We start from the raw sequence: 56,765 nt of genomic DNA on the forward strand, positions 1-56,765 counted from the left end.
GGTGGTCGGCAGATCGCTCAGGCTGTTTTCTATCGCCTTGTCCAGATTGGCATACAGGGGATAACTCTCCCGCACGGGGCCTTTATTGCCCGGCAGAATGCGGATCCCGCCGTTGACCCATTCGCTGGCGCTAGCGCCGAGGAACTCAACGCCGTCCAAACCGACTTTCACATCGACGCGGCTGTTCACTACAAACTTACTGTCACCATGCACCAAATCGCTGTACTGCGGATCGATAGCGGCCGAGAAGGTGACCCCTTTTTCCGACAGGGTGCGCTCCAGCACCTGGCCCACCTGCACGCCATGTAAGATCAGCGGCTGACCGGCTTCAATGCCGTAACTTTCCGGGGCGTTAAGCGTCACGGTCACAACGCCGGGTTTTTGCAGCAGCGCTTTGTCCGCCGGGGCAATAACAAAACTGTTGCTGGGCTGCCCCTCTCCGGGGATAAGTTCAAAGGTAGCGCCCGTGAGCAGGCTGCTGATGCTGGCATCACTCAGCGACAGCTTGGGACTGCGCATCTCAATACGCGTTTTCTCTCGCAGGAGATCGACCACGCTCGGATCAACGGTCATCTCACCGGTTACCGAACCGCCGGGATTGAGCGTCATTTTCGTCAGCTGTCCGACCTCAAGCCCTTGATACATCAGCGGAGTCGAACCGGCTTTCAGCCCTTTGGCGTCGGGCAGGGCAAGTTTCACGATCACACCGCGCTGGCTGTGGGCCAGATCGGCGTACAGTCCAAAGGTGTCATCGGCTTTGGCAGGGCTGGACCCTTCCGGGGAATCGAAGGCGATAGCGCCGTTCACCAGCGCCGCCAGGCTTTCCAGCTTCACTTTTGCACCGCTCAGGCTGACGTCCGCATCCACGCCGGACACATTCCAGAAGCGGCTGCCTTTTTTCACCAGGTTAGTGAAGCGGCGATCGATCAGCACGTCAATGGTCACACCCTGTTTGTTCGGGTTGATGGCGTAATCGTAAACGCGACCCACCGGAATTTTGCGGAAGTAAACCAGCGAACCGCTGTTCAGTGAACCCAGGTCAGGTGCCTGCAGGTGGATCATCAGGTCGCCGTTATTGAGTCGGTACTTCGGCTGCGTATCGAGCGCCACAAAGTGATCCTGCGGCTCGCCTTTACCCGGCATCATGCCGATATAGTTACCGCCAACCAGGGCATCCAGCCCCGACACACCGGCGAGAGAGGCTTTCGGCGTCACCAGCCAGAACTGCGTTTCGCTGCGCAGAGCATCCTGCATGTCAGATTTGATACTGACTCGCACCTGAATTTTGTTCAGCCCTTTTCCCAGCGTGATGTCCTGGACTGTACCGACTTCCACCCCCTGGAAGCGAACAGGGGTGCGCCCGGCGACGATACCGTCGGCGGTCTGGAAGTCAATGGTGACAGTACTTCCGCGATCTTCATAGCTCGTCCAGATAAGCCAGCCCGCGATCATCAGGGCGATGACGGGCAGCAACCAGAATGGCGAAATGCGGCGTTTTGTTTTAATTCTCGCTTCAGTCGGCGAAGCGGGCGTTTCCTGACTCATGTGCATCCCAAAGTAAGCGGCTATCCAGCCATTCCACAGCAAGAATAGTCAATATCACCGCAGAGCCGAAATAAAAAGCTGCGGGTCCCATTGTAAAAGCAAGCAGCTGATCGCGATTGATGAGCGACATCATCAACGAAATCACGAACAGATCCAACATCGACCAGCGACCAATCCAGGTAACAAACCGCAGAAGCAGGATGCGTGTGCGCAGGCCCTGTTCGCATTTAAAATGGATGCTGATAAGTAACGTAAACATCACCACCACTTTGGTGAACGGCACCAGGATACTGGCGATAAACACAATGGCCGCCACGCCCACGTTGCTGTGGGCGAGGGAGATAATCCCTGAAAGGATGGTGTCTTCCTGGCGCGCGCCATTCACGTAAATGATTGAAATCGGCAGCATGTTAGCCGGGATCAGGAATACCATGGAAGCAATCAACGCTGCCCAGCATTTTTGCAGGCTGTTGTTGCGCCTCAGCCTTAGCGGAATATGGCATCGCGGGCAGCGTCCCCGTGTATCCGGCAAGCCGGTATAGTGGCAACCTAAACAGACGCGCAGGTTTTCATCCGGACGCGAGGCCGGGCGCTGGGGATAAAAACGCTCCCAAAGCTGCTCCACGTTCAGATGGATCAGCGTCAGAATACTGAGCAATACCAGGCAGATGAAGGCGAACAGCCCAACGCCGGGCTGCAAAAATGCGTAGTCCTGCACTTTAATTGACGCCACACCGACCCCGACCAGGTAGATATCCAGCATGACCCACTCTTTCAACTTATCAAGCATCAGCAACACGGGGCGCAGATTCATCCCAAGAATGTTACCAAGCCACAGATAGGCGATGGCGGCGACCAGAACCAGTGGCGCACCGACGGTACAGAACAGCACCATTGCGGCGGTCAGGGGATCGCCCTGGCGCGTCATCTGCCAGATCCCTTGCAACACGTTGGCATCAATACGCACGCCGAGCAGATAAAGTTTCAGCAGCGGCTCGCTCCAGGCAAAGGGCATAAGCAAGAGCATCGTCACGGCCATGGCTGCCAGACGGGTCAACGACCAGTCCCGCCCGTCGCGGATTTTGGCGTCACAGCAGGGACAAAACGCACTTTGGTGCGATTTCATCTTCGGCAACATAAAAAGCGTATCGCACTGCGGACAACGCTGATAATGTGCACGAGGCAGGGCCTCACTTACCGTATGGATAGTGATCTTCTTTGTCGGCGTAATTTTGGTTGTTTTTAAGGCCATCAGCTGCGCACAAAAGTGTATTGTTGAAAGTTATATTAACTCATGAATTGATTCATCTTGAGCATGAGCGCATTTAATGCTTATTTTAATAGGCTATGCGGTAATTTTGTAAGACAACTAAGTGATTGAAGAATGAGCAAAACAGAATTCTACGCGGATCTCAACCGCGATTTTAAGGCATTGATGGCAGGTGAAACCAGCTTCTTAGCCACTCTGGCAAATACAAGTGCATTATTGTTTGAACGGTTGACCGAGGTTAACTGGGCCGGTTTTTACCTTCTGGAAGGTGAAACACTGGTGCTGGGGCCTTTCCAGGGAAAACTGGCCTGTGTGCGTATTCCGGTCGGACGCGGCGTATGCGGTACCGCGGTGGCCACCAACCAGGTTCAGCGCGTGGAGGATGTTCACGCTTTCGACGGCCACATTGCCTGTGATGCGGCAAGTAATTCTGAAATCGTACTGCCGCTGGTGGTAAAAAATCAGATTATTGGCGTTCTGGACATCGACAGTACGGCTTTCAGTCGCTTTACGTCTGAAGACGAGCAGGGCCTGCGCGAGCTGGCGGCGAATCTCGAAAACGTTCTGGCAGCAACCGATTATCAAAAATTCTTTGCGAGCGTCGCAGGATAATCAACGGATAACGTAGCAATTACTGATAGCGTCATTATAATGTCGCCTGTTCATGCCTGCGCGAGTTGGCAACGTCCGTTGTAATCAGGAAATTTCATGGAAAATCAACCTAAGTTGAATAGCAGTAAAGAAGTTATCGCATTTCTGGCCGAGCGTTTTCCTCAGTGCTTCAGCGCTGAAGGTGAGGCTCGTCCTCTGAAAGTCGGTATCTTTCAGGATCTGGTCGCGCGCGTTGAAGGTGAGATGAATCTCAGCAAAACGCAGCTTCGCTCTGCCTTACGTCTTTATACGTCTAGCTGGCGTTACCTGTACGGTATCAAACCGGGTGCAACCCGTGTTGATCTCGACGGCAACCCTTGCGGCGAACTGGATGAGCAGCACGTTGAACATGCGCGCAAGCAGCTGGAAGAAGCCAAAGCACGCGTTCAGGCACAGCGTGCCGAACAGCAAGCGAAAAAACGCGAAGCCGCTGCGGCAAATGGTCAGGAAGATGCGCCTCGTCGCGAGCGTAAACCGCGTCCAGCACCGCGTCGTAATGAGAATAACGATCGCAAACCGCGTGCAGACAAGCCAGCAGCTAAAGCCCCACGCGCGCCTCGTGAAGAGCAGCGCCATACCCCAGTTTCTGACATTAACGCACTGAGCGTCGGTCAGGCTCTGAAGGTCAAAGCGGGTAACAATGCGATGGACGCCACCGTACTGGAAATCACCAAAGACGGCGTTCGTGTACAGCTGACTTCTGGTATGTCAATGATAGTACGCGCAGAACACTTGTTGTTCTGAAACGGAGGCCAAGCCTGGCATGAACACTTTTTTTAAGCTCACCGCGCTGGCGGGCCTGTTTGCTATAACAGGTCACGCCTTCGCTGTGGACGATATTACGCGTGTTGATCAAATTCCGGTATTGAAGGAAGAGACGCAGCACGCGACGGTGAGTGAGCGCGTGACGTCGCGCTTTACTCGTTCGCACTATCGTCAGTTCGATCTCGATCAGGCCTTTTCGGCCAAAATCTTCGACCGTTATCTGAACTTGCTGGATTACAGCCATAACGTATTGCTGGCCAGCGACGTCGAACAGTTCGCTAAACGTAAATCCGACGTGGGTGACGAACTGCGCTCCGGTAAGCTGGATCTGTTCTACGATCTGTATAATTTATCGCAAAAGCGTCGTTTTGAACGTTATCAATACGCGCTGAAAGTGCTGGAACGTCCAATGGACTTTACCGGCAACGACACCTTTAATCTGGATCGCAGCAAAGCGCCATGGCCGAAAGACGAAGCCGAGCTGAATGCGCTGTGGGACGGAAAAGTTAAATATGACGAACTGAGCCTCAAGCTCACCGGCAAAGACGAGAAAGAAATTCGTGAGACCTTAAACCGTCGCTACAAATTTGCCATCCGTCGCCTGGCGCAGACCAACAGTGAAGATGTGTTCTCCCTGGCAATGACGGCGTTCGCCCACGAAATCGATCCGCATACCAACTATCTTTCCCCACGTAACACTGAGCAGTTTAATACCGAAATGAGCCTGTCTCTGGAAGGTATCGGCGCGGTGCTGCAGATGGACGATGACTATACCCTGATCAACTCCATGGTGGCAGGTGGCCCTGCCTCCAAAAGCAAAGCGATTAGCGTAGGCGATCGCATTGTCGGTGTTGGTCAAACCGGACAGAACATGGTCGATGTGATCGGCTGGCGTCTGGACGATGTGGTTGCGCTGATCAAAGGGCCGAAAGGTAGCAAAGTTCGCCTGGAAATTCTGCCTGCAGGGAAAGGGACGAAAACCCGTATCGTCACCCTGACACGCGAACGCATTCGTCTTGAAGACCGTGCTGTCAAAATGTCGGTGAAAACCGTCGGTAAAGAGAAAGTCGGTGTTCTGGATATCCCTGGCTTCTACGTTGGTCTGACCGACGACGTGAAAGTGCAGCTACAGAAGCTGGAAAAACAGAACGTCAGCAGCGTGATCATCGATCTGCGCAGCAACGGCGGTGGGGCGCTGACCGAAGCGGTTTCCCTGTCGGGTCTGTTTATTCCGTCTGGCCCGGTAGTTCAGGTTCGTGATAACAACGGTAAAGTGCGTGAAGATGCCGATACCGATGGTGTGGTCTATTACAAAGGCCCGCTGGTGGTGTTAGTCGATCGCTTCAGTGCGTCTGCTTCTGAGATCTTTGCCGCGGCAATGCAGGACTATGGCCGTGCGCTTATCGTCGGTGAGCCGACCTTTGGTAAAGGCACCGTTCAGCAGTACCGCTCTCTGAACCGTATTTACGATCAGATGCTGCGCCCGGAATGGCCTGCGCTGGGCTCCGTTCAGTACACCATTCAAAAGTTTTACCGCGTGAACGGTGGCAGTACGCAGCGTAAAGGCGTGACGCCGGATATCATGATGCCAACGGGCACCGAAGAGACCGAAACGGGCGAGAAGTTTGAAGATAACGCGTTGCCGTGGGACAGCATCAATGCTGCGACGTTCGTGAAATCTGGCGACATGACTCAGTTTGGTCCTGCGTTGTTGAAAGACCATAACGAACGCATCGTGAAAGATCCTGAATTCCAGTACATCCTGAAGGACATTGCGCGTTTCAATGCCCTGAAGGCGAAACGGAACATTGTTTCTCTTAATTACGCTCAGCGTGAAAAAGAGAACAATGAGGATGACGCAACGCGTCTGGCGCGTATCAACGATCGCTTCAAACGTGAAGGTAAGCCTCTGCTCAAAAAACTGGACGATCTGCCAAAAGATTACCAGGAGCCGGATCCTTATCTGGACGAGACGGTGCATATCGCCCTCGACCTGGCGAATCTGCAAAAAGAGAAACCCGCAGTGCAACCGGCACCTGCAAAATAATCCCTCAACAGGCACAAGACATTGTGCCTGTTTTTTTTAGTTCTGCTTCATCTCGTCAAGCTGCTCTTCAATTGTGTAAAGTTGTGTCTTTCTGGTGACTTACACCCCTCGAATCCTTGAAAATAGCCACAATACCCATACGATGTGGGTAATCGCATAGTGCGTTTTGTTAAACAGAGGTTAAAAGAAAATTATGATGCGAATCGCGCTCTTCCTGCTCACCAACCTGGCGGTTATGGTGGTATTCGGGCTGGTGCTAAGCCTGACAGGAATTCAGTCGAGCAGCGTTCAGGGTCTGTTGATTATGGCGCTGCTGTTTGGTTTTGGTGGCTCATTCATCTCACTGCTGATGTCGAAGTGGATGGCGCTGAAATCAGTCGGTGGTGAAGTTATCGAGCAGCCACGTAACGATATGGAACAGTGGCTGATGAACACGGTGGCTCAGCAGTCAAAGCAGGCAGGCATCGCGATGCCTCAGGTTGCAATTTACCATGCACCGGACATTAACGCCTTCGCAACGGGGGCACGTCGTGATGCGTCTCTGGTTGCCGTCAGCACCGGTCTGCTGCAGAACATGAGCCGTGACGAAGCCGAAGCGGTTATCGCTCACGAAATCAGCCATATCGCGAACGGTGACATGGTGACCATGACCCTGATTCAGGGCGTGGTGAACACCTTCGTGATCTTCATCTCTCGTATCCTGGCGCAAATCGCGGCAGGCTTTATGGGGGGCAACCGCGACGAAGGTGAAGAGAGCAACGGAAACCCGCTGATCTATTTCGCTGTTTCGATGGTACTTGAGCTGGTGTTCGGTATTCTGGCAAGCATCATTACCATGTGGTTCTCACGTCACCGTGAATTCCACGCGGATGCAGGCTCTGCAAAACTGGTAGGGCGTGAGAAGATGATTGCTGCGCTGCAGCGTCTGAAGACCAGCTACGAGCCGCAGGAAGCGAACAGCATGATGGCCTTCTGCATTAACGGTAAAACGAAATCACTCAGTGAGCTGTTTATGTCTCACCCGCCGCTCGATAAACGTATTGAAGCGCTGCGCAGTGGCGAATACCTGAAGTAACGCGAAGACACCGAAAAAAGCCGGGCTGGAGAGTACTCCGCCCGGCTTTTTTTATGCCTTCACGCCGGGCTGGGTGACCCGAAGTCCGCTGATTATGGCCGCGAGGGTAGCAAGGAACCCTGCGGTCAGGAGCGCAACGTGGTTACCGTTCTGCCCGGCAAGGTTAAACATCAGCGCAACCAGTGCTGCACCGGTACTTTGACCCAGCAGACGCGCCGTGCCGAGCATGCCGCTGGCTCCCCCGCTGCGATGACGCGGTGCGGAAGTGATAATGGTGTGGTTGTTCGGCGACTGGAACAGACCAAAACCCGCACCGCACAGGATCATGCGCCAGATGATATCCAGATCCGTAGGCGATGAGGGAAGCAGAGCCAGGGCAAACAAGCCGGTTGCCATCACCGCCAGCCCGATTGCACCCAGCAGTCCGGCATGCACGCGTTCGATCAAATACCCGGCCAGCGGCGCCATCACCATCGTCGCCAGCGGCCATGGCGTTAACAGCAGCCCGGTTTCAACCTCAGAACGACCAACCACACTCTGCAGGAAGAAGGGCAGGGAAACCAGCGCCAGCATCTGGGCACAGAACGAGCAGATCGAGGTGCAAATAGACAGTGAAAAAAGGGGAATACGCAGCAGGTCTACCGGCAACAAGGGTACCGGCAGTGCAAGCTGGCGACGCACAAAGAAAAAGCCTACAACCAGCAGAGCGGCAAGTTCTGCGCCGGTAAGCGCTAACGACTGACCCTGGGCAAACCCGCTCAGAGCAGTAATCAGCAGGCCAAAGGTCAGGGCATTCATTACCGCACTGGGCAGATCAAAGCGGGGCATGGTGCTTTTCGGGCCATTACCAGGGAGATAGCGCAGGGCAAAGACGATCGCGATGATGCCGAGCGGCACGTTGATGGCGAAAAGCCATTGCCAGGAGGCGACTGAAAGAATAGCCGCCGCAATAGTCGGTCCGGCGGCAGAAGAGACCGCGACAATAAATGAGTTGATCCCCATACCGCGTCCTAAATGGCGCTGAGGGTAGATTAAGCGGATCAGCGCGGTGTTGACGCTCATTAGCGCCGCGCCGCCAAAACCCTGGGCAATACGGGCTATCGTCAGGGTGTGCAGCGAATCTGAAAGGGCGCAGAAAAGTGACGTCAGGGTAAAAACCACCAGCCCGCACTGATAAACCCGGCGATAGCCGAACATGTCGCCCAGAAAAGAGAATGAGAGCAGCGAAACCACAATGGCTATCTGATAAGCGTTGACGATCCAGATAGAACTGGCAGGGGAAGCCTGCAGATCGCTGGCAATCGTTGGCAGGGCAACGTTAGCAATGGCACCGTCGAGAACGGCCATGGAAATACCGATGATAATCGTCGCAATAGCGCCGTAACGCTGGGGCAAAGGCAGACCATCGGAAAGGATTTTTTGCATTTTGGGTGAATAGCTCGGTAGGAAATTATTCTCAGGGTAACTATTTTAGCACTGTTAATTCCGTTTTATGTCGCAGATTTGTAACGAAGTAAACGAGGATTGATTGCAGCTAGCATGACGGGAATTTATAATAAAAACCGGTTCTGATTTTTATAAAACACTCTCCATGAGGTGATAAATGGCAATTGCAGATTTGGATAAGCAGCCAGATTCTGTTTCTTCCGTGCTGAAGGTGTTTGGCATCTTACAGGCGCTCGGAGAAGAGCGTGAAATTGGTATTACAGAGTTGTCGCAGCGTGTGATGATGTCGAAAAGCACCGTTTATCGCTTTTTGCAAACCATGAAGTCACTGGGCTATGTTGCGCAGGAAGGCGAATCTGAAAAATACTCGCTGACGCTGAAGCTGTTCGAACTGGGTGCCCGTGCCCTGCAAAACGTTGATCTGATCCGCAGTGCGGATATTCAGATGCGCGAACTTTCTCGTCTGACAAAAGAAACGGTCCACCTTGGCGCACTGGATGAGGACAGCATTGTTTACATCCATAAAATTGATTCCATGTATAACCTGCGCATGTATTCGCGCATTGGTCGCCGGAACCCGCTCTACAGTACCGCCATTGGTAAAGTACTGCTGGCATGGCGCGACCGTGAAGAGGTGGAGCAGATCCTCTCTGGCGTGGAATACAAACGCAGCACGGAGCGTACCATTACCACCACCGATGAGCTATTAGCGGTGTTGGATAAAGTGCGTGAGCAGGGTTACGGTGAAGATAACGAAGAACAGGAAGAAGGGCTGCGCTGCATTGGCGTTCCTGTGTTCGACCGCTTCGGTGTTGTTATTGCTGGCCTGAGTATCTCGTTCCCGACGCTGCGCTTCTCCGAAGAACGCCTGCATGAGTACGTGGCAATTCTTCATACTGCCGCGCGTAAAATCTCTGAGCAGATGGGCTATAACGATTATCCGTTTTAACCCCGGCAGGGATAAAAAAAACGCCGCATTTGCGGCGTTTTTCATGGATGCGGTTCAGCGATATTTAGCCGTTATCAATTACTACGGACGATTTACGCAGGACGGGGCAGTTGGTCAAACCGATGATCCCACTGTCCGAGTGGATGTACTGCGCAGTACTCATGCCCTGGGCTGTCAGATATTTACACTTGATACCTAAACCTGCAGCGTTTTCGGTGCTCCCCACAAGCACGCCATATCCGGTTAACAGAAGACCAGTCCAGAGAACGGCCAGTGCAATAATAGTTCGAATGATTAAATGCATCATTGCCTCTTTATCGTTGTTGTCATGCATTTAGCCTAACCTGTTTACTCAGTGAAACAAGTGCACGATTCCGAAAAGAGTTTGATGAGGGTACAGTTAGACGCTGTTTAAGATAGCCGTGATAACCTGGCTGCCTCGGGTCATAAAACGGAGAGTGGAGTGAAAAAAATACGCTGGGTAATTCTGGTTATCGTGTTGGTGGCATGTGTGGTGCTGTGGACACAGACTATCAACGTGATGTGCGATCAGGATGTACAGTTTTTTAGCGGCGTTTGCGCAATCAACAAGTTTATTCCGTGGTAAGACGCATTTTTTCCTAAGGTCATTTCCTTCCTTCGCGCCAGTGGTAAAATGGGCGTTTTTATTGAGGTGGTGAAATGGGTGAGTTAATGAATTCAGGGCTGCTAAATCTGGCATCCCTGATGGTCTCGTTGGTTATTCTGGTCGCTGGACTGGTCATTTGGTTTTTCGTCAACCGTGCCAGCTCGCGCACGAACGAGCAAATCGAATTGCTTGAAGCGCTGCTCGATCAGCAAAAGCGCCAAAACGCGCTGCTGCGCCGTCTGTGCGAAGCAAACGAACCAGAAGAGAAAGAAGCCCCTAAAGAAGCGGTCGCTGCAGACAAAGAAGACGAAGACGACTTTATCCGTCTGGTGGCCGAACGATAACCTGTTGCTCGCGGGAGGTGGCCGTGGTCTGGAAAAATCCCTGGTATGACCCCTCCCGGATCCATCACACGCCGAATGGCTTTCGCAATACTGCACCTGTAGGACATCAGCCCGGCGATGTTGAGCGCTGGCGTAAGGCGCGGAAAGCGGCAGGTTTACCTAAACCGCCTGCGCTGGGATATGACGAGTTCATACGCCAGTGGTGGCAACCTGTTGAGCTGAAACAGCCACAAGGCGACGGGGTCTGGTGGCTTGGACACGCGAGTCTGCTGGTGCAGATGGATGGCAACACCATTCTGACCGACCCGGTCTTTTCGCGACGCGCTTCTCCGCTTCCTTTTGCAGGACCGGTGCGCAAAACACCTCCTGCACTGTCTGTTGAACAACTTGTGCAGCTTGATGCCGTGGTTATCTCGCATAATCACTACGATCATCTCGACGATGCAACCATTCGCCGTATCCTGAAACGTTTTCCAGACGTAATGCTGTTTGTTCCCTTAGGTCTGGCAGACTGGTTTCGCCGTCGCGGAGCCAGGCACATCGTACAACTCGACTGGTGGCAGAGCATAACCTGGCAGGGAATCACCCTGACAGCCGTTCCGGCGCAGCACTGGAGTATGCGTACCCCCTGGAACCGGAATCGTTCATTATGGTGTGGTTGGGTCTTTGAGGGACGAAAGCACCGCTTTTGGTTCAGCGGTGATACGGGCTATTCGCCGGATCTGTTAACGATACCCGAACGTCTGGGTAAAATTGACGCCGCCGCGTTGCCGATTGGCGCCTATGCACCAGAATGGTTCATGGCGGTCCATCACATGGACCCGCAATCTGCCGTGGCGTTATGGCAGCAGCTCGGCCAACCCCTGGCCTTTCCTATCCATTGGGGCGTGTTTGAACTGGCAGATGAATCCCTTGATGAACCCGTCCATGCGTTAACTCAGGCACTGAATAATGTAGCACCGGTTAATAATTCCTTCAGGATACTGAAAATTGGCGAATATTTATCCTTTTAAACAATGCGCGCAATAGTTGCATATATTTTGTATTTATAGTCCTTCAGGATTGTTTTATTTTTATCGAAACGTTTTGCTTGCCTTGTTTTGAGGCAGAGTCATAAAAATTTCATTATTTTGGTGCATCATAGTCTTTATTCACTGGTGATTTTTAATGCAGTGTCAGTATGTTTATTAACACCAAATGTGCATTGTCCTATTCCCAATGCGTTGGAATGTTTTGAGCATAAGTTTTCACAAAATGTTCTAACGCAATCAATGTCCTAAAGAAAGTTACCCCTGAATCTGGACGGCAAGAACAGTATGGTCTATGGTAAAAAAGTCTTAGATAACAGCGCTTGCGGTAATAGCGCAGTGGCGGTGTAAAGAACACACGTTGTCCATGATCGTTGCGCATAAGTGTGCAGATCATACCAGGGCAGTGTTTGAATTTGTGCGGCGGATCGAGACACGTTTAAAAATGGCTTGCCATATTAATCGTTGTGTGTGATAACACGTTTTGGGTCAAACGAGGTACAGTTCTGTTTATGTGTGGCATTTTCAGTAAAGAAGTCCTGAGTAAACACGTTGTCGTTGAATACCGCTTCTCTGCCGAACCTTATATTAGTGCCTCATGCAGTAATGTCTCAGTTTTATCTCAGTCAAGCCTGCGGGCTAAGAAAACACTCTAAGGAATTTTGCAAATGGCAAAGATTAAAGGTCAAGTTAAGTGGTTCAACGAGTCTAAAGGTTTTGGTTTCATTACTCCTGCTGACGGCAGCAAAGATGTGTTCGTACACTTCTCTGCAATCCAGGGTAATGGCTTCAAAACTCTGGCTGAAGGCCAGAACGTTGAGTTCGAAATTCAGGATGGCCAGAAAGGCCCAGCTGCAGTTAACGTAACTGCTATCTGATCGAACCACTGCTGACTGAAGTGCCTGGCGCTTCAATCTCAGATATAAAGCCTCGCGTATCGCGGGGCTTTTTTATTCTGTTATCTTTCAAAATATTACCATACCTCTTCTGGTTAGTAACTTGTTGCAAAGCTACGAGGTTATTAGCATTGTTTCCTCTCCTTCAGATCGGTTTTTCCCGTTAAATCAGGGCGTTGATCAACAGCCCTGAGGCTCAGGTGAAAAAGAAAACCATAATGACCACCGGAAACTTTACTCCGGCGCGTTTTGCTCTGCTTTGTTTTGCTATTTTTTGCAGTCTGGCTTTTTTGCTGGGCCGGGTGGCCTGGCTGCAAATCGTTAAACCTGACAACCTGGTTAAGCAGGAGGACATGCGCTCGCTGCGTGAGGTCGCCATTGATGCTCCGCGCGGAATGATCGTGGACCGCGAGGGAAGGCCGTTGGCGGTGAGTGTGCCTGTCCGTGCGGTATGGGCCGATCCTAAAACGGTACTGGCAAAAGGTGGCGTAGGGTTTGACGACCGCTGGCAGGCGCTGGCCAATGCGCTGCATCTCTCTTTGAGCACGCTGTCGTCGCGAATAAACAGCAATCCGCAGGGACGGTTTATTTACCTGGCCCGTCAGGTCGATCCTTCACAGGCGCAGTGGATAGACAAACTCAACCTGCCGGGCATTAATTTACGCGATGAATCCCGCCGCTTTTACCCTGCGGGACATGTGGCGGCCAATCTTATTGGCTTTACCAATATCGATGGACAAGGAATTGAAGGTGTCGAGAAAAGTTTCAATACTCAGTTGATGGGCAAGCCTGGCGTCCGACAGGTGAGGGAAGACCGCTATGGGCACGTGGTTGAAAATCTGACGGAAGTGGCACCCGTGCCTGCCCATAACATTCAGCTGAGTATTGATGAGCGTCTGCAAACTATCACTGAAGATGCGCTCGATAATGCGGTGGCGTGGAATAAAGCCGAGTCGGGGGCGTCGGTATTAATCAATATCCAGACGGGCGAAATTCTTGCGATGGCAAGCTATCCGGATTTTAACCCTAATAATCGCGAAGGGGCGACGTTAAACGATTTCCGTAATCGTGCGATCAGCGACACCTTCGAACCGGGTTCGACCGTCAAACCGCTGGTGCTGATGACGGCGCTGCAGCAGGGGCTGGTACAGCCGGACAGCGTGATTGACACCCACCCGTACATGCTTGACGGGCACCGTATCCGCGATGTGGGTTACTACCCTGAACTGACGATGACCGGCATTCTACAAAAATCGAGCGATACGGGCGTGTCACGCCTCTCTCTTGCGATGCCGGTCCAGCATCTCATTGATACCTACCGAAACTTTGGTTTCGGCACAAACACTGGCCTTGGCTTAACGGGGGAAAGTGCGGGGCTATTGCCACAGCGTAAATTCTGGAGCCAGCTCGACAGGGCGACGTTTGCATTCGGCTATGGCCTGATGGTGACGCCGCTTCAACTGGCGCATGTTTACGCCACTATCGGTAGCTTTGGTCTTGAGCGTCCACTCTCTATTACCCGTATTGATCCTCCCGTTATGGGGCGCCGGGTGATGTCAGAGGCGATTGCGCATGAAGTCGAACATATGATGGAAAGCGTTGCGCTGCCGGGGGGCGGCGGTGTTAAGGCCGCAGTACGTGATTATCGCGTGGCGGTGAAAACCGGGACGGCGAAGAAGATTGATGACAGCGGGAAATATGTCGATAAATATGTTGCCTATACTGCTGGCGTTGCGCCTGCCAGCGATCCGCGCTTTGCGCTGGTGGTGGTCATCAACGATCCTCAAAACGGCGCCTACTACGGCGGTGCCGTCTCCGCGCCGGTGTTCAGCGAAATTATGGGTAACGTGCTGCGTCTGGAGAATGTGAGGCCGGATGGCCTACCGGCGGATTCTGACCACCTTATCGTCATGCGTTAACCCCGGCGTTTATAAGACGGGCGAATAGCGGTACACTTCGCCCTTTAGTTTATGCCCCCGGAGTTGTCATGTCCTTCAGTTGTCCCCTTTGCCATGCGCATCTGCTGCGCTCAGAGAAAAGCTTTACCTGTCCGCAGGGACATCAGTTTGATATGGCCAGGGAAGGGTACGTGAATCTTCTCCCTGTGCAGCACAAGCGCTCCCGCGACCCGGGTGATAGTGCAGAGATGATGCAGGCACGCCGTGCGTTTCTGGATGCAGGACATTACCAGCCGCTTCGCGATACCGTTGCACAGGTGCTGGCGCATCGCCTGCCTGATAATGCTACCGCTGTGCTGGATATCGGCTGTGGCGAAGGCTACTACACGGCAATGTTTGCAGGGATTGCCCGCGAGAAGGGCGCAGAGACTTTTGGTCTGGACGTGGCAAAAGTGGCGATTCGCGCGGCGGCAAAACGCTATTCAGCCGTAACGTTTTGTGTGGCATCCAGCCACAGGCTGCCGTTTGACGACGCCAGCATGGACGCCATTATCCGCATTTATGCGCCCTGCAAAGCGGAAGAGCTGGCGCGCGTAGTGAAAGCGGGTGGCTGGGTGATCACCGTCACGCCAGGACCACGGCACCTAATGGAATTGAAAGGGCTGATTTACGACGAAGTGCGTTTGCACGTGCCTCACTCTGAACAGCTGCCGGGTTTTATGCTGCAACAGGAACACACTGTGGCGTATGAAATGGAGCTCAAAGGGGAGGAGGCAGTAGCGTTACTGCAGATGACGCCGTTCGCGTGGCGGGCAAAACCAGAGGTGTGGGAAACGTTATCAAAGCAGACCGTTTTTCGCTGCCAGACTGATTTCAGTATCCACGTCTGGCAGCGCGAGGTTTAACCGGCAAAATGCGCCCAGAGGATTTGAGCGCCAATACCGATTAACACGATACCGCCCAAAATTTCGGCTCGCTTGCCCAGCAGCGGGCCGATAAACCGACCCACCATCATCCCCAGCGTTGACATAATCAACGTAGCGCAACCGATGGCCAGTGCAGTTGCAATAATATTGACCTGCAGGAATGCCAGACCGACACCGACCGCCATAGCATCGAGGCTGGTGGCAATCGCCGTGGTGACCAGCAGCCAGAAGCCGTGGCGATGTTGTGGCTCATCATCCTCATCGCTGTTACCGCGAAAACCTTCGATGACCATTCTCCCTCCCAGGAACACCAGCAGGACGAATGCAATCCAGTGGTTCCACTCCAGCACGAACTGGCTGGCGAGCATCCCCAGACCCCAGCCAATAAGCGGCGTTAGCGTTTCGATAGCACCAAAAATCAGGCCGGTACGCAGGGCTTCTGAGAATTTAGGTTTGTGGAGCGTGGCGCCTTTTCCGATGGAAGCAGCAAATGCGTCCATGGACATGCCAAAAGCAAGGAGGATCGTAGCGGAGATGTTCATAACAGCGTCCAGACCGGGGATATCCATATGACACATCACTGCCCCCAGTAAACAGCAGTTGATGTATCTATGGTCTCGCCTGATCGCAACACACCTGAAATGTGCTGAAAGCGATCCGTACGCGCCACGTTTTTCAACGAGTATGTTGACACGTACATTTCCTGAGAACAGGAAATCGGCTACTCCCCAACGACGGGCGCAACCTTAACATATTTTGAGAATATAAAACAACAACGAAGCAGGCTTAATTTAGCTGCTTTTCTGATAACGATTTTCATTTAGATTTATGCGTGAAAATATCGTTAATAAATATAAGTTAAGATGATGGGGGATATAGCAACGGCTATATTGTCTGCACGCGAATATCGGACTTTATAGCCGATGCTATAATAATAACCTATTGAGTTTTAAGGAGTAATCTGGAGATCTTTTCAAGGTCATCAATATTCTTGACCCGAATCAGCAGACGACGCTGTTCTAATTGCATCACCAACACACCGTCTTCGGATAAATTCATCTCTTTAATGCGGTTATATTCTATCCAGACATTGGCGAAGAAGAATCCGTGTTTTTTAAAAATGATTTTTGGCGAGCGGATCCAGAACAGGTAAATCGCCATTAATGCCAGCGCACATAATAACCATGTGGTTAATAGTGCACCGTTGCTGGTCACGTTGTTGTAGATCAGAATGACGATCAGGCCCGCGAAGATGAATCCATCAACGCGCCCGCGTCGCAGAAGGGGAAGAGAAAGCAGCGTCTCGCCGTGGCGGCGGGGCATGATGAACTCGTCATAGATCGCGTAAGCCATAAGGGCAACAATAAACAAAACCAGTACGATGTCCGTGACAGTCATTCATCCTCCAGATAAAAAGACCGGGGGCAAGCCCCCGGCGTATAGCATTGAAACTTATAGGCCCAGCAGACCGACAGCGTAGCCCGCGATACCGATGACGAAGAAGCCAACGATGATCCACAGCGGGTTCACTTTCTTACGCAGCAGCCACATACAGGCGAAGGTCAGCAGCAGCGGCACCAGGCCCGGCATCAGCTGGTCCAGAATCGTCTGCACGGTAGTCACACGCGTCTGACCATCCTGGCCGGTGATGGTCGATACCACCAGCGGGATGTTTACGTGCGTCCACTTGTTAACCAGTGCCCCCATCACAAACAGGCCGAGGATTGACGCCCCCTCGGTCAGTTTCTGCAGGAAGCCGCCGCCCATGTCCTTAACGATATCCACGCCTTTACGGTAGCCGTAAGCCACACCGTAGTAACGGGTCAGCAGGCGTACTGCGTTGAAGAGGATGAAGAACAGCAGTGGGCCAAGCAGGCTGCCGCTCATCGCGATACCGGCACCCAGTGCCGCGAAGACTGGACGAACGGTGCCCCAGAAGATCGGGTCACCGACACCGGCCAGCGGGCCCATCAGGCCGACTTTGATACCGTTGATGGCACCATCGTCAATCTCTGCGCCGTTCGCACGCTGCTCTTCCATCGCCAGCGTTACGCCCAGTACGGGGGCCGCAACGTAAGGATGGGTGTTGAAGAATTCCAGGTGACGCTTAATCGCCTGACGACGTGCTTCGTTGTTTTCCGGATACAGGCGTTTGATTGCCGGTACCATGGAGAAGCAGAAGCCCAGCGCCTGCATACGTTCGAAGTTCCATGAACCCTGGAACAGGTTAGAACGAATGAACACGCCACGAATATCACCCGGAGTGAGTTTTTTCTCAGTGGTAGTTTTTGTCATATCAACCATTTCGCTCACCTGCTAGTCCAGTTCGTTATCGAGATCGTTGTTACCAGCAGCCTGCGCTGGGGCACCCGCGACGCGGTTATATTTCGGGCTGAGCTGGATGTAGAGAATCGCCATCACTGCACCAATCACACCCAGCGCGACCAGGTTGAAGTTGGTGAAGGCGGCGGTCACGAAGCCGAGGTAGAAGAACGGCATCAGGTAGCCTGCGCGCATCATGTTGATGACCATCGCGTAACCGACAACCACGATCATGCCGCCTGCGATGTTCAGACCGCCGGTGACCACTTCTGGAATGGCGTTCAGCATGCTCTGGACTTCACTCGTACCGACAGAGATCGCCACGATAACCGCCGGGATCGCAATACGCATCGCTTGCAGGAACAGGGACGACACGTGGATCCAGGATAGCGCCGTCAGGTTGCCGTTTTCGGCCGCCTTATCCGCCGCGTGCTGGAAGGCAACGGTGATGGTACGCACGATGATGGTCAGAACCTGGCCTGCTGCAGCCAGTGGGATCGCCAGGGCGATACCGGCACCAATGCTTTGATGACCGGCAATAACCAGAACGGTTGAGATAATCGACGCCAGCGCGGCATCGGGCGCAACCGCTGCACCGATGTTCATCCAGCCGAGGGCGATCATTTCCAGGGTACCACCGATGATGATACCGGTTTTCATATCACCGAGAACGGCACCGATCAACGTACAGGCCACCAGCGGACGGTGGAACTGAAATTCATCAAGTACGGATTCCATACCCGCAATACATGCGACGACGAACACCAGCACAATCTGAAGAGTGGTAATCTCCATTGTACTTCTCCTATTGCATAAGCTTTATGTGAAAAACCGGCGCGGGCTTATTTCCCAACTTTGCCGATCAAATCCATCATTTTCAGTTTCTGATCCGTGGAAACCTTACGGGCTTCCAGCTCAATACCGCGTGCATTCAGCTTGTTGAATGCCTCAATATCTTTTTCATCAACCGAAATCGCGTTGTTGACCTGCGTTTTGCCCTGACGGAAAGCCATACCACCAATGTTAACGGAGGTGATTTTCACGCCGCCTTCAACAATGCGCTCGACGTCTGTTGGGTTAGTGAACAGAAGCATCACGCGCTCGCCCGCATATTTCGGGTTGTTGTAGACGCGGATCATCTTGGCCACATCCACCACGTGCGCGGTAACGCCTGGAGGGGCAACCTGAGTCAGAAGGGTTTTACGTACGGTATCCGCAGCCACTTCGTCACTGACGACGATGATGCGGCGAACGTTGGTCTCTTTGGTCCAGCGTGTCGCCACCTGGCCGTGGATTAAGCGGTCATCAATACGCGCAAGCCCGATGACCATATAATCGTTCGGGCCCATCGGTTTCGCTGGGGCTGCAGCTTTCGGTGCCGCCGCAACCGGGGCGGGTTTTTCAACCGGTTGCGCTTTCAGCGCCTTAACGCCTTCACGCCCGGTTTCCACCGCCAGGGCCACAAGCTCATCGAAGCTCGGGTTGTCGTCGCGCGCCATGAAGGTTTCCACCAGCATCGGGATATTCACCCCGGCGACAACTTCATAGTGCTCTTTATCGACGACAATGCGGCTGGCAGCATTAAACGGGCTGCCGCCCCACGTATCGACGAGAAACAGCACGCCTTTGCTGGTATCCAGCTTCGCGAGTTGAGCGTTGTACTTCTCTATCAGCGTCTCGGCGTTTTCACCGGGAACGAAATCGATCCAGCCGACGTTTTCCTGCTCGCCCAACAGCATCTCTGCCGTCTTGAGTAGCTGCTCAGCAGCCCAACCATGTGTGCCTATGACAATAGCAATGGTCACTTGCTACCTCCTTTTATTATCATTAATACGCCTGTCGGGCAGACGTACTGAGAATCGTATTGGCGAACCGAATCGATTCAGATAAGGGTTAGAGTTAAATTAACTAAGACTTCCGCGAATTATTTTAGACAGTGAAAAAATAATTTATGTGATGAAGATCCGTAATTTAGCTTTCCCGATCGAGAAAATTCTCAACACAAATTTAGTCTTATTGCGTTTTTGCAAAAGAACGTAAATCTTTGCGTAAAACCTGTTATCTCTGATATGTTTAGCCTCCGTTTAATTGTTCAGGAGTACAGGGCTACAGCCCGCTATATGGACCGTCACCGACGTCAGTCATCTACCAGGCCATTCCGCGCCTTTTTCGCCGGCGATCCTCGCCAGATCTCGTCTCTGTTTGCCTCTGTTTTGCCCACATTGAGTGGGGCACCGTTTTGTCATTCCTTTAGCAGGAGCTTGTCATGGAATTCTTAATGGACCCGTCAATCTGGGTAGGATTGCTCACGCTGGTCGTACTTGAGATCGTTCTCGGTATTGATAACCTGGTGTTCATCGCCATCCTTGCTGACAAACTGCCGCCAAAACAGCGTGATAAAGCACGTCTGATTGGTCTGTCGCTGGCCTTGATCATGCGACTGGGCTTGCTGTCCGTCATCTCGTGGATGGTCACGCTGACCAAGCCACTGTTCTCCGTGATGGATTACACCTTCTCCGGCCGTGACTTGATCATGCTGATCGGGGGGATATTCCTGCTCTTCAAAGCGACGACGGAGCTACACGAACGGCTTGAAAACCGGCAGCATGATGATGGTCATGGTAAGGGCTATGCCAGCTTCTGGGTCGTGGTTCTGCAAATTGTCGTGCTTGACGCGGTCTTCTCGCTGGATGCGGTTATTACCGCGGTCGGTATGGTGAACCACCTGCCGGTGATGATGGCGGCTGTCGTCATTGCGATGGCGGTGATGCTGCTGGCGTCGAAACCGCTGACGCGTTTCGTGAACCAGCACCCAACGGTGGTCGTGCTGTGTCTGAGCTTCCTGCTGATGATTGGTCTCAGCCTGGTGGCAGAAGGCTTTGGCTTCCATATTCCGAAAGGCTACCTGTACGCCGCGATTGGTTTCTCAATCATCATTGAGCTGTTTAACCAGATTGCGCGCCGTAACTTCATTAAGCAGCAGTCAAACCAGCCGCTGCGCGCCCGTACCGCTGATGCGATTCTGCGCCTGATGGGCGGTCGTCGCCAGGTGAACGTGCAGTCTGATAGCGAGAGCCGTAACCCGGTTCCGGTCCCTGAAGGGGCATTTGTTGAAGAAGAGCGCTACATGATCAACGGCGTGCTCTCCCTGGCCTCCCGTTCCTTGCGTGGGATAATGACCCCGCGCGGTGAAATCAGTTGGGTGGATGCCAACCTGAGCGTGGACGAGATTCGCCAGCAGCTCCTCTCTTCACCGCACAGCCTGTTCCCGGTGTGCCGTGGCGAACTGGATGAAATCATCGGCGTGGTCCGTGCCAAAGAGATGCTGGTGGCGCTGGAAGAGGGCGTCAACGTGGAAGCGATTGCGGCCTCGTCGCCTGCGATTGTCGTTCCGGAAACGCTGGATCCCATCAACCTGCTGGGCGTGCTGCGTCGCGCACGCGGTAGCTTCGTTATCGTCACCAACGAATTTGGCGTGGTTCAGGGTCTTGTCACGCCGCTGGACGTACTGGAAGCGATTGCGGGGGAATTCCCGGATGCGGACGAAACGCCGGAAATCGTTGCGGACGGCGAAGGTTGGTTGGTCAAAGGTACTACTGACCTGCACGCGCTCTCGCACACGCTGGGGCTGGAAAATGTCATTAACGATGAAGAAGACATTGCCACCGTGGCAGGGCTTGTGATTTCGGTTAACGGTCAGATCCCGCGTATCGGCGATGTGATTGAACTGCCGCCGTTGCATATCACCATTGTCGAAGCCAACGACTATCGCGTTGATATGGTGCGTATTGTTAAAGAGCAATCTGCACACGACGAAGAAGAGTAAACTTTTTCAGCGTAACGGCATTAAGGGCACGATGTGTCCATTGTGATGTGCTGGCGGGGGAGAACTTCCCGCCAGCCATTTCGGAAACTCCCGCAGCGGCATTGGCCGCGCAAAGAAATATCCCTGCAAAATATGCACCCCGTGGCGACGTAAATACCGTGACTGTTCCTCGGTTTCTACTCCTTCCGCCACCAGTTCAATATTCAGCCGCTGGCCCAGCGCAATAATGATATCCGTCACCGTTGAGTTTACGGCATCGGTCCCGATGGCGGTGGTGAAGGATTTATCAATTTTCAGCACGTCAGGATGGAGCTTTTCGAGCCAGGAGAGTGAACTGTTGCCGGTGCCAAAATCATCAATGGCGAGCTTAACGCCTTTTCGATGCAGCTCGCGCACTATGCGGTAATCCACGTCCCTCAGGGCATCGCGCTCCGTAAGCTCAACCACCAGCTGCTGGGCCGGGTTTGCACTGAACCACGATTGATTCAGATCCTGCAGCAGGGCGGCGTGGCGGAAGTGGCTGGCGGCCACGTTAATACCGATATGAAAATCGGACGTGGCCGGGAAGTAGCCTATCTGACGTACCGTTTCGGTGATGACATAGCGGGTGAGCGGAATAATCAGGTTGTGTTCTTCTGCCAGAGGAATAAATACGTCCGGCGAGATCCACCCCTGACGAGGGTTATTCCAGCGCAGCAGGATCTCAACGCCGACGCAATCCTGGGTGCGGGCATTGACCAGAGGTTGGCAAAACAGCTCAAATTCCCGCGCCGCAAGCCCCATGTTGATTTCCCATGTAAAGCTCATTCGACGCGCGGTGGCCAGCCAGGCAATGTAGCCCAGCAGCAAGCTCAACATCAGTGCCAGCGGTAATTGTGTCGGCAGATTTTTGAGTGCTATTGAGCCTGGACCCGGCCCGCTCACGGTGATGCTGAAGGGGTAGCGCGCTGATGCCAGCGACAGAAGCACATCGCCATCATCAAACGTCAGGGTATCCGTAACCTGCTGACCGTAGCGCAGGTAATGATTACCGACGGATAAACCCACATCGGTAATCAGTGGTCGCTGCGGTTCAAGGATCATTCTGGTGAGAAGGTCGATATTGACAATCTCCATCACCCCGTCTTCGCCGTCACCTGAGGCCGGATACCACTGAATGAGGATCGGGCTGCCCTTTAGCAACCACTGGTCGGTCGACAATACCAGCCGGGGTTCTTGCGCGGGAAAAATCGGCAGGAACGTGCTTGCAGGCACGCTGCGTGAACCGAAAATACTCGAGCAGTAGAGAAGTCCATCTTTAATCAGGGCAATTGAGCGGACGGTCTGCAGAATGGCCGCCTGTTTGCGTAATACCAGTTGGGCCTGGCTGCAGGGCTGTCCAACCAGGGCCTGTAAAACATCTCGGCGGTTTTCCAGTGAAAGCAGCACTTTTTCGAGGGAGTGTACCGTATGGTCGGCAAAATTCTGGATGCGCTCCTGATTGACGTTACGCTGCGAAATAAACCGAATGCCCAACGTCAGGATGAGCGTAAGGAGCGCAACCGTGACACAGACGATAACGCGTTTTCGGCGATAATCTTTAATGATCGCTTGTGCTTTTTGCATGAACGGTCGCTCTGTAAGCCACCAGCCCCAAAAGCCGGACGCAACAGAGAAAGTGTAGTGGGGATTACATAATGAGACGAGGCGTGAGGTTAAAATTCGCCCATCCGTTGCAGATGGGCGAAGGGAAGTATTAGTCGCACTGCACCTTAATGGCCAGACCGCCTCGTGAGGTTTCACGGTATTTGGCGTTCATGTCCTTGCCGGTTTCGTACATGGTTTCGATCACTTTATCCAGTGAAACGCGAGGTTCGCTGGTACGACGCATCGCCATACGGGAGGCGTTGATCGCTTTCACCGACGCAATGGCGTTACGCTCGATGCAAGGCACCTGCACCTGGCCTGCCACCGGGTCACAGGTCAGCCCCAGGTTATGCTCCATGCCGATTTCAGCCGCCACGCACACCTGCTCAGGGCTTGCACCCAGCAGTTCCGCGAGGCCAGCCGCCGCCATGGAGCAGGCTACGCCCACTTCACCCTGACAGCCTACTTCCGCACCAGAAATTGAGGCGTTCATCTTGTACAGCGCACCGATCGCACCCGCCGCCAGGAAGTAACGGATGTAGATATCCGCCGTCACCGGTTCGATAAAGTGGTCATAGTAGGCCAGTACCGCTGGCACAATGCCGCATGCACCGTTGGTTGGCGCCGTCACGACGCGGCCACCGGCGGCGTTCTCTTCGTTCACGGCCAGGGCAAACATGTTCACCCAGTCGACCACGTTCATCGGATCGTTAGAGAACTTGTCCGTCGTCACCAGCATACGGCGCAGCGCGGAGGCACGGCGCGGCACGCGAAGTGGACCCGGCAATACGCCTTCGGTATTCATCCCGCGATCGATACAGGCACGCATGGTTTGCCAGACGTTTGCAAAATAGTCTTCAATCTCTTTCTTGCTGTGCAGCGCCAGTTCGTTCTGCATCACCATGCCGGAAAGCGACAGGCCGGTCTCTTTGCAGTAGCCCAACATCTCGGTAGCAGATTTGAACGGGTAGGGCACGTTAACGTCGCCTACGCTGTCTTTGCCAAAATGTTCTTCATCAACGATAAAACCGCCGCCGATGGAGTAGTAGGTTTTGCTGTAGATCTCTTTTTCGCCGTTCCACGCATGGATGGTCATGCCGTTTTCATGCAGCGGCAGGTTGTCGCTGCGAAAACGCATGCCGTCATCCTGTGGGAAATCCACTTCGTGCTGGCCGTTTGCCAGCAGCAGGCGACCGCGCGCTTCCACGTCGCGGATAAATGCCGGAATGGCATCAATATCAACGGTGTCCGGCATATTACCTGCCAGACCCATAATAATGGCGATATCGGTGTGGTGGCCTTTACCCGTTAATGACAGCGAACCGTAGACATCTACGGCAACACGGGTAACGCTTTCCAGTAATCCTTTTTCGACCAGATCATCGACGAACTGTTTACCGGCCTTCATCGGCCCTACAGTGTGGGAAGAAGACGGACCAATCCCCACTTTGAACATGTCGAATATACTAATCACTTTTACACTCCTGACAGGGTTACCGGGGTTCCAGTAACGATGTTATAACTGCGCATAGTGTAAGAGGGAACACCAACCTCGGCTTAACTATTCACATGAATTAAACTAATGGTTAACGATGGTTTTGCTAATAGCGCGACAGCGATCGCAAACCTGCCAGAAAAGGGTGGAATGTAAAGTATAGTCAAGGTTTCAGGCCGATCTGCAACGCCAGCTCACGAATGATGCCCGCCGTCATGCCCCAGACAAAATAATGCTGATACCAGGACAACCACACCCGATGGTCATGTCCACGACGCTGAATATCCAGCGGGTGATAACGGCTCAGTCGGAGGGCTTCTTCCAGCGGCATTTCAAACACCGCAGAGACTTCATCGACGCTGGCGTGATACTGAAGATCGGGCGGAATAATGCCGACCACCGGGGTGACCTGAAAACCGGTGACGCTGTCTACAGGGGGTAATACGCCAACGATCTCGACGGCTTCCGGTGGAATCGCGACCTCTTCCTGTGCTTCCCGCAGCGCGGCGGCAATCAGCGACGCATCGGTGCTATCCACTGCGCCGCCCGGAAAGGCGACCTGACCGGCATGTTTACGCATATGCGGCGATCGCTGGGTGAGCAGCAGGCCCGGCTGTTCGCGCCGCACCACCGGGATCAGCACCGCCGCCTGACGTTGATTCAGCGCTTCACGGTTCACCGCAGGTCGCAAAAGCTGAAAGCGCGACAAAAAATCATCCAGCGTCAGGTTCTCTTTTTCCACCCGTCAGGTCTCCAGCTGTTGAAGGATACGGTTAACTTTATCAAAAGTTTCCTGATATTCCGCATCGACCTGGCTGTCGGCCACAATGCCGCCCCCTGCGGAACAGTACAGATTCCCGTCGCAGGCGGTTAGCGTGCGGATAGTGATACTGGTATCCATGGTCCCGCAAAGGCTCACATAGCCGATGCTGCCGCACCAGGCGTTGCGGCGGTGCGGCTCCAGTTCATCGATAATTTCCATCGCCCGCACTTTGGGGGCGCCGGTGATGGAGCCTCCCGGAAACGCGGCGCGGAGCAGATCGCAGGCTGTGCGCGAGGCGGGCAGCTGTGCGGTGACGGTGCTGACAAGATGATGCACCGCCGGGAAAGGCTCGACGACGAACAGTTCGGGCACGCGGACGCTGCCCGGCACCGCGACCCGGCCAATATCGTTACGCATCAGGTCTACGATCATCAGGTTTTCCGCGCGGTCTTTCGGGGAGGCGGCGAGTTTTTCCGCCTGCTTGCGGTCGGCCTCGGGATCGGCAAGACGCGGCAAAGTACCTTTAATCGGACGGGTTTGAATCGTGCCCTCGGTCAGATGAATAAAACGCTCGGGCGACAGGCTGAGGACCGCCCCCTGTTCCAGACGCACAAACGCGCTGAAGGGCGCCTTATTGCTGGCATTAAGACGGGTAAACGCCTGCCACTCATCTCCCCGGTATGTCGCCTGGAAACGTTGGGCGAGGTTGACCTGGTAGCAGTCACCGCTGTGCAGATACGCCTGAACGCGCGCGAATTTTTCGGCATACTCCTCTGGGCTCATATTTGAACACCAGTCGGAGGTCAGCGTGAACGGCTCTGCAGGTGCAGGCCGTTGCGCCTCAAGCCACACCAGACGCGCCTGCACGTCACGATGGCTTAGCAGGGAAACCGTTTTTTTCTGGTGATCAACAATTAATGCCCAGTCGTAAAGCCCCACCGCCATATCGGGCAGCGGAATATCATCCTGAGCAAGATCAGGCAGCGTTTCGAAACGGCGACCCAGATCGTAACCAAACAGGCCCAGCGCGCCCCCCTGAAAAGGCAGGTCCGGGTTCGGTGTGGCAGATAAGCCCAGCGCGTTAATGGCTTGCTGAAGCTGCACCAGCGGATCGTCCGTTAACGGCAGGTCATCGGTTGTCAGCGTCTTGACCGGGTCGGCCACGATAATATCAAACCGGCTGTAGGGGTGATCCGCATGGCCGGAGTGCAGCAGCATCGCAAACGGAAGGTGGCTCAGGCGAGCAAACCAGAACTCAGCGGCATCAGCACGCCAGGGCAGGGTAATAACAGTGGGGAAGCGCATGTTCATGTATGGCATACTACCGGGCAGCGTGAAATAATTAGCGCGAATAATTTAGCAGGAGTTGACGATGTTTGCAGGTTTACCTTCTCTGAGCCATGAACAGCAGCAGAAAGCGGTTGAACGTATCCAGGAACTGATGTCCCAGGGGATGAGCAGCGGACAGGCGATTACCGTTGTCGCTCAGGAGATTCGCGCCAGTCATTCCGGCGAGCGGATCGTGGCGCGATTCGAAGATGAAGATGAAGATCAAGAAGAGTAATCGTGCTTACACCGCCGCGATAATCTTGATCTCGACCTTGTACTCCGGTTTCATCAGCGTGGCCTGTACGGTGCAGCGTACAGGCGCGTGACCCGCTACCACCCACGCATCCCAGGCTTTGTTCATCGCCGCGAAATCGTCCTTGTTTGCCAGGAAAATCGTCGCATCCAGAATGCGCGATTTGTCGCTGCCCTGTTTTTCCAGCACCGCGTCAATCTGCGCCAGGGTGTTCGCCGTCTGCTCGAACGCATCCGCGTCCAGGTTAGCCGGTACGCCGGTGTAGTAGAGCGTCTGGTTATGGATCACCACATCAGACCAGCGGGCTTCGGCATCAATGCGCACAATCGTCATAAACGTTTCCTCGTTATTTTGCGTATTCAGGCGGCAAGACTGCCATATTGTGCATCTGTCGTCACTATTTGGGGTGGCACATGAAAGGATGGGCTGACATAATCCCTGTGCAAAAATACAGTGAGAGAGCACCGTGGCAGACGATTTTTCCCCTGAAGGTCAATTAGCGCAGGCTATCCCCGGCTTCAAACCCCGTGAACCTCAGCGTCAGATGGCGCACGCCGTTGCGCACGCTATCGATAAGGCTCAGCCGCTGGTGGTCGAAGCCGGAACCGGCACGGGTAAAACCTATGCTTACCTTGCTCCGGCGCTGCGTGCGAAGAAGAAGGTGATTATTTCCACCGGATCGAAGGCGTTGCAGGATCAGCTCTACAGCCGCGATTTGCCCACGGTGGCGAAAGCGCTGAAATACAAAGGGCGTCTGGCTCTGCTGAAAGGGCGTTCTAACTACCTTTGCCTTGAGCGTCTCGAGCAGCAGGCGCTGGCGGGTGGCGATCTGCCGGTACAGACGCTGAGCGACGTCATTATCCTTCGGTCATGGGCGAACCAGACCGAAGAGGGGGACATCAGCACCTGCGCGAGCGTGCCGGAAGACTCTCCTGCCTGGCCGCTGGTGACCAGCACCAACGATAACTGCCTCGGCAGCGATTGCCCGCTGTACAAAGACTGCTTTGTGGTTAAAGCCCGCAAAACTGCCATGGACGCCGACGTCGTGGTGGTAAACCATCACCTGTTTCTCGCGGATATGGTGGTCAAAGACAGCGGTTTCGGCGAGCTGATCCCCGAGGCTGACGTGATGATCTTTGATGAAGCGCACCAGCTCCCGGATATCGCCAGCCAGTATTTCGGCCAGTCGCTCTCGAGCCGCCAGCTTCAGGACCTGGCGAAAGATTTCACCATCGCCTATCGCACCGAATTAAAAGATACCCAGCAGTTGCAGAAGTGCGCCGACCGCCTGGCGCAGAGCGCGCAGGATTTCCGCTTACAGCTTGGCGAGCCGGGCTATCGCGGTAACCTGCGCGAACTGCTGGCGGACAAAAATATCCAGCGCGCGCTGCTGCTGCTCGATGATGCCCTGGAACTCTGCTACGACGTGGCGAAACTCTCGCTTGGACGCTCCGCGCTGTTAGATGCAGCGTTTGAACGCGCCACACTGTATCGCGGGCGGCTCAAACGGCTGAAAGAGATTAACCAGCCGGGCTTCAGCTACTGGTATGAGTGCACCTCGCGGCATTTCACGCTGGCGCTCACGCCGCTGACGGTGGCGGATAAATTTAAAGAGGTGATGGCGCAAAAACCGGGAAGCTGGATCTTCACCTCGGCAACCCTGTCAGTGAATGACGATCTGCATCACTTCACGGAACGTCTTGGCATTGAGGAGGCGGAATCGCTGCTCCTGCCCAGCCCGTTCGATTACGAAAAACAGGCGCTGCTCTGCGTTCCCCGTAATCTGCCGCTGCCGAACCAGCCGGGCGCGGCGCGCCATCTGGCGGCGATGTTAAAACCGATGATTGAGGCCAACAACGGCCGCTGCTTTATGCTCTGCACCTCTCACGCCATGATGCGTGACCTCGCCGAGCAGTTCCGCGCCACCATGACGCTGCCGGTTCTGCTGCAGGGCGAAACCAGCAAAGGCCAGCTGTTACAGCAGTTTGTTTCTGCCGGTAATGCCCTGCTGGTGGCGACCAGCAGCTTCTGGGAAGGGGTCGACGTGCGCGGCGATACCCTCTCGCTGGTCATCATCGACAAACTGCCGTTTACTTCCCCGGACGATCCGCTGCTGAAGGCGCGGATGGAAGATTGCCGTCTGCGCGGAGGCGATCCGTTTGACGAGGTTCAGCTGCCGGACGCGGTGATTACCCTCAAGCAAGGGGTAGGGCGTTTGATCCGCGACGTCACCGATCGCGGCGTGCTGGTGATCTGTGATAACCGACTGGTGATGCGCCCTTACGGCGCCACCTTCCTCGCCAGCCTGCCGCCCGCCCCGCGGACGCGGGACATAAAACGCGCGGTGCGCTTCCTGGCAAACCCAACGGCGGAGTAATTTACCCCGGAGTGTGCTAAGATGCGCGCCATTTTGTGACTGACCCTTGCGAGAGCGCGACGACTGATGCGAATTCTGGCTATTGATACCGCGACAGAGGCTTGCTCTGTCGCTCTGTTAAACGACGGTGTTGTTTCTGCTCATTTCGAAGAGTGCCCACGGGAACACACCCAACGTATTCTGCCCCTGGTAAAAGCCATGTTAACCCAGGGCAACACCTCCTTAACCGACCTCGACGCGCTGGCCTTTGGCCGTGGCCCTGGCAGTTTTACGGGCGTGCGTATCGGGATTGGCATTGCGCAGGGGCTGGCGCTGGGCGCTGAACTGCCGATGATCGGCGTCTCTACCCTCGCCACCATGGCGCAGGGTGCCTGGCGTATGACTGGCGCAACCCGCGTGCTGGCGGCCATTGATGCCCGCATGGGCGAAGTTTACTGGGCTGAATATACCCGTGATGAAAACGGCGTCTGGCACGGGGAAGAGTCGGAAGCCGTGTTGACGCCTGAAGCCGTCACCGAACGCCTGAAACAGCTCTCAGGCGAGTGGGCGACGGTAGGGACGGGCTGGCCGGCATGGCCGGAAATGGGGAACGACACCGGCGTAACGCTGGTTGACGGCAATATGCTTCTGCCTGCTGCCGAAGATATGCTTCCCCTTGCCTGTCAGCTGTTCGCGAAAGGAAAAACCGTTGCCGTTGAACAGGCTGAGCCGGTTTATTTACGAAACACCGTTGCGTGGAAGAAACTTCCAGGCCGCGAGTGAATCTCAGTAACAGGAACTGAGAAAAAGGAGTCGCATCATGGCGGTTCAAACTAAAGTTGTTCGCCTTTTAATGGCAGGCGCTGTTGCCACAGCACTGAGCGGTTGCGTAACCGTTCCTGATGCGATTAAGGGCAGTAGCCCAACGCCACAGCAGGATCTGGTGCGCGTCATGAATGCGCCTGAGCTGTATGTTGGGCAGGAATCGCGCTTCGGCGGCAAGGTGATTGAGGTCTTTAACCAGCAGGGTAAAACCCGTCTGGAAATTGCGACGGTGCCGCTGGACAGCGGTGCCCGCCCCGTTCTGGGGGAGGCCTCGCGCGGGCGCATTTATGCTGACGTCAGCGGTTTCCTTGACCCGGTCGATTTCCGTGGGCAACTGGTGACCGTTGTTGGGCCGATTACCGGTTCGGTGCAGGGCAAAATCGGCAGCACGCCGTATAAATTTATGACTATGCAGGTGACGGGCTACAAACGCTGGCGTATTGCCCAGCAGGTCGTCATGCCGCCACAGCCGATCGATCCGTGGATGTGGGGTCCTCATCCTTACCGTTATGGTTACCCCGGCTGGGGCTGGTATAACCCGGGCCCGGCGCAGGTTCAAACGATCGTAACTGAGTAACTAACTGTTATTATTAGGAAAGAGACAGCGGCTCAGCCGCTGTCTCTGTTTTTTTACGGATAAAATGAAAAAAAAGAGTGACGCGCTTCGCAACCTGCAATCTGAACAATTAATAAACTGGTACGCTGAGTTAATATAATGTTAACAAACTGTTTATTATCGGGGCTGTGATGACGACGAATACTCATTTCAGAGGTGATGCATTGAAAAAGGTTTGGCTTAACCGGTATCCCGCAGATGTGCCTGCGGAGATCAATCCTGACCGTTATCAATCCCTGGTTGAATTATTTGAACACTCGGTGCGGCGTTACGCTGACCAGCCTGCGTTTGTGAACATGGGCGAAGTGATGACCTTCCGTAAGCTGGAAGAGCGTAGCCGGGCGTTTGCGGCGTATTTACAGGAAGGGCTGGGACTGCAAAAAGGGGACCGCGTCGCGCTGATGATGCCAAACCTGCTGCAATACCCGGTAGCGCTGTTCGGCATCCTGCGAGCCGGGATGATTGTCGTCAACGTGAACCCGCTGTATACCCCGCGTGAACTTGAGCATCAGTTGAACGACAGCGGCGCGGTCGCAATTGTCATTGTCTCGAATTTTGCCCACACGCTGGAAAAAGTGGTCGACAGAACCCAGGTAAAACACGTCATTTTGACGCGCATGGGCGATCAGCTTTCCACGGCCAAAGGCACGCTGGTTAACTTTGTCGTTAAATACGTGAAGCGGCTGGTACCAAAATATCACCTGCCGGACGCCATTTCCTTCCGCCGTGCGCTGCACGCGGGCTACCGTATGCAATACGTCAAACCGGAAGTGGTATCAGAGGATCTGGCGTTCCTGCAGTACACCGGTGGCACCACCGGCGTGGCGAAAGGCGCGATGTTGACGCACCGGAACATGCTGGCGAACCTTGAACAGGTGAACGCCACTTACGGGCCTCTGCTGCATCCGGGCAAAGAGGTGGTGATCACCGCGCTTCCGCTGTATCACATCTTTGCGCTGACTATGAACTGCCTGCTGTTTATTGAGCTGGGCGGTCAGAACATCCTCATCACCAATCCGCGCGATATCCCGGGCCTGGTGAAAGAGCTGGCGAAATATCCGTTCACCGCCATGACCGGGGTGAATACCCTGTTTAATGCGCTTCTCAATAATAAAGAGTTCCAGCAGCTGGATTTCTCCACGCTGCACCTCTCCGCAGGCGGCGGGATGCCCGTTCAGCAGGCGGTCGCCGAGCGCTGGGTGAAGCTGACCGGTCAGTATCTGCTTGAAGGCTATGGTCTGACGGAGTGCGCGCCGCTGGTGAGCGTGAACCCGCACGACATTGACTACCACAGCGGCAGCATTGGCCTGCCTGTTCCGTCGACCGAAGCGAAGCTGGTGGATGATGAGGATAACGAAGTGCCTCATGGTGAGCCAGGCGAGCTGTGCGTACGAGGACCGCAGGTGATGCTGGGCTACTGGCAACGTCCGGATGCTACGGACGAGATCATCAAAGACGGCTGGCTGCATACCGGCGATATCGCCGTGATGGACGACGAAGGTTTCCTGCGCATTGTCGATCGTAAGAAAGACATGATCCTGGTCTCCGGCTTTAATGTCTACCCGAACGAAATCGAAGACGTGGTCATGCAGCACAGCGGCGTGCTCGAAGTGGCGGCTGTGGGCGTCCCTTCCGGCAGCAGCGGTGAAGCGGTGAAGATATTTGTGGTCAAGAAAGATCCTTCGCTGAATGAGGAAGAGCTGATAACCTTCTGCCGTCGTCAGTTAACGGGCTACAAGGTGCCGAAGCTGGTGGAATTCCGCGATGAACTGCCAAAATCCAACGTCGGGAAGATATTACGACGAGAATTACGTGACGAAGCCCGTGCCAAAGTAGACAATAAGGCCTGAGCTTCACGTTAATCGCCCAGACGCCGGTTAAGCCGGCGTTTTTTATGGGCGCAAACAAAAGAGAAAATGATTTGAATTACCAGATGATCACGACCAACGACGAGCTGGCTTCGCTGTGCGAAGTGACGCGCGACTATCCCGCCATCGCCCTGGATACCGAGTTTGTCCGTACGAGAACCTATTATCCGCAGCTGGGCCTGATTCAGATGTACGACGGCAAACATGTCTCGCTGATTGACCCGCTCGGTATTACCGACTGGGCACCAATGCGCGAGTTGCTGCTGGATACGGCCGTGACCAAATTCCTGCATGCGGGCAGTGAAGATCTGGAAGTGTTTATGAATACCTTTGGCATCATGCCGCAGCCGCTCATTGATACGCAGATCCTCGCGGCGTTCAGCGGGCGTCCGCTCTCATGGGGCTTTGCTGCCATGGTTGAGGAATACACCGGCCTGACGCTGGACAAAAGCGAATCCCGTACCGACTGGCTGGCGCGTCCGCTGACCGAGCGTCAGCTGGACTATGCGGCGGCAGACGTCTTCTACCTGCTGCCGATTGCTGGACAGCTGATGAAGGAGGCAGAAGCCTCCGGCTGGCTGTCTGCTGCGCTGGATGAGTGCAGAATGACCCAGCTGCGTCGTCAGGAAGTGGTTGACCCGAAAGAGGCCTGGCGCGATATCACAAACGCCTGGCAGCTTCGCACGCGTCAGCTGGCGTGCCTGCAGCTGTTAGCGGACTGGCGTTTGCGCAAAGCGCGCGAGCGCGATCTGGCCGTGAATTTTGTGGTGCGTGAAGAGCATCTGTGGGCGGTCGCGCGCTACATGCCGGGCAGCATGGGTGAACTGGACAGCATTGGGCTTTCGGGTAGCGAAATTCGTTTCCACGGCAAAACCCTGCTCGCGCTGGTGGCGCAGGCACAGCAAACGGCGGATGAAGACCTGCCGGAACCGCTGCTGAATCTGATGGATATGCCGGGCTATCGTAAAGCGTTTAAAGATATCAAGGCGCTGGTGCAGGACGTCGCAACGGAAAGCAAGCTGAGCGCGGAGCTCCTGGCATCACGTCGTCAGATTAATCAGTTGCTGAACTGGCACTGGAAGCTGAAGCCGCAGAATGGGCTGCCGGAGCTGATGGCGGGCTGGCGCGGGGAATTGATGGCCGATCGCCTGAATACGCTGCTGGAAGGTTATCCGCGATAAAAATATGCCGGGCAATATACCCGGCATATTCCCCCGGTGGCGCTGCGCTTACCGGGGCTACGAAATCACAAACCTACGGACGCGACTCTTCCGCTTCTGGCAACGTAACGTTTAGCTCCAGAATCGAAATATCCCCGTCTTTTTGCTCCAGCTGTACGGTGACCATCTCCGGGTCAATCTGCACGTACTTACAGATCACTTCCAGGATGTCCTTGCGCAGCTGCGGCAGGTAGTGAGGCTCGGCGTCGCTACGACGACGCTCCGCAACGATAATTTGCAGACGTTCTTTTGCGATGTTGGCGGTGCTTTTTTTCCGCGAGAGAAAAAAGTCCAGTAATGCCATAACTTATCCTCCGAACAGGCGTTTGAGGAAACCTTTCTTCTCTTCTTCAATGAAGCGGAAAGGACGTTCTTCTCCCAGCAGACGGTCAACGGTATCGGCGTAAGCTTTACCTGCATCTGCCATCGTATCCAGAATCACTGGCTCACCCTGGTTAGAGGCGCGTAACACGGACTGATCTTCCGGGATAACGCCAACCAGTTTGATGCGCAGGATCTCCAGCACGTCTTCCATGCTCAGCATGTCACCTTTGTTCACGCGGCCCGGGTTGTAACGGGTCAGCAGCAGGTGCTCTTTGATCGGTTCCTGACCATTTTCCGCACGGCGGGATTTAGAGGCGAGGATACCGAGAATTCGGTCTGAGTCACGCACGGACGAGACTTCAGGGTTCGTGGTGATGATGGCTTCATCCGCGAAATAGAGCGCCATCAGCGCACCGGTTTCGATACCGGCAGGGGAGTCACAGACGACGAAGTCGAACTCCATCTTTTTCAGATCGTCGAGCACCTTTTCCACGCCTTCGCGGGTCAGCGCGTCTTTGTCACGGGTCTGAGACGCCGGAAGAATGTAGAGGTTCTCGGTGCGCTTGTCTTTAATCAGCGCCTGGTTAAGCGTGGCATCGCCCTGGATGACGTTTACGAAGTCATACACGACGCGACGCTCACAACCCATGATCAGGTCCAGGTTACGCAGGCCGATATCGAAATCGATAACGACGGTTTTCTTTCCCTTCTGGGCCAAACCAGTAGCGATGGCCGCGCTGGAGGTGGTCTTGCCAACGCCTCCTTTACCCGAAGTAACAACAATAATGCGTGCCATAGAAATTCCTTGTTAAAAAGGGATCAATTCAACGGTTGAACGGTCAACGCGTCGTCTGCCAGCAGCAGACGAGCCGCTTTGCCATAAAATTCGGCTGGGATCTTGTCGCTCAGCCAATATTCACCTGCGATGGACACCAGTTCCGCCGTCAGGTGACTACAAAATATTTGTGCTTCCCGATCGCCACTTGCGCCCGCGAGCGCACGCCCACGCATCATACCGTAGACGTGAATATTGCCATCCGCAATCAGTTCAGCGCCAGCACTGACGTGGCTTGTAACAATTAGATCACAGTTTGGCGCATAAATTCGCTGACCGGAACGAACCGGCACATCAATCAATCGCGTTTTTGTGACAGGTGTAACGTTTTGAACCGGGGGAGGGGGCGTCTGCACTGCCGCTGGGGCCGAACGAGGGGCTTTTTCTTTGCCTTCGGTCAGAAGCGGTAGCCCTGCCCGGTCAATCTCGGCTTTCAGTTCAGCATCTTTACAGCCGCTAATGCCGACAATACGCAGCCCGGTGGATGAAACCGCCTGCTGGAGAAGTTTCCAGTTAACCGGGGCATCCAGACCGCTCACATTGACGACAACGGGGGCATGTTTCAGAAAGGCGGGTGCCTGCGCGATTTTATCTTCTAACGCCTGACGAATAACCTCGGGTTTTGCATCATGCAAATGAACCACTGATAAGGTGAAGCTACTGCCTTTAAGCTCGATGGGCGTGTTTGACATCCTGGCCTTACTCAATTTGCTATTAACCGCAACAACTCGCTGCGATATTCCGAAGAGTATCAGGCATGTTATAGTCAGGAGTATATTGAGGCAAGCAACCACCCATTAATTCAGAGTAAAAACATGTTTTGTGTGATCTATAGAAGTACAAGCCGTGACCAGACCTATCTTTATGTCGAAAAGAAAGACGATTTTTCGCGCGTGCCTGAAGAATTAATGAAAAACTTTGGCCGCCCTCAGCTGGCCCTGCTGCTGCCGCTTGACGGGCGTAAGACGCTGGTGAATGCCGATCTGGAAAAAGTGAAATTGGCATTAACCGAGCAAGGCTATTATTTACAGCTTCCGCCACCACCCGAGAATTTATTAAAACAGCATCTTGAGGTGAACGGAAAGAAATAAACCCGGACGCTTCCGGGAACAACACATCAACCGTTTAGGGGTCGACCATGTATCAACATCATAACTGGCAAGGTGCATTACTGGATTATCCCGTCAGCAAAGTCGTCTGCGTGGGCAGCAACTACGCAAAACACATTCAGGAAATGGGCAGCGCGACGCCAGAAGAGCCGGTACTGTTTATTAAGCCCGAAACCGCACTCTGCGATATTCGCCAGCCGCTGGCGTTACCGCAAGGGTTGGGTTCTGTCCACCACGAAGTGGAGCTGGCCGTGCTAATTGGCGCCACGCTGCGCCAGGCTTCTGAAGAGCATGTGCAAAAAGCGATTGCCGGTTACGGTGTCGCCCTGGATCTCACCCTGCGTGATGTGCAGGGCAAGATGAAGAAAGCGGGGCAACCGTGGGAAAAAGCCAAAGGCTTTGATAACTCCTGCCCCATTTCGGGTTTTGTTCCGGTGAGCGAGTTTACTAATGACCCGCAGGACACCCCGCTCACCCTGAAGGTGAACGGCGAGGTTCGCCAGCAGGGCACCACGGCCGACATGATTCACAAGATCGTCCCGCTGATTGCCTACATGAGCCGCTTCTTCACCCTTAAACCGGGTGATGTGATCCTGACCGGTACGCCAGAGGGCGTCGGCCCGCTCAACGGTGGCGATGAGCTTGAGGTCAGTTTCAACGGCCTGTCGCTGAAAACACGCGTGCTGTAAAAACACCTTGCCGCCCGAAATGGGCGGCAAAACTTGCATCAACGTGCCAGACTCGTTATAAGGTGCGCTTTCTTTTGACGTGTGGACATCCTGATGAACGACATCCCTTTCTGGCAAAGTAAAACGCTCGACGACATGACCGACGCGGAGTGGGAGTCGTTGTGCGACGGCTGCGGACAGTGCTGCCTGCACAAGCTGATGGATGAGGACTCCGACGAGATCTATTTCACCAACGTCGCCTGCAAGCAACTGAACATCAAAACCTGCCAGTGCCGCAACTACGAACGCCGCTTTGAGTACGAGCCGGACTGCATCAAATTAACCCGTGAAAATTTGCCGACCTTTGAGTGGTTACCGCACACCTGCGCGTATCGCCTGCTGGCGGAAGGAAAAGATCTGCCGAAATGGCATCCGCTGCTGACCGGCTCTAAAGCGGCTATGCACGGCGAACGCATTTCCGTGCGCCATATTGCGGTGAAAGAGTCTGAAGTGCGGGACTGGGAAGACCACATCATGAATCACCCTAATCGGTGATAATAAAAAACCCGCCGAGGCGGGTTTTTTATTATGCGCTGTTGTGTCGGGTGGCGCTGCGCTTATCCGACCTACAAAACCGTAGGCCTGCGCAAGCGAAGCGCCGCCGGGCAACTTAGCGCCCGAACAGATCGCGTTTCTTCGGCTTAAACGGCTGGGCAATCAGCACCAGCAGGGCCACAACGAAGTAGGCCACAAAAATACCCACCAGCCACTGCGGCATTTCCAGCGTCAGGAATTCCCACTGACGCACAGAACAGTCGCCGGACGCCACAAAGACCTGCGGCAGCCACTTATCCAGCGGCAGCCAGCTTGGGAAGCGGGCGGCAAAATCACAGGTCATAAATGGTGACGGATGCAGCTGCATCATGGTGTGTTCCCAGGAGAGTTCAATTCCCTTCCAGGCACTGTACAGCCAGATAGCGATACCGGCGTAGCGTAACGGTGATTTCGGGGCAATCGCGCCCACCAGACCCGCGCCCATAATGCCGAACAATGCGCAACGTTCGTAGATACACAGCACGCAGGGCTTCAACCCCATCACATGCTGGAACCACAACGCGACCATTTCCAGCGCAAAGGCGGTCAGGGCCATTAACAACCACGCTCCGCGACCGCGAGAGCACTGGTTTAAAAATCTCAACATAATCATTTCCCTGGAACATGCTTAGAAAGCGCAGTGTAAACGAATTCGTTTTCCGCGCCACCTGTACCTGACGAAATAAAACGTAATTGGATGTTTATCATGCGAAAAGGCAAACGGGCAGCGAACTGCCCGATTTACACATCTTAATGCGCGGCAAGTATACCCGCTTGTATCAGCCAGTGCGTATAAGGAATGAGGGTAATTTTGACGCAAAGCAAACCCACAATCGTCAGTACCAGCGTATAGGGCAGGGCCATCCAGACCATTCTTCCATAAGAAAGTCGTATGAGTGGCGCAAGCGCTGAGGTCAGCAGGAACAGGAATGCGGCCTGGCCGTTAGGTGTCGCCACGGAAGGGAGGTTAGTGCCGGTGTTGATCGCCACCGCCAGCAGCTCAAATTGTTGAGCGCTGATAACGCCTTGCTCCATGGCTGCTTTCGCTTCGTTGATATACACCGTGCCGACAAAAACGTTATCGGAAATGGAGGAGAGCAAACCGTTAAACAGGTAAAACAGCGAAAGCTGGGCGTCGGGCGCGGCCTGTAATACAAAGGCAATAATCGGCGCAAACAGGTGCTGATCGATAATCACCGCCACTACCGCAAAGAATACCGCCAGCAGCGCGGTAAACGGCAGGGCTTCGGTAAAGGCTTTGCCGATAGCGTGCTCGTCGGTCACGCCGCTAAAGGTGGTGGCGAGAATAATAACCGACAGGCCAATTAACCCCACCTCAGCAAGATGAAAAGCCAGCGCAGCGATAAGCCAGACGCCAATGATGCCTTGTGCGATCAGGCGTAGCGTATCCTGGCGTGTGCGCTGACGGCGACTTTGCACGTCGAATCTATGCAGCTCCTGTCGCACCGTTTCAGGCAGCTTCGCGCCGTAGCCAAAGACGCTGAATTTCTCGACAAGAATACAGGTGACGACGCCGCAGATCAGCACCGGAACGCTCACTGGCGCCATGCGCAGGAAGAATTCGCCGAAATGCCAGTCCGCCGCTTTGGCGATGATCAGGTTTTGCGGTTCCCCCACCATCGTCATCACGCCGCCCAGCGCTGTCCCCACACCCGCATGCATCATCAGGCTACGCAGGAATGCGCGGAACTGCTCCAGCACCTCACGGTTATGCGCGTCGACATGGCTATCGTCCTGCAAATCCTCACCGGGTCGAGAAGACGCGACGCGATGATAAATGCCGTAAAAGCCGACGGCCACGCTAATCACGACGGCCACCACCGTCAGGGCATCAAGGAAGGCCGACAGAAACGCTGCCGCGAGACAAAACGCCACCGACAGGATCGTTTTTGAGGGAATGCTCAGCAGCAGCCGGGTAAAGATAAACAGCAGTAGCTGCTTCATAAAGTAGATGCCAGCCACCATAAACATCAGCAGCAGAAGCACCTCAAGATTGGATGCCAGCTCCTGTTTAACATGCTCCGCGCTGGTCATGCCAATCACCACCGCTTCAAATGCCAGCAGGCCGCCGGGAAGGAGTGGATAGCATTTCAGCGCCATCGCCAGGGTGAAGATAAATTCCGCCACCAGCAGCCATCCGGCAACAAACGGATTGACATAAAACAGGATGGGGTTAACGACCAGGAATACCAGAAGTATGAGTTTGTACCAGTCAGGTGACTGGCCTAAAAAGTTGCGCCACAGCGCGCGGCCAAATGAAATTTCCACGACAGACGTCCTTCCCCGTCAAATAAGGCAAAACATCAGTATACGCAAAAATGGTGGCGTAGAGGGGCATTAGGTCAAATTGTAAATTTCACAAAAATGAAACGGCGATCCCTCTTTTCTCTCTTTGCTGCGCTATCTGCCTCTGCGAGCCTCTGGTATGATGAGTCCAATTTGCTAAAGCTGTGTAATGGAAATCTCACTATGGTCATTAAGGCGCAGAGCCCGGCGGGTTTCGCGGAAGAGTACATCATTGAAAGCATCTGGAATAATCGTTTCCCTGCGGGATCAATTCTACCTGCTGAACGCGAACTCTCTGAACTGATTGGCGTCACCCGTACTACGTTGCGTGAAGTTCTGCAGCGTCTGGCACGTGATGGCTGGTTGACGATTCAGCACGGCAAGCCAACGAAAGTAAACAACTTCTGGGAAACGTCCGGGCTGAACATTCTTGAAACGCTGGCGCGTCTCGACCACGAAAGCGTGCCGCAGCTGATTGACAATCTGCTCTCCGTGCGTACCAACATCGCGACTATCTTTATCCGTACCGCGTTCCGTCAGCATCCTGAAGATGCGCTCGCGGTGCTGGCCAGCGCGAACGAGGTCGAAGACCACGCTGACGCTTTCGCCACGCTTGACTATAACGTCTTCCGCGGCCTGGCCTTTGCCTCCGGTAACCCGATTTACGGCCTGATCCTGAACGGGATGAAAGGGCTCTATACCCGTATCGGTCGCCACTACTTTGCTAACCCTGAAGCCCGCAGCCTGGCGCTGGGTTTCTACCATAAGCTGAGCAAGCTCTGTACCGAAGGGCTGCACGATCAGGTTTATGAGACGGTGCGTCGCTATGGGCATGATTCCGGTGAAATCTGGCACCGCATGCAGAAAACGCTCCCGGGCGATTTAGCGATTCAGACCCGCTAAAAGAAAAAACCTCTCGTATGAGAGGTTTTTTTTCGTCGGGTGGCGCTACGCCTTACCCGACCTACGGTTCTTGTAGGCCCGGTAAGCGTAGCGCCACCGGGCAAAAGCGACACTACAGCGTATTCAACCGCGCCGGGCACCGCTCCAGCAGCTCCACGCTGCCGTCTTCATTCTGCTGTTCAAGCAACACGTCAAAGCCCCACAGCCGATGCACGTGCTTCAGCACCTCTTTACGCCCTTTATCCAGCGGCGCGCGGTTGTGCGGGATATAGCGCAGCGTCAGGGAGCGGTCACCGCGTAAATCCACATTCCATACCTGGATGTTCGGCTCAAGGTTGCTCAGGTTGTACTGGGAAGAGAGGCGAGAGCGGATCTCGCGGTATCCCTCTTCGTTATGGATCGCCGAAATTTCCAGGTAGTTGTTACGGTCATCATCCAGCACGGTGAAGAAACGGAAATCTCGCATGATCTTCGGCGACATAAACTGGCTGATAAAGCTCTCATCCTTAAAGTCACGCATCGCGAAATGCAGCGTTTCCAGCCAGTCAGAACCGGCGATGTCCGGGAACCAGTATTTGTCTTCCTCCGTCGGCAACTGGCAGATGCGCTTGATGTCCTGGAACATCGCAAAGCCAAGGGCATACGGGTTAATGCCGCTGTACCACGGGCTGTTATAAGCAGGCTGGAACACCACGTTGGTGTGGCTGTGCAGAAACTCCATCATAAAGCGTTCGGAGACTTTCCCTTCGTCATACAGGTGGTTAAGGATGGTGTAGTGCCAGAAGGTCGCCCAACCTTCGTTCATCACCTGCGTCTGTTTCTGCGGGTAGAAATACTGGCTCACCTTACGCACAATGCGCAGGATCTCGCGCTGCCACGGCTCCAGCAGCGGGGCGTTCTTCTCCATAAAGTAGAGCAGGTTTTCCTGCGGCTCAGACGGATAACGACGCGCTTCGGCGACCGTTTTCTCCTCCTCACGCTTCGGCAGGGTACGCCACAGCATATTCACCTGGCTTTGCAGATACTCCTCGCGGCTTTTCTGCCGGGCCTTCTCCTCCTGTAAGGAGATTTTTTGCGGACGCTTGTAGCGGTCAACGCCGTAGTTCATCAGCGCGTGGCAGGAATCGAGCAGTTTTTCCACTTCATCCACGCCGTAGCGCTCTTCGCATTCGGTAATGTATTTACGGGCGAAAATCAGGTAATCGACAATCGAGCTGGCATCCGTCCAGCTGCGGAAAAGATAGTTGTTCTTGAAGAAAGAGTTGTGCCCGTAGCAGGCGTGCGCCATCACCAGCGCCTGCATGGTAATGGTGTTCTCTTCCATCAGATAGGCAATACACGGATTGGAGTTAATGACGATCTCATACGCCAGCCCCTGTTGACCGTGTTTATACAGCCGCTCCGTTTCAATAAATTTCTTACCAAAAGACCAGTGCGGATAGTTGATCGGCATCCCGACGCTGGAGTAGGCATCCATCATCTGTTCGGACGTAATGACTTCAATTTGATGGGGATAGGTATCCAGGCGATACAGTTTTGCTACCCGGTCAATCTCGGCCAGATAGACATCAAGCAGCTCGAAGGTCCAGTCGGGTCCATCGCTCAGACGTGTGTTGTCCTTGGATATGGAATCAATAGTAGCCATTAGCGCGCCCTCGTTGTTGGGAGCTCTCTCTGTCTGGAGAGCCTCCTTTCAAGCATAGATCAACGTGTTAAAAAGCGTGCTGAAGCAGAAATTTTTTCTTTGCGATTTCGCGTTTTTGATACGGCAAAAAAAGCGGGTCTCACAGAGTTTTATGCTGGCTAAAAATAACGCGCAGCAGGAGATCCCAAATTAGCTCTATCCCCTGATACAGGGGGATGTGTGAGGTAAGTCACCATAAAAAAGTCGTATGTTGAATAATATTTTCAACTAGGTTATCAATCTGTAATTAGAAGATTGTTCTTTTGCACATAATGGAGTGGCTATGCGTGTTGTCATACTGGGAAGTGGTGTCGTTGGCGTAACCAGCGCCTGGTATTTAAGTCAGGCGGGGCATGAGGTTACCGTTATCGATCGTGAATCTGGCCCGGCGCTTGAAACCAGTGCGGCGAACGCCGGACAAATCTCTCCGGGTTATGCGGCGCCGTGGGCAGCACCCGGCGTGCCGTTAAAGGCGATTAAGTGGATGTTCCAGCGTCACGCGCCGCTGGCGATCAGTCTCGACGGCACGCAGTTCCAGCTGAAGTGGATGTGGCAGATGCTGCGCAACTGTGACACCCGCCACTACATGGAAAATAAAGGACGCATGGTGCGTCTGGCGGAGTACAGCCGTGATTGCCTGAAAGCCTTACGCGCCTCGACGGGCATTGAGTACGAAGGCCGTCAGGGCGGTACGCTGCAGCTGTTCCGCACTGAGCAACAGTATGAAAACGCCACCCGCGATATCGCCGTGCTGGAAGATGCGGGCGTACCCTATCAGCTGCTGGAAGCCAGCCAGCTGGGGCAGGTGGAGCCTGCGCTGGCGGAAGTGGCGCATAAACTGACGGGCGGCCTGCGCCTGCCGAATGACGAAACCGGCGACTGCCAGCTCTTTACCCAACGTCTGGCGCAAATGTGCGAGCAGGCAGGGGTGAAATTCCGCTTTAACACCTCTGTCGACAAGCTGCTGTCGGAAGGGGAAAAAATTTACGGCGTGAAGTGTGGCGAAGAGGTGATCAAAGCCGATGCCTACGTGATGGCGTTTGGTTCGTACTCCACCGCCATGCTGAAAGGTATCCTCGATATTCCGGTCTACCCGCTGAAAGGCTACTCGCTGACCATTCCGGTGAAAGAAGAGAGCGGCGCGCCCGTGTCGACCATTCTGGACGAAACCTACAAAATCGCCATCACCCGCTTCGACAACCGCATTCGTGTGGGCGGCATGGCGGAGATCGTGGGCTTCAACACCGAACTGCTGCAGCCGCGTCGTGAAACCCTCGAAATGGTGGTGGGCGATCTCTTCCCGCGCGGAGGCTTTGTCGAACAGGCGACCTTCTGGACCGGTCTGCGCCCCATGACGCCGGACGGCACGCCGATTGTCGGCCGCACGCCGTATAAAAACCTGTGGACCAATACCGGGCACGGCACGCTCGGCTGGACGATGGCCTGCGGCTCGGGTCAGCTGCTGAGCGACCTGATATCTGGCCGCACGCCAGCAATTCCGTTTGACGATTTAAGTGCCGCACGTTATCAATCAGGGTTTACCCCATCGCGTCCGCAGCACCTGCACGGCGCACATAACTAAGGAGTCGTCATGTCCCGTCCCATTCTGGCTCAGCTGGATTTGCAGGCCCTGAAGGATAACCTGCAAATTGTTCGCCGTGCTGCGCCGGGTACACGCGTCTGGTCGGTAGTCAAGGCAAATGCCTACGGCCACGGCATTGACCGCATCTGGAGCGCCCTTAGCGCAACTGACGGTTTTGCGTTACTCAATCTGGAAGAGGCGATTCTGCTGCGCGAGCGCGGCTGGAAAGGGCCAATCTTGCTGCTGGAAGGCTTTTTCCATGCCGACGATCTGCCGCTGCTGGACAAATACCGTCTGACCACCAGCGTTCACAGCAACTGGCAGATTAAGGCGATTCAGGATGCGAAGCTCCACGCGCCGCTGGATATCTATCTCAAGGTGAACAGCGGCATGAACCGCCTGGGCTTCCAGCCTGAGCGGGTCCATACGGTCTGGCAGCAGCTGCGTGCCCTGAAAAATGTCGGTGAAATGACGTTGATGGCGCATTTTGCGGATGCTGAAAAGCCGGACGGCATTGCCGATGCCATGGTCCGCATTGAGCAGGCGGCAGAAGGGCTGGATTGCCTACGTTCGCTGTCGAACTCGGCGGCGACGCTTTGGCACCCTGAAGCCCACTATAACTGGGTGCGTCCGGGTATCGTACTGTACGGCGCGTCTCCCTCAGGCCAGTGGCAGGATATCGCCAACAGCGGCCTGAAGCCGGTCATGACCCTGCGCAGTGAAATCATTGGCGTGCAGACGTTGAAGGCGGGTGACACGGTAGGCTATGGCAGCCGCTACCGTGCGGCGGGCGAGCAGCGCATCGGGATTGTCGCGGGCGGTTATGCGGACGGCTATCCGCGTCTGGCGCCAACCGGCACGCCCGTGTGGGTCGATGGTGTTCGCACGGGCACGGTAGGCACCATCTCGATGGATATGATGGCGATAGATTTAACCCCCTGTCCGCAGGCGGGCATCGGATCGCCGGTCGAGCTGTGGGGTAATGAGGTTAAAATCGACGATGTGGCTTCCGCTGCGGGCACGGTCGGCTATGAATTGATGTGCGCGCTGGCACCGAGAGTGCCGGTTGTGACGGTGTAACGAATGGTTGTGTCGGGTGGCGCTAACGCTTACCCGACCTACCTTCGAGGGTTTTGTAGGCCGGGTAAGGCGAAGCCGCCACCCGGCAAAAAAACAACTACTCCGTTTCCTCTTCCATCGGCCTGACCCCGACTTTTCTCACCGCGTTATCTTCTTTCTCCGCAACCGTCCAGATCATCCCGGCAAACTCCACCTGGTCACCGACGACGGGTGCAGCGCCCAGCAGCTGCTGAATGATTTCCCCGAGCGTTTGCTGCTTGTCGCGGTACTCAAGTCCCTCATCCAGCCCGTAAATCAGCGCCACATCCGCAAACTTAGCGCTGGCTTCAAGAATAAAATCGCCGAAGAACCGCTGGTCCAGCGCGACAGGAGGCGACTGGCTGAACAGTTTGCCCAGCGCGGGCAGGTCGCGCTCGCGGCCGATGACGCACAGAATATCCCCTTCGCGCAGGCGGGTGCTGCCGGTAGGGTGCAGAAGGGCATTATCGCGGAACAAGGCGGCAATGCGCGTTTCGGCGGGCATATGCAGATCGCGCAGTGAGGCCCCCACGCACCATTTGTCGGCGCTGAGCTGGTAAACAAACTGCTCCCACGGGTTTTCCGGGTGAATATCCAGCCCCACGCGGGAGACCGGCCAGCCAACGGGCGGCACCACCACTTTGGCCTTTTTCGCCGCCCACCCGAGGGACGTTCCCTGGAACAGCAGCGAGATCAGCACCACGAAGAACGCCACGTTAAAGAACAGCCGCGCGTTGTCCAGACCGGCCATCATCGGGAACACCGCAAGGATAATCGGCACCGCGCCGCGCAGGCCCACCCAACTGATGAACACCCGTTCGCGCAGGTTGAAGCCGCGAAACGGCAGCAGACCCGCGAACACCGAGAGCGGACGGGCGAAGAAGATCATCCACGCAGAAAGCAGCAGCGCCGGAACGGCGATCGGCAGCAGGTCGGATGGCGTGACCAGAAGGCCCAGCACCAGGAACATGCCGATCTGCGCCAGCCACGCCAGGCCGTCGAAGTTCTGCAAAATGGCATGGCGGTTACGAATCGGCCGGTTGCCCATCAGGAAACCGCAGAGGTAGACGGCGAGAATGCCGCTGCCGTCCAGCGCGGTGGTGACGGCAAAAATCAGAATTCCGCCGCTCAGCGCCAGCAGGGGGTAAAGCCCCGCGGGCAGCGAAATGCGATTGATCATCTGCTGTAACAGGTATCCCCCTGCCAGGCCAATAACAATCCCCAGCCCAAACTGCTGCAGGATATGCCACGCGAACATCCAGCTTAATCCGGTTTCGTGCTGCTGGATCATCTCAATCAGCGTGATGGTGAGAAACACCGCCATCGGATCGTTACTGCCGGACTCAATCTCAAGCGTTGAGCCGACGCGCTCGTTTAGCCCTTTACCGCCAAGCAGGGAAAATACCGCAGCGGCGTCGGTTGAACCGACAATCGCGCCGATCAGCAAACCTTCCATGAGATTGAGATGGAAAAGCCACGCGGCCATCATCCCGGTGAGGCCGGAGGTAATCAACACGCCGACCGTCGCGAGCGACAGCGCAGGCCCTAATGCGACGCGAAAAGAGCTCGCCTGGGTGCGCATCCCGCCGTCCAGCAGGATCACCGCCAGCGCCAGGTTACTCACCATGTAAGCGAAAGGGTAGTTATCGAATGGGATACCGCCGATGCCATCAATGCCAGCCAACATGCCGATGGCAAGGAAAATAACAAGAATAGGTATGCCGAGACGTGATGAAAATGAACTCAATAAAATACTGCTGGTTACAAGCACAGAACCCAGAATGAAAAGGCTGATTATTGCTGCGGCATCCAATGTTGTCGTACTCCCACCTCAATGTTAACGCTGTTATTAAAACCCTAACATATTAACGACAGGAACAGCGTTTTATTGAGGCGGTTTAAGCGCTTTTTTATGCCTTTAAGACCGGATGGCCGCTGAGAGTGAGCCGACTGCCTGAATTATTATGCGTCAGCGTCGCCTGAGCGCCCAGCGGCAGGGTAACGGTCTGCTGCTCATGGCCAAAATCGAGCCCCGTAATCACCGGTATATCCAGCCGCGAGCGGATGAAATCAACCATCGTCTCAAGGGAGTAGCCTGCATCATAGTCATTCGGTGCCGAGCCGCTAAAGCTGCCGAGCACGATGGCGGACTGTCGCGCGAGAATGCCCGCATGGTAAAGCTGGAGCAGCATGCGCTCGACGCGGAACGGATGCTCGTTGATATCTTCCAGCACCAGGATGCCATCCTCAATCTGTGGCAGCCACGGCGTGCCAATCAGCGACACCAGCATCGCCAGGTTTCCACCCCAGAGCTGGCCCTCACATTCCCAGTGCGGCCCATTTCCCTGCCACTCAACGCTGTAGGTCGAATTTTGCAGCGCGCGCCAGAAATGTTCCTGGGTGAACGCATCCAGCTCCGGCGCGCCGAAGTTACCGGCCAGCATCGGGCCGCTGAAGGTAATGACGTTGTGCAGTGCCAGCAGGCCGAGCTGGATCGCCGTGAAATCGCTGTGTCCACAAATCAGCAGAGGATCGTGCTGCTGGCGTTTTGCCAGGCCTTGCCAGTCGATACTCTCCAGCAATCGGCTCGCGCCATACCCGCCGCGCACCGCAAGCACAATCTGGTTAGCGCCCTTCAGGTTCACCAGGTTGTTGATATCATTCAGTCTCTGCACTTCTGTTCCGGCAAAACGCTGCAGCCGGCGGGGGATAATAGTCTGATTTTCTACCCGATGGCCGGATTCCAGTAAGCGCTGAACGCCCCGCTGTGCCGCGTCCTGGTTGATGCAGTAACCCGATGGCGCGATGAGATGAAACTGAGACATGGCAATTCCTTGCTGAATGAGAAACTAATTGTCTATATCATGCCGCTTATACGCCGCCTGCTTCAAGAGGCGGCGCACTGCGATGACCGGCTATAAGGATAGATGACGTGAAATTGAGATGGTTTGCTTTTTTGATTGTGTTGCTTGCTGGCTGTAGTTCAAAACATGATTATCAAAATCCGCCCTGGAACCCGGAAGTGCCGGTGAAACGGGCCATGCAGTGGATGCCGATCAGCGAACAAGCCGGGAAGGCCTGGGGCGTGAGCCCGCGACTGGTCACGGCGATCATTGCCGTGGAATCCGGCGGCAACCCAACGCTCGTCAGTAAATCCAACGCGGTGGGGCTGATGCAGCTTAAAGCATCAACGGCAGGCAAAGAAGTCTACCGCTATATGGGCTGGCGCGGTCAGCCGTCGACCAGCGAGCTGAAAAACCCGGAACGCAACATCTCGATGGGAACAGCTTACCTGAGCATTCTGGAACACGGCGTGCTGAAGGGGATTGAAGATCCTGAAGTGATGCAGTACGCGCTGGTGGTCTCCTACGTGAACGGTGCCGGTGCGCTGCTCAGAACCTTCTCGTCCGACCGTAAAGAGGCGATTGAAGAGATAAACGACATGGACAAAGACGAGTTCTTTGAACATGTAGTGAAGAACCACCCGTCACCGCAGGCACCTCGGTATATCTGGAAAGTACAGAAAGCGATGGACGCCATGTAACGCCGTTGTCGGGCGGCCTCGCTGCCCGACGCCCCTCACAAGACTTTATTCGCCCGTTCCCGCGCCTCTCGCTCCAGAGAGAAGATGATGCGCTGAAGCTCGCGCTCTGCACCCGGCCCCACGTTGAGAAAGCGAAAGCTCAGACGGGGTGTGGAAATGGTCTCGTTCTTGCTGTCCACCACTTTACGCTCGCTGATGGCAATCAGCTGTGCATCGAAATAAAACCGTCCCCAGCCGCCCATATCCAGCTCAATCTGCGTGAATCGCATGCCTTCAACCAGCCCGTCAGGTTTTGGGGTATCCATCAGCGCGCCCATGCCGCCCAACGACAGGTCAAAAAGGCGGAAGCGGATCTCTTTTTTATCCGGCATTTTTGCCCGACAAAAATAAGCGGGATGGAGCGGGGCGCTGATGCGGAAATATTCCCGACGCTGGACAAACCAGAGGTTATCAGGCAGCGGCGAGGTAAAAGCAGGCAGCCCCAGATATTCGCTTAATTCAAGTCGCGGCAGAATAAACTCCACCTTTGCGCCGTGGGTTTCAGCCATCACCGAGATTTTTTCCGCCCGCTGTGCGGCGCGGTTCTCATGCTCCTGGCTGCCCAGGTCGACGATCAGACGGTCGGACGACACGTCCAGGATCTTGCTGATAAACTGATTGTTTGACCAACGCATGCGTAGCGGCACTTCACCTTTTTGCAGGTCGCGTAATACCCCTAATACAGCCAGCGGATTTTGTTTCAGGAACTGCTCACTGTAATTACTCACGCCAGATTGCTCCTTGATATTTGACAGACTGTCTCTGCGTTATCGGCAATCTGAAATGAAACTTAATACAAACCGGTGATTTTTTTTACTGGCCGCCGTAATTTAAGTCGGTGAGATGAAAATGATTTTCGGGCGATGACCTATACTTAAGTCACCAGCGCGGAAGGTTTTCCGTGCATGCGTTAAACCTGCAAGAGGGCATCGCTATGGGTATCATCGCCTGGATTATCTTTGGTCTTATTGCCGGCGCTATCGCCAAATTGATCATGCCGGGAAATGATGGTGGCGGCTTTATTCTGACCTGTGTACTCGGTGTGGTCGGGGCGGTTGTCGGCGGCTGGCTGGCAACGATGTTTGGCTTTGGCGGCAGCATCAGCGGTTTCGATCTCCACAGTTTCCTGGTCGCGGTGGTCGGCGCGATCGTTGTACTGGGCATATTCCGGTTACTCCGACGGGCATAACATCTTCACAAGCGGCTCTCACCTGAGGGCCGTTTTTTTTATCCGCGTATTGATTTGCTAATCGAAATGATAATAATTGTCGTTCCCGGTACTATCTATAACAAAGACGACAATTATGAATACCTCACGTTTTGCGTTATGTGCGTTGGCAGGAGCCGTGGCGCTGGCATTGCAGGCACAGGCTTTTGCCGAAGAATCGACTATTGTAGTCACGGGCGCAGAGCAGGGCAGCGCGCTTCCTTCATGGACGAACAGTGCGACCAAATCGGCGGTGGCTGAAAGTAAAACGCCGCAGGTGATCAATACCCTTTCTGAGCAGGAGATAGAAAAGCGTCACGCGAACTCCGTGAATGAAATCCTGCGCTATGCTCCGGGCGTCTCGACCGAGGTGAGGGGCAGTACCTCGTACATGAGCGAATACAAAATCCGCGGGTTTACCGTTGACCAGGAATTCTATAATGGTCTGCAACTGCCGTATAACGTCACCGGTAACACCAAAGCGCGCATCGATCCGCTGCTGATTGAGAGCGTTGATATTCTGAAAGGTCCCTCTTCAGTGCTGTACGGTGGCGGCTCGCCGGGTGGGCTGGTGAATATTCAAAGTAAGAAGCCGCAAAAAGCCTCCCGTACCGAGGTGGGTTTTAACACCGGCACCCGTAACCTGAAAGAGGGCTACCTCGATTCAACCGGGCAAATCGCTGACAGCGACTGGAACTACCGTCTGCTGGGGAAAGCGACGGAAAATGACGACCAGCCGCACACCACGCGCTACGAAAACTATCTCGTGGCACCGTCAGTGACCTGGCAGCCGGACAGCAAAACGCGTCTCACCATTGATGCGCTGGCGCAAAATACCCCGAGCCTGTCGCCGTCCGACCCGCTGCCGCTCGCCTATCTGCGCTCGAGCTACGCCGATCGCCGGGACTATGCCGGAGACGAGTGGAGCGGATTCAAACAGCGCCAGTGGATGCTGGGCTACAGCTTTGAACATGAGTTTGATAGCGGCTGGGGCTTTAATCAGAAAGCGCGCTACTTCGACGTGGATACCCATCAGCGCAGCGTATATTCAACCGGACCTGGGAGCGAGGTCTATCAACTCAATCGCTTTGCTTACACCACGGATGAAGACCTTCAGAGCTTCAACATCGACAACCAGGTCACTAAAACGGTTGCGCTGGGGGAATGGAAACATCATCTGCTGGCCGGGTTTGACTATCAGAAGCTGAACTCGCACTTCCACTACCGATACGCCTCCTCAACACCGGGTATTGATATGCGCAATCCTGACCACGCGCAGATCGATGAAGGCGCGCTGGGGCTGTATACCGCCCAGAAAAACCGTCTGAGCTATCAGCAGAACGGCTACTACCTGCAGGATCAGGTGGAGTTCGGCGGATTAAACCTGCTGGGCAGCCTGCGCTATGACGATTACCGCTCCGTGACCACGAATTATCTGCAAAACGGCGACAAAGCGTATGTCTCTCAGGATCGGGTCACCAAACGTCTGGGGGCGCTTTACGCCTTCGACAACGGGATTTCGCCGTTCATCAGCTATTCCGAAGGCTTTGCGCCGGTATCCCCACAGGGGACACTCGTCGCCAAAGACGTCAAGCCAACCACCAGCAAGCAGGTTGAGGGCGGGGTGAAATACCTGCTGGCGGACTACGCCACCACCTTTACCGCATCGGTGTTTAACATTCGCCAGAAAAATGTCGTCACCTCCGATCCCGGCTTCCTCAACTACCGTCAGACCGGGGAAGTGGAATCCAAAGGGGCTGAGCTGTCGGCGGTCAGCCGTCCGACGGATAACCTGACGCTGATTGCGAACTACGCTTACACCCACGCGATCAATACGGAAGATGATAAATACCAGGGCAAGCGTCCAACACAGGTGCCGGAGAATGCCTTTAACCTGTGGGGCGATTACACCTTCGACAGTACGCCGCTGAAAGGGTTAATGCTGGGGGCTGGCGCGCGCTATACCGGGCCGATGGAAATTTCACCGAGTAACGATGCGGGCAAACTTGGGGGCACCACGCAGTACGATCTGGCGGCCTCTTACCGCATGGGCGAAGTCCTGCCGTCTCTGGAAGGGCTGACGGTGAAAGCCAGCGCGCAGAACATCACCAATAAAGAGACGCTGACCTGTTACGACGCAACCAACTGCTGGATTGGGCGTGACCGGACGTTCCAGTTAGGGGCGAGTTACAGCTTCTGATGAGCTTTACCCCTCTCCCTTGAGGGAGAGGGGGAGCACGTGTAGGCCGGGTAAGGCGTAGCCGCCACCCGGCAATACCCTTACTGCGCCGCGCTTTTCGCAGGCGCGGCGTCATCATTCGCCGCAGGCTGATTCTCCGGCACGCTGTCGCACGGTTTCTCTTTCGGACACACCAGATCCAGCATCTTGAGCGTCACGCCGTTGCTCCAGCCAAATCCATCCTGCAACGGATATTCACCGCCGCCTCCGCCAGTGCCGGTAGACGAGACGTCATACTTCTCCACCAGCTTCTTCTCGCGGTCGTAGGTGTGCTGAACGTTTTTCAGGAAGCGCCAGGTCACGTCCATCGCCACTTTGTCCTGGCCATAGTTCTGCAATCCTTCCGTTGCAACCCACTGCAGCGGTGCCCAGCCGTTTGGCGCATCCCACTGCTGGCCGCTGTTGATGGTGGTGGTCGTAATGCCGCCCGGCTTCAGCAGGCGTGAAGAGGTCGCTGCAGCCACTTTATCCGCGCGGTCCTGTGCCGCCGCCTTCACGTAAAGCGGGAACAGGGCGGCGGCGGTGAGCTGATTACGCACCTTTTTACTCTTGAGATCGTAATCCGCGTACCAGCCCTCTTTTTCATTCCACAGATGGCTCTCGATGGCCTTCTGGCGCGAAGCGGCCAGTGCCTCATATTTGCTCGCACCGGCGGTATCGCCATCCTCCTGGCTTGCCCGTGCCAGTAGCTTCTCCATCTTGAACATCAGGGCGTTCAGGTCCACCGGCACAATGCTGGTGGTGCGGATGGTGCCAAGCTTTTGCGGATCGTCCATCCAGCGAGAGCTAAAGTCCCAGCCTGACGCGGCTGCCGAGCGCAGATCGCGGTAAATTTCCGTCGCCGGGCGGTTAGGGTTGTTTTTCGCAGTGTTTACATCATCGAGCCAGGATTCAGGACGCGGGGTATCGCGGTCATCCCAGTAGCGGTTGAGGATTGTCCCGTCATCCAGCTTCACCACGCGTTTGTTGGCCTGGCCCGGCTGCAGGCCATCGACGCCCTCCATCCAGTAGGCATACTCTTTTTCCATCTGTGGACGGTACTTTTTCAACGCATCTTTATCATGCGTCGCCAGCAGTTCGACCATCAGGGAGAAGAACGGCGGCTGCGAACGGCTCAGGTAATAGCTGCGGTTGCCGTTAGGAATGTGGCCGAAGGTGTCAATTTCATAGGCGAAGTTGTCCACCATATCGCTGATTTTGTCCCAGTGGCCGCTTTCGGCCAGGCCCAGCATGGTGAAATAGCTGTCCCAGTAATACACCTCGCGGAAACGCCCGCCGGGCACCACGTAAGGTTTCGGTAGCGGCAGGAGCGAATCCCACTTGTTGCTGGCTTTATCGGTGGTGCGGGTCAGTACAGGCCAGAGATCGTCAATATGCTCACGCAAACTTTGTCCAGCAGGCGGAACATATTTTTCACCTTCCGCGGGGAGCGTGAAGTTCATCTCGACAAAGTGGCGTAAGTCAAAGCTGGACTGGGCGTGCTGCATCCGATAATCCGCCAGGATCATCAGCGGGTCGCTTTTGGGTACGGCATCAGCAAACGTTTTTTGATCGGGAAACAGTTTGGCACTTTGCACATCATTAAACAGAGGACCCAGCAAAATATCGGGTGAGGTTGTCTGGGTTGTAGGGGGCTGGTCAGCATAAGCGAGTGCTGTTACGCCGATCAGCGCGCCTCCCAGCGCAAGCTGCAAGAACGCAGGGCGTAGTGTACGAGGTCTTATCATGAGTTCGTCTCCTGTCTTCACTAAACAGCGTGACCGCTGTTGTCAATCACCTGAAAACCTTAGACGAATATTGCCCGCTTCGCGTGTTGAATATCCCATTTTTCACATAACCAGACGATTTACCGCTTCGTCCGGCCCGTCCGATAGGAATGAATTTGTTATGTGAATGGAATTAAAAAAATTATACCTTTAAATAATCATATATATTCCACATTAAAATATAGGTGTGGTTAATAAAATAAGAGTGTGAAGTGGGTTGTCTTTCTTTTATTAATCGTGAGATGTTTCTTCTATGCCGATCACACAAGTTAAAATTCATAATTAGCTTATCAAAAAACATAATGGCACCTCCGATGGTATTTGGTCGAAATGGCGAGGTTCACTATTTAGGTATTCACTTCTATAATCAGGATGGATTCTATGAAATTAAAGAAAACGGTAATTCTGATGAGTGCGTTCTATTCTGGCGCACTTTTCGCTGCACAACCCTCGACAAGCGTGGAAGAAAAACTGGCGCAACTAGAAGCGCAAATTCAGGCGCTTAAACAGCAGCAGGCGACCGCGGCGCAGGCTGAATCCGCTGTGGTTGTACAATCGGAAGAACCGGTGAGCGGGACGGCACCGCCAAAACTGACGCTTTCGGGATATGGTGATATTAAATTTTATGGCGACGTTGAATTTAATATGGATGCCGCCAGTAAAACAGGCAGCCTGACGTCCGTTAAGCAAAGTGCTAATAGCGACTGGGCGCCGGGAGATAAGGAACGTTGGGATATTAATGGACGTATTTTATTAGGCTTTGATGGTTATCGTAAAATGGATAACGGCAATTTTGCTGGTTTCTCCGTTCAGCCTCTCGGCGATCTTGTCGGAAAAATGTATCTCGATGATGCCGTATTCTTCTTTGGCGCTGAGAACGACTGGGAAATTAAGGTCGGGCGCTTCGAGGCCTACGATATGTTCCCGCTCAATCAGGATACCTTTGTGGAATACTCAGGAAATACCGCGGACGATCTCTACAGCGACGGCTACGGCTATATCTATATGCTAAAAGAAGGGCGCGGGCGAACCGACAGCGGGGGCAACTTCCTGATGAGCAAGACGCTGGATAACTGGTATTTTGAGCTGAATACCCTGTTCAAAGACGGCAGCGATTTGTACGTCGACCAGCGCTATCACGGCGCAGAGCTTGAGAACGATAAAAATGTGGCCTACGTGCGTCCGGTCATCTCATGGCAAAATGGACCGTTTTCAACTGCGATCGCCATGGAGAGCAACCTGGTGAACAACGCTTACGGCTATCGTGACGACGCAGGCCGCTGGGTCGATCAGTCAGACCGAACCGGCTACGGATTTACTCTGACCTGGGACGGGCTCAAAACCGATCCGGAAAATGGCGTGGTCATGAACCTCAATACGGCTTACCTGGACGCGACGGGCGAAACCGATTTTACCTCAGGCATTAATGCCTTATGGCATAATTTCGAACTGGGCTATATCTACGCCCATAACGAAATCGACGAGTTTAATACCTCAACGTTTGACGCCGAGTGTGAAAACGACTGCTGGATCACCGACCCGGGCGAGTACGACATTCATACCATCCATACGTCGTACCTGATCCCGAACGTCATGAAGATGAAAAACTTCAACATCTATCTGGGCGCGTATGCATCCTGGGTCAACGCATCACCGAAAGAGGGTGACAATAAAAACGACGACCGCTACGGTGGCCGCGTGCGCTTTAAATACTATTTCTGATGCTAGCCGGTCGGTCAGTCAGACCTCTTCCGGGGTCTGGCTGGCTTCCCGCAGCGTGCCCGGCGCATGTCCAATAATGCGCTTAAATGCCCGGCTAAATGCTGCCAGAGACCCGTAACCCAGACGCAGCGCGACCGTTTCGATGGGCTGGTTTTCATGGCGGATGTACTGAATAGCCAGCCGCATTCGCAGTTCGCTGAGATATTTGGCTGGGGTCGTGCCCGTCGCGGACAGAAACCGTTCGGCAAACACGGAGCGGGAGGTGCCCGCTTCTTTTGCCAGCTCAGCCACGCTCCAGTTCAGGCCGGGCTGCTGGTGCATGGCATAAATTGCTCTGCTGAGGCGGGGATCGCGCAGCACCTGTACCCAGCCCGTGGCTTTGCCGCATCCGGCTTCGACCCAGCCCCGCACGATTAAGGCCGCGACGACGTCAGCCAGACGCGCCAGGATCCCGGCAAAGCCCACCTGACGGGTCATGGATTCTCGCTCCATGGCCGCCAGCAACGGGTGGATCTCGGGCCAGGTGGACATCAGCCTGCTCACCATCATCACCTCCGGCATGGCCTTGATCAGCGGCTGCATCCCGCCCAGCTCAAAATCCATGCATCCGCTAAAGATAATCGTGTTCTCGCCGTCCGGGCAGGGCTCACAGGCAATCGCGCAGACCGAGCTGCAGATAGGCTCGCTTGGGAAAGCATTCACCGGGGTAAGGGGAGCCTGCGCGTCAGAGAGCAGGGCATGGGCGTTGCCGTTCGGGATAAAGAGCGCATCGCCACCGCTTAATTCAAAGGTTGCGCCACTCTCCATACGCAGCAGCGCGCTGCCGTGGCTGACGAAATGGAACTGCGCCTTACCGGGCGCCTGATGGAACGCCACACCAAATGGCGCGCTGGCTTCAATTCGCCGGTATTTCACCCCAGAAAGGCGCATGCCGCGTAAAAGCTCGCTGATCAAATCGGGTGACTGAACGGTCATCGCACAACTCCGGACGAATAATCAATAAGTGGAGATTATATGTCATAGATCGTCCATGGGGAACACTCTATGCTTTTGCGACATTAGTCACATTTTGATAACGGGAGATCAACAGATGAGGTCATGTGTCGCGGCGAGCGAGGCGATAGCGCCTGCAAAACCCGCCTGGCGAGCGGTCTATTCGCTGGGGCTGGGCGTATTT

At 54.7% G+C, this 56,765-nt stretch carries 55 protein-coding genes, 1 pseudogene and 1 riboswitch (2 of these 57 only partly in view); of the genes and pseudogenes, 31 read left to right on the plus strand and 25 right to left on the minus strand.

All coding sequences use genetic code 11. From position 1 onward, the window contains the following. Window positions 1-1,545, minus strand: the 5' portion of a protein-coding gene (locus tag AC2T6E_RS09980) for a PqiB family protein (RefSeq protein WP_159077893.1). 1,089 nt of this gene lie to the left of the window's left edge; 1,545 of the gene's 2,634 nt are visible here — the first part of the coding sequence; its start codon is at window positions 1,543-1,545; its stop codon lies beyond the left edge, outside the window. Then, complete coding sequence (yebS, locus tag AC2T6E_RS09985; protein ID WP_108417594.1) at window positions 1,514-2,797, minus strand: membrane integrity lipid transport subunit YebS; 1,284 nt, start codon at window positions 2,795-2,797, stop codon at window positions 1,514-1,516. Before yebS ends, AC2T6E_RS09980 begins: the two co-directional genes overlap by 32 nt. A gap of 132 nt (window positions 2,798-2,929) precedes the next feature. Between yebS and AC2T6E_RS09990 the strand changes: the two genes are divergently transcribed. The 4 genes from AC2T6E_RS09990 to htpX all read left to right on the plus strand — a co-directional run bounded on the left by AC2T6E_RS09990 (window position 2,930) and on the right by htpX (window position 7,353). Further along, on the plus strand, window positions 2,930-3,427 hold the full coding sequence (locus AC2T6E_RS09990) for a GAF domain-containing protein (protein ID WP_010432639.1): 498 nt from the start codon (window positions 2,930-2,932) through the stop codon (window positions 3,425-3,427). A 96-nt stretch (window positions 3,428-3,523) separates the two neighbouring features. After that, window positions 3,524-4,210 (plus strand): RNA chaperone ProQ, encoded by a 687-nt coding sequence (proQ, locus tag AC2T6E_RS09995; protein WP_042717984.1) that lies wholly within the window; start codon window positions 3,524-3,526, stop codon window positions 4,208-4,210. A 19-nt stretch (window positions 4,211-4,229) separates the two neighbouring features. Beyond that, the gene (gene prc / locus AC2T6E_RS10000) at window positions 4,230-6,278 is read left to right on the plus strand and encodes a carboxy terminal-processing peptidase (protein WP_126816323.1); all 2,049 of its coding nucleotides are present in this window, start codon (window positions 4,230-4,232) and stop codon (window positions 6,276-6,278) included. A 193-nt stretch (window positions 6,279-6,471) separates the two neighbouring features. After that, window positions 6,472-7,353, plus strand: coding sequence for a protease HtpX (htpX, locus tag AC2T6E_RS10005; RefSeq protein WP_108417596.1), 882 nt, complete (start codon window positions 6,472-6,474; stop codon window positions 7,351-7,353). 51 nt (window positions 7,354-7,404) lie between these two features. On the opposite strand, the gene AC2T6E_RS10010 is transcribed toward htpX, so the two are convergent. After that, a complete protein-coding gene (locus AC2T6E_RS10010; RefSeq protein WP_126816324.1) occupies window positions 7,405-8,778 on the minus strand; it encodes an MFS transporter in 1,374 nt (457 codons plus the stop codon). Window positions 8,779-8,956: 178 nt separating this feature from the next. Here AC2T6E_RS10010 and kdgR point away from each other — a divergent pair, with 178 nt between their 5' ends. Next, a complete protein-coding gene (gene kdgR, locus AC2T6E_RS10015; protein ID WP_010432655.1) occupies window positions 8,957-9,748 on the plus strand; it encodes a DNA-binding transcriptional regulator KdgR in 792 nt (263 codons plus the stop codon). 64 nt (window positions 9,749-9,812) lie between these two features. Here the strand turns inward: kdgR and AC2T6E_RS10020 are convergent, their stop codons facing one another. Beyond that, a complete protein-coding gene (locus AC2T6E_RS10020; RefSeq protein WP_029485125.1) occupies window positions 9,813-10,052 on the minus strand; it encodes a YobH family protein in 240 nt (79 codons plus the stop codon). 159 nt (window positions 10,053-10,211) lie between these two features. On the opposite strand from AC2T6E_RS10020, the gene mgrB reads away from it, so the two are divergent. The 7 genes from mgrB to rlmA all read left to right on the plus strand — a co-directional run bounded on the left by mgrB (window position 10,212) and on the right by rlmA (window position 15,447). Then, entirely contained in the window at window positions 10,212-10,355 is a 144-nt protein-coding gene (gene mgrB, locus AC2T6E_RS10025; protein WP_089598207.1) for a PhoP/PhoQ regulatory lipoprotein MgrB, read from the plus strand. Window positions 10,356-10,429: 74 nt separating this feature from the next. Beyond that, window positions 10,430-10,720 carry a YebO family protein gene (locus AC2T6E_RS10030; protein ID WP_238459437.1) on the plus strand — a complete coding sequence of 97 codons (291 nt, stop codon included), beginning with the start codon at window positions 10,430-10,432 and terminating at the stop codon, window positions 10,718-10,720. Between the two features lie 23 nt (window positions 10,721-10,743). After that, entirely contained in the window at window positions 10,744-11,733 is a 990-nt protein-coding gene (locus tag AC2T6E_RS10035) for an MBL fold metallo-hydrolase (protein WP_416719199.1), read from the plus strand. Between the two features lie 527 nt (window positions 11,734-12,260). Beyond that, complete coding sequence (locus tag AC2T6E_RS10040; protein ID WP_052302290.1) at window positions 12,261-12,404, plus strand: DUF2627 domain-containing protein; 144 nt, start codon at window positions 12,261-12,263, stop codon at window positions 12,402-12,404. Window positions 12,405-12,416: 12 nt separating this feature from the next. Further along, the gene (gene cspE / locus AC2T6E_RS10045; protein ID WP_001062678.1) at window positions 12,417-12,626 is read left to right on the plus strand and encodes a transcription antiterminator/RNA stability regulator CspE; all 210 of its coding nucleotides are present in this window, start codon (window positions 12,417-12,419) and stop codon (window positions 12,624-12,626) included. A 236-nt stretch (window positions 12,627-12,862) separates the two neighbouring features. Further along, the gene (gene ftsI, locus AC2T6E_RS10050) at window positions 12,863-14,563 is read left to right on the plus strand and encodes a peptidoglycan glycosyltransferase FtsI (RefSeq protein ID WP_249218130.1); all 1,701 of its coding nucleotides are present in this window, start codon (window positions 12,863-12,865) and stop codon (window positions 14,561-14,563) included. A 68-nt stretch (window positions 14,564-14,631) separates the two neighbouring features. Further along, on the plus strand, window positions 14,632-15,447 hold the full coding sequence (rlmA, locus tag AC2T6E_RS10055; RefSeq protein ID WP_486691531.1) for a 23S rRNA (guanine(745)-N(1))-methyltransferase: 816 nt from the start codon (window positions 14,632-14,634) through the stop codon (window positions 15,445-15,447). Here the strand turns inward: rlmA and mntP are convergent. From mntP to manX, 5 genes are all read right to left on the minus strand, one after another. Beyond that, a complete protein-coding gene (gene mntP, locus AC2T6E_RS10060; protein ID WP_010432671.1) occupies window positions 15,444-16,010 on the minus strand; it encodes a manganese efflux pump MntP in 567 nt (188 codons plus the stop codon). The genes rlmA and mntP overlap by 4 nt on opposite strands. Before the next feature lie 9 nt (window positions 16,011-16,019). Further along, a riboswitch (yybP-ykoY riboswitch) is annotated at window positions 16,020-16,210 on the minus strand. A gap of 197 nt (window positions 16,211-16,407) precedes the next feature. Continuing rightward, the gene (locus AC2T6E_RS10065; RefSeq protein ID WP_089598210.1) at window positions 16,408-16,866 is read right to left on the minus strand and encodes a DUF986 family protein; all 459 of its coding nucleotides are present in this window, start codon (window positions 16,864-16,866) and stop codon (window positions 16,408-16,410) included. Window positions 16,867-16,920: 54 nt separating this feature from the next. Continuing rightward, complete coding sequence (locus tag AC2T6E_RS10070; protein ID WP_006810994.1) at window positions 16,921-17,772, minus strand: PTS mannose transporter subunit IID; 852 nt, start codon at window positions 17,770-17,772, stop codon at window positions 16,921-16,923. A 12-nt stretch (window positions 17,773-17,784) separates the two neighbouring features. Beyond that, window positions 17,785-18,585 carry a PTS mannose transporter subunit IIC gene (gene manY / locus AC2T6E_RS10075; RefSeq protein WP_008500490.1) on the minus strand — a complete coding sequence of 267 codons (801 nt, stop codon included), beginning with the start codon at window positions 18,583-18,585 and terminating at the stop codon, window positions 17,785-17,787. Window positions 18,586-18,632: 47 nt separating this feature from the next. After that, window positions 18,633-19,595, minus strand: a complete 963-nt coding sequence (gene manX / locus AC2T6E_RS10080; RefSeq protein ID WP_010432678.1) for a PTS mannose transporter subunit IIAB — start codon at window positions 19,593-19,595, stop codon at window positions 18,633-18,635. A 461-nt stretch (window positions 19,596-20,056) separates the two neighbouring features. Here manX and yoaE point away from each other — a divergent pair, with 461 nt between their 5' ends. Beyond that, the gene (gene yoaE / locus AC2T6E_RS10085) at window positions 20,057-21,616 is read left to right on the plus strand and encodes a CNNM family cation transport protein YoaE (protein WP_108417601.1); all 1,560 of its coding nucleotides are present in this window, start codon (window positions 20,057-20,059) and stop codon (window positions 21,614-21,616) included. Between the two features lie 6 nt (window positions 21,617-21,622). On the opposite strand, the gene AC2T6E_RS10090 is transcribed toward yoaE, so the two are convergent. From AC2T6E_RS10090 to pabB, 4 genes are all read right to left on the minus strand, one after another. Beyond that, the gene (locus AC2T6E_RS10090; RefSeq protein ID WP_486691536.1) at window positions 21,623-23,221 is read right to left on the minus strand and encodes an EAL domain-containing protein; all 1,599 of its coding nucleotides are present in this window, start codon (window positions 23,219-23,221) and stop codon (window positions 21,623-21,625) included. A gap of 130 nt (window positions 23,222-23,351) precedes the next feature. Beyond that, entirely contained in the window at window positions 23,352-24,716 is a 1,365-nt protein-coding gene (gene sdaA, locus AC2T6E_RS10095) for an L-serine ammonia-lyase (protein ID WP_010432687.1), read from the minus strand. A gap of 184 nt (window positions 24,717-24,900) precedes the next feature. Beyond that, entirely contained in the window at window positions 24,901-25,479 is a 579-nt protein-coding gene (locus tag AC2T6E_RS10100) for a CoA pyrophosphatase (RefSeq protein WP_108417604.1), read from the minus strand. 3 nt (window positions 25,480-25,482) lie between these two features. Next, the gene (gene pabB, locus AC2T6E_RS10105; RefSeq protein ID WP_486691590.1) at window positions 25,483-26,811 is read right to left on the minus strand and encodes an aminodeoxychorismate synthase component 1; all 1,329 of its coding nucleotides are present in this window, start codon (window positions 26,809-26,811) and stop codon (window positions 25,483-25,485) included. A gap of 61 nt (window positions 26,812-26,872) precedes the next feature. Here pabB and AC2T6E_RS10110 point away from each other — a divergent pair, with 61 nt between their 5' ends. Beyond that, entirely contained in the window at window positions 26,873-27,064 is a 192-nt protein-coding gene (locus AC2T6E_RS10110; protein WP_108417606.1) for a YoaH family protein, read from the plus strand. Window positions 27,065-27,070: 6 nt separating this feature from the next. Here the strand turns inward: AC2T6E_RS10110 and AC2T6E_RS10115 are convergent, their stop codons facing one another. Beyond that, window positions 27,071-27,415, minus strand: coding sequence for a RidA family protein (locus AC2T6E_RS10115; RefSeq protein ID WP_008500498.1), 345 nt, complete (start codon window positions 27,413-27,415; stop codon window positions 27,071-27,073). A 133-nt stretch (window positions 27,416-27,548) separates the two neighbouring features. Here AC2T6E_RS10115 and yoaA point away from each other — a divergent pair, with 133 nt between their 5' ends. The 5 genes from yoaA (at window position 27,549) to rnd (ending at window position 33,928) form a co-directional block, all read left to right on the plus strand. Beyond that, window positions 27,549-29,459, plus strand: coding sequence for a DNA repair helicase YoaA (yoaA, locus tag AC2T6E_RS10120; RefSeq protein ID WP_100166045.1), 1,911 nt, complete (start codon window positions 27,549-27,551; stop codon window positions 29,457-29,459). Window positions 29,460-29,525: 66 nt separating this feature from the next. Beyond that, window positions 29,526-30,221: a tRNA (adenosine(37)-N6)-threonylcarbamoyltransferase complex dimerization subunit type 1 TsaB gene (gene tsaB / locus AC2T6E_RS10125; protein ID WP_253179496.1), complete on the plus strand. Its 696-nt coding sequence runs from the start codon at window positions 29,526-29,528 to the stop codon at window positions 30,219-30,221. 37 nt (window positions 30,222-30,258) lie between these two features. Continuing rightward, a complete protein-coding gene (locus tag AC2T6E_RS10130) occupies window positions 30,259-30,840 on the plus strand; it encodes a Slp family lipoprotein (RefSeq protein WP_253179495.1) in 582 nt (193 codons plus the stop codon). A 203-nt stretch (window positions 30,841-31,043) separates the two neighbouring features. After that, window positions 31,044-32,729, plus strand: coding sequence for a long-chain-fatty-acid--CoA ligase FadD (gene fadD / locus AC2T6E_RS10135; protein ID WP_126816329.1), 1,686 nt, complete (start codon window positions 31,044-31,046; stop codon window positions 32,727-32,729). 83 nt (window positions 32,730-32,812) lie between these two features. After that, the gene (gene rnd / locus AC2T6E_RS10140) at window positions 32,813-33,928 is read left to right on the plus strand and encodes a ribonuclease D (protein WP_214605736.1); all 1,116 of its coding nucleotides are present in this window, start codon (window positions 32,813-32,815) and stop codon (window positions 33,926-33,928) included. 73 nt (window positions 33,929-34,001) lie between these two features. On the opposite strand, the gene minE is transcribed toward rnd, so the two are convergent. Genes minE through minC form a run of 3 tightly spaced genes read right to left on the minus strand, consistent with a single transcriptional unit; the run spans window position 34,002 to window position 35,818 of the window. Next, window positions 34,002-34,271, minus strand: a complete 270-nt coding sequence (gene minE / locus AC2T6E_RS10145; RefSeq protein WP_010432714.1) for a cell division topological specificity factor MinE — start codon at window positions 34,269-34,271, stop codon at window positions 34,002-34,004. Window positions 34,272-34,274: 3 nt separating this feature from the next. Next, window positions 34,275-35,087, minus strand: a complete 813-nt coding sequence (gene minD, locus AC2T6E_RS10150) for a septum site-determining protein MinD (protein WP_089598218.1) — start codon at window positions 35,085-35,087, stop codon at window positions 34,275-34,277. Between the two features lie 23 nt (window positions 35,088-35,110). Beyond that, on the minus strand, window positions 35,111-35,818 hold the full coding sequence (gene minC, locus AC2T6E_RS10155) for a septum site-determining protein MinC (protein WP_010432720.1): 708 nt from the start codon (window positions 35,816-35,818) through the stop codon (window positions 35,111-35,113). Between the two features lie 123 nt (window positions 35,819-35,941). Here minC and AC2T6E_RS10160 point away from each other — a divergent pair, with 123 nt between their 5' ends. From AC2T6E_RS10160 to AC2T6E_RS10170, 3 genes are all read left to right on the plus strand, one after another. Next, complete coding sequence (locus AC2T6E_RS10160) at window positions 35,942-36,217, plus strand: YcgL domain-containing protein (RefSeq protein ID WP_454539939.1); 276 nt, start codon at window positions 35,942-35,944, stop codon at window positions 36,215-36,217. A 47-nt stretch (window positions 36,218-36,264) separates the two neighbouring features. Further along, window positions 36,265-36,924, plus strand: coding sequence for a fumarylacetoacetate hydrolase family protein (locus AC2T6E_RS10165; protein WP_486691543.1), 660 nt, complete (start codon window positions 36,265-36,267; stop codon window positions 36,922-36,924). A 93-nt stretch (window positions 36,925-37,017) separates the two neighbouring features. Further along, entirely contained in the window at window positions 37,018-37,458 is a 441-nt protein-coding gene (locus tag AC2T6E_RS10170) for a YcgN family cysteine cluster protein (RefSeq protein WP_023336059.1), read from the plus strand. A gap of 115 nt (window positions 37,459-37,573) precedes the next feature. Here AC2T6E_RS10170 and dsbB read toward each other — a convergent pair whose 3' ends face one another. Continuing rightward, a complete protein-coding gene (gene dsbB, locus AC2T6E_RS10175; protein WP_089598221.1) occupies window positions 37,574-38,104 on the minus strand; it encodes a disulfide bond formation protein DsbB in 531 nt (176 codons plus the stop codon). A 143-nt stretch (window positions 38,105-38,247) separates the two neighbouring features. Continuing rightward, the gene (gene nhaB / locus AC2T6E_RS10180) at window positions 38,248-39,786 is read right to left on the minus strand and encodes a Na(+)/H(+) antiporter NhaB (protein ID WP_148399898.1); all 1,539 of its coding nucleotides are present in this window, start codon (window positions 39,784-39,786) and stop codon (window positions 38,248-38,250) included. A 201-nt stretch (window positions 39,787-39,987) separates the two neighbouring features. Here nhaB and fadR point away from each other — a divergent pair, with 201 nt between their 5' ends. Next, window positions 39,988-40,707: a fatty acid metabolism transcriptional regulator FadR gene (gene fadR, locus AC2T6E_RS10185; protein WP_010432738.1), complete on the plus strand. Its 720-nt coding sequence runs from the start codon at window positions 39,988-39,990 to the stop codon at window positions 40,705-40,707. Between the two features lie 112 nt (window positions 40,708-40,819). On the opposite strand, the gene AC2T6E_RS10190 is transcribed toward fadR, so the two are convergent. Further along, window positions 40,820-42,352 (minus strand): SpoVR family protein, encoded by a 1,533-nt coding sequence (locus AC2T6E_RS10190; protein WP_486691547.1) that lies wholly within the window; start codon window positions 42,350-42,352, stop codon window positions 40,820-40,822. 322 nt (window positions 42,353-42,674) lie between these two features. Between AC2T6E_RS10190 and AC2T6E_RS10195 the strand changes: the two genes are divergently transcribed. The 3 genes and pseudogenes from AC2T6E_RS10195 to AC2T6E_RS10205 all read left to right on the plus strand — a co-directional run. Next, window positions 42,675-43,973, plus strand: a complete 1,299-nt coding sequence (locus tag AC2T6E_RS10195; RefSeq protein ID WP_010432747.1) for a D-amino acid dehydrogenase — start codon at window positions 42,675-42,677, stop codon at window positions 43,971-43,973. 9 nt (window positions 43,974-43,982) lie between these two features. Next, the gene (gene dadX / locus AC2T6E_RS10200; protein WP_278435326.1) at window positions 43,983-45,053 is read left to right on the plus strand and encodes a catabolic alanine racemase DadX; all 1,071 of its coding nucleotides are present in this window, start codon (window positions 43,983-43,985) and stop codon (window positions 45,051-45,053) included. A gap of 16 nt (window positions 45,054-45,069) precedes the next feature. Further along, window positions 45,070-45,213 (plus strand): annotated as a pseudogene (locus tag AC2T6E_RS10205) (hypothetical protein); the annotation flags it as partial. Here AC2T6E_RS10205 and AC2T6E_RS10210 read toward each other — a convergent pair. Further along, window positions 45,151-46,884 carry a potassium/proton antiporter gene (locus AC2T6E_RS10210; RefSeq protein ID WP_108417611.1) on the minus strand — a complete coding sequence of 578 codons (1,734 nt, stop codon included), beginning with the start codon at window positions 46,882-46,884 and terminating at the stop codon, window positions 45,151-45,153. The pseudogene AC2T6E_RS10205 and the gene AC2T6E_RS10210 overlap by 63 nt on opposite strands. Before the next feature lie 97 nt (window positions 46,885-46,981). Beyond that, the gene (gene ldcA, locus AC2T6E_RS10215) at window positions 46,982-47,896 is read right to left on the minus strand and encodes a muramoyltetrapeptide carboxypeptidase (protein ID WP_486691550.1); all 915 of its coding nucleotides are present in this window, start codon (window positions 47,894-47,896) and stop codon (window positions 46,982-46,984) included. A gap of 107 nt (window positions 47,897-48,003) precedes the next feature. On the opposite strand from ldcA, the gene emtA reads away from it, so the two are divergent. Beyond that, window positions 48,004-48,615, plus strand: a complete 612-nt coding sequence (gene emtA / locus AC2T6E_RS10220) for a membrane-bound lytic murein transglycosylase EmtA (RefSeq protein ID WP_010432759.1) — start codon at window positions 48,004-48,006, stop codon at window positions 48,613-48,615. Between the two features lie 35 nt (window positions 48,616-48,650). On the opposite strand, the gene ycgR is transcribed toward emtA, so the two are convergent. After that, entirely contained in the window at window positions 48,651-49,382 is a 732-nt protein-coding gene (ycgR, locus tag AC2T6E_RS10225) for a flagellar brake protein YcgR (RefSeq protein WP_042717465.1), read from the minus strand. Window positions 49,383-49,588: 206 nt separating this feature from the next. Here ycgR and AC2T6E_RS10230 point away from each other — a divergent pair, with 206 nt between their 5' ends. Continuing rightward, window positions 49,589-49,843 (plus strand): GlsB/YeaQ/YmgE family stress response membrane protein, encoded by a 255-nt coding sequence (locus tag AC2T6E_RS10230; RefSeq protein WP_010432765.1) that lies wholly within the window; start codon window positions 49,589-49,591, stop codon window positions 49,841-49,843. A gap of 115 nt (window positions 49,844-49,958) precedes the next feature. After that, on the plus strand, window positions 49,959-52,061 hold the full coding sequence (locus AC2T6E_RS10235; protein WP_278435327.1) for a TonB-dependent siderophore receptor: 2,103 nt from the start codon (window positions 49,959-49,961) through the stop codon (window positions 52,059-52,061). A gap of 80 nt (window positions 52,062-52,141) precedes the next feature. Here the strand turns inward: AC2T6E_RS10235 and AC2T6E_RS10240 are convergent, their stop codons facing one another. Beyond that, window positions 52,142-53,827 (minus strand): alpha,alpha-trehalase, encoded by a 1,686-nt coding sequence (locus tag AC2T6E_RS10240; protein WP_486691553.1) that lies wholly within the window; start codon window positions 53,825-53,827, stop codon window positions 52,142-52,144. A 420-nt stretch (window positions 53,828-54,247) separates the two neighbouring features. Between AC2T6E_RS10240 and AC2T6E_RS10245 the strand changes: the two genes are divergently transcribed. Continuing rightward, window positions 54,248-55,588, plus strand: a complete 1,341-nt coding sequence (locus AC2T6E_RS10245; protein ID WP_486691555.1) for a carbohydrate porin — start codon at window positions 54,248-54,250, stop codon at window positions 55,586-55,588. Window positions 55,589-55,606: 18 nt separating this feature from the next. On the opposite strand, the gene AC2T6E_RS10250 is transcribed toward AC2T6E_RS10245, so the two are convergent. Then, entirely contained in the window at window positions 55,607-56,563 is a 957-nt protein-coding gene (locus AC2T6E_RS10250; RefSeq protein ID WP_214606232.1) for an AraC family transcriptional regulator, read from the minus strand. Window positions 56,564-56,678: 115 nt separating this feature from the next. Here AC2T6E_RS10250 and AC2T6E_RS10255 point away from each other — a divergent pair, with 115 nt between their 5' ends. Continuing rightward, window positions 56,679-56,765, plus strand: the 5' end (the start) of a protein-coding gene (locus tag AC2T6E_RS10255) for an MFS transporter (RefSeq protein WP_214606231.1). Its footprint extends 1,101 nt past the window's final position; 87 of the gene's 1,188 nt are visible here — the first part of the coding sequence; it begins with the start codon at window positions 56,679-56,681; its stop codon lies off the right edge, out of view.

It is taken from the genome of Enterobacter sp. B79-1 (assembly GCF_057444735.1).

What these genes read in the sequence shown, in the direction of transcription:
- AC2T6E_RS10040 (WP_052302290.1), top strand. Translation starts at nt 12,261, where the DNA reads ATGTGTGGCATTTTCAGTAAAGAAGTCCTGAGTAAACACGTTGTCGTT.
- AC2T6E_RS10235 (WP_278435327.1), top strand. Translation starts at nt 49,959, where the DNA reads ATGAATACCTCACGTTTTGCGTTATGTGCGTTGGCAGGAGCCGTGGCG.
- AC2T6E_RS10090 (WP_486691536.1), bottom strand. Translation starts at nt 23,221, where the DNA reads ATGCAAAAAGCACAAGCGATCATTAAAGATTATCGCCGAAAACGCGTT.
- rlmA (WP_486691531.1), top strand. Translation starts at nt 14,632, where the DNA reads ATGTCCTTCAGTTGTCCCCTTTGCCATGCGCATCTGCTGCGCTCAGAG.
- AC2T6E_RS10245 (WP_486691555.1), top strand. Translation starts at nt 54,248, where the DNA reads ATGAAATTAAAGAAAACGGTAATTCTGATGAGTGCGTTCTATTCTGGC.
- manY (WP_008500490.1), bottom strand. Translation starts at nt 18,585, where the DNA reads ATGGAGATTACCACTCTTCAGATTGTGCTGGTGTTCGTCGTCGCATGT.
- AC2T6E_RS10195 (WP_010432747.1), top strand. Translation starts at nt 42,675, where the DNA reads ATGCGTGTTGTCATACTGGGAAGTGGTGTCGTTGGCGTAACCAGCGCC.
- AC2T6E_RS10160 (WP_454539939.1), top strand. Translation starts at nt 35,942, where the DNA reads ATGTTTTGTGTGATCTATAGAAGTACAAGCCGTGACCAGACCTATCTT.
- mntP (WP_010432671.1), bottom strand. Translation starts at nt 16,010, where the DNA reads ATGAACATCTCCGCTACGATCCTCCTTGCTTTTGGCATGTCCATGGAC.
- minE (WP_010432714.1), bottom strand. Translation starts at nt 34,271, where the DNA reads ATGGCATTACTGGACTTTTTTCTCTCGCGGAAAAAAAGCACCGCCAAC.
- AC2T6E_RS10110 (WP_108417606.1), top strand. Translation starts at nt 26,873, where the DNA reads ATGTTTGCAGGTTTACCTTCTCTGAGCCATGAACAGCAGCAGAAAGCG.
- AC2T6E_RS10070 (WP_006810994.1), bottom strand. Translation starts at nt 17,772, where the DNA reads ATGGTTGATATGACAAAAACTACCACTGAGAAAAAACTCACTCCGGGT.
- minC (WP_010432720.1), bottom strand. Translation starts at nt 35,818, where the DNA reads ATGTCAAACACGCCCATCGAGCTTAAAGGCAGTAGCTTCACCTTATCA.
- AC2T6E_RS10020 (WP_029485125.1), bottom strand. Translation starts at nt 10,052, where the DNA reads ATGCATTTAATCATTCGAACTATTATTGCACTGGCCGTTCTCTGGACT.
- cspE (WP_001062678.1), top strand. Translation starts at nt 12,417, where the DNA reads ATGGCAAAGATTAAAGGTCAAGTTAAGTGGTTCAACGAGTCTAAAGGT.
- proQ (WP_042717984.1), top strand. Translation starts at nt 3,524, where the DNA reads ATGGAAAATCAACCTAAGTTGAATAGCAGTAAAGAAGTTATCGCATTT.
- yebS (WP_108417594.1), bottom strand. Translation starts at nt 2,797, where the DNA reads ATGGCCTTAAAAACAACCAAAATTACGCCGACAAAGAAGATCACTATC.
- rnd (WP_214605736.1), top strand. Translation starts at nt 32,813, where the DNA reads ATGATCACGACCAACGACGAGCTGGCTTCGCTGTGCGAAGTGACGCGC.
- dadX (WP_278435326.1), top strand. Translation starts at nt 43,983, where the DNA reads ATGTCCCGTCCCATTCTGGCTCAGCTGGATTTGCAGGCCCTGAAGGAT.
- AC2T6E_RS10065 (WP_089598210.1), bottom strand. Translation starts at nt 16,866, where the DNA reads ATGACTGTCACGGACATCGTACTGGTTTTGTTTATTGTTGCCCTTATG.
- AC2T6E_RS10230 (WP_010432765.1), top strand. Translation starts at nt 49,589, where the DNA reads ATGGGTATCATCGCCTGGATTATCTTTGGTCTTATTGCCGGCGCTATC.
- ldcA (WP_486691550.1), bottom strand. Translation starts at nt 47,896, where the DNA reads ATGTCTCAGTTTCATCTCATCGCGCCATCGGGTTACTGCATCAACCAG.
- AC2T6E_RS10250 (WP_214606232.1), bottom strand. Translation starts at nt 56,563, where the DNA reads ATGACCGTTCAGTCACCCGATTTGATCAGCGAGCTTTTACGCGGCATG.
- fadR (WP_010432738.1), top strand. Translation starts at nt 39,988, where the DNA reads ATGGTCATTAAGGCGCAGAGCCCGGCGGGTTTCGCGGAAGAGTACATC.
- AC2T6E_RS10190 (WP_486691547.1), bottom strand. Translation starts at nt 42,352, where the DNA reads ATGGCTACTATTGATTCCATATCCAAGGACAACACACGTCTGAGCGAT.
- dsbB (WP_089598221.1), bottom strand. Translation starts at nt 38,104, where the DNA reads ATGTTGAGATTTTTAAACCAGTGCTCTCGCGGTCGCGGAGCGTGGTTG.
- AC2T6E_RS09990 (WP_010432639.1), top strand. Translation starts at nt 2,930, where the DNA reads ATGAGCAAAACAGAATTCTACGCGGATCTCAACCGCGATTTTAAGGCA.
- minD (WP_089598218.1), bottom strand. Translation starts at nt 35,087, where the DNA reads ATGGCACGCATTATTGTTGTTACTTCGGGTAAAGGAGGCGTTGGCAAG.
- AC2T6E_RS10165 (WP_486691543.1), top strand. Translation starts at nt 36,265, where the DNA reads ATGTATCAACATCATAACTGGCAAGGTGCATTACTGGATTATCCCGTC.
- AC2T6E_RS10130 (WP_253179495.1), top strand. Translation starts at nt 30,259, where the DNA reads ATGGCGGTTCAAACTAAAGTTGTTCGCCTTTTAATGGCAGGCGCTGTT.
- AC2T6E_RS10115 (WP_008500498.1), bottom strand. Translation starts at nt 27,415, where the DNA reads ATGACGATTGTGCGCATTGATGCCGAAGCCCGCTGGTCTGATGTGGTG.
- yoaE (WP_108417601.1), top strand. Translation starts at nt 20,057, where the DNA reads ATGGAATTCTTAATGGACCCGTCAATCTGGGTAGGATTGCTCACGCTG.
- AC2T6E_RS10170 (WP_023336059.1), top strand. Translation starts at nt 37,018, where the DNA reads ATGAACGACATCCCTTTCTGGCAAAGTAAAACGCTCGACGACATGACC.
- pabB (WP_486691590.1), bottom strand. Translation starts at nt 26,811, where the DNA reads ATGAACATGCGCTTCCCCACTGTTATTACCCTGCCCTGGCGTGCTGAT.
- prc (WP_126816323.1), top strand. Translation starts at nt 4,230, where the DNA reads ATGAACACTTTTTTTAAGCTCACCGCGCTGGCGGGCCTGTTTGCTATA.
- AC2T6E_RS10240 (WP_486691553.1), bottom strand. Translation starts at nt 53,827, where the DNA reads ATGATAAGACCTCGTACACTACGCCCTGCGTTCTTGCAGCTTGCGCTG.
- kdgR (WP_010432655.1), top strand. Translation starts at nt 8,957, where the DNA reads ATGGCAATTGCAGATTTGGATAAGCAGCCAGATTCTGTTTCTTCCGTG.
- AC2T6E_RS10030 (WP_238459437.1), top strand. Translation starts at nt 10,430, where the DNA reads ATGGGTGAGTTAATGAATTCAGGGCTGCTAAATCTGGCATCCCTGATG.
- ftsI (WP_249218130.1), top strand. Translation starts at nt 12,863, where the DNA reads ATGACCACCGGAAACTTTACTCCGGCGCGTTTTGCTCTGCTTTGTTTT.
- tsaB (WP_253179496.1), top strand. Translation starts at nt 29,526, where the DNA reads ATGCGAATTCTGGCTATTGATACCGCGACAGAGGCTTGCTCTGTCGCT.
- AC2T6E_RS10010 (WP_126816324.1), bottom strand. Translation starts at nt 8,778, where the DNA reads ATGCAAAAAATCCTTTCCGATGGTCTGCCTTTGCCCCAGCGTTACGGC.
- htpX (WP_108417596.1), top strand. Translation starts at nt 6,472, where the DNA reads ATGATGCGAATCGCGCTCTTCCTGCTCACCAACCTGGCGGTTATGGTG.